Annotated in this window: 51 protein-coding genes and 1 pseudogene (2 of these 52 running past the window's edge); 24 read left to right on the forward strand and 28 right to left on the reverse strand. The window is 56.7% G+C overall.

Annotation, left to right across the window (positions count from 1 at the left end; translation table 11 throughout):
- The 3 genes in view from ACQG22_RS11655 to ACQG22_RS11665 are tightly spaced (at most 27 nt apart) and all read right to left on the reverse strand, a layout consistent with a single transcriptional unit that may run on beyond the window.
- On the reverse strand, positions 1-931 hold the 5' portion of the coding sequence (locus ACQG22_RS11655) for an efflux RND transporter periplasmic adaptor subunit (RefSeq protein ID WP_369706483.1). The gene continues 311 nt to the left of window position 1, outside the view; the window shows 931 of its 1242 coding nt (coding positions 1-931); it begins with the start codon at positions 929-931; its stop codon lies beyond the left edge, outside the window.
- An 11-nt stretch (positions 932-942) separates the two neighbouring features.
- A complete protein-coding gene (gene cusF / locus ACQG22_RS11660; RefSeq protein ID WP_369706482.1) occupies positions 943-1284 on the reverse strand; it encodes a cation efflux system protein CusF in 342 nt (113 codons plus the stop codon).
- Between the two features lie 27 nt (positions 1285-1311).
- A complete protein-coding gene (locus ACQG22_RS11665) occupies positions 1312-2697 on the reverse strand; it encodes an efflux transporter outer membrane subunit (RefSeq protein WP_369706481.1) in 1386 nt (461 codons plus the stop codon).
- Between the two features lie 162 nt (positions 2698-2859).
- On the opposite strand from ACQG22_RS11665, the gene ACQG22_RS11670 reads away from it, so the two are divergent.
- Complete coding sequence (locus ACQG22_RS11670) at positions 2860-3543, forward strand: copper/silver response regulator transcription factor (protein WP_029883300.1); 684 nt, start codon at positions 2860-2862, stop codon at positions 3541-3543.
- Entirely contained in the window at positions 3533-4990 is a 1458-nt protein-coding gene (locus tag ACQG22_RS11675) for a Cu(+)/Ag(+) sensor histidine kinase (RefSeq protein ID WP_038980734.1), read from the forward strand. Before ACQG22_RS11670 ends, ACQG22_RS11675 begins: the two co-directional genes overlap by 11 nt.
- Here the strand turns inward: ACQG22_RS11675 and ACQG22_RS11680 are convergent.
- Positions 4958-5869, reverse strand: coding sequence for a LysR family transcriptional regulator (locus ACQG22_RS11680; RefSeq protein WP_038419461.1), 912 nt, complete (start codon positions 5867-5869; stop codon positions 4958-4960). The two genes, ACQG22_RS11675 and ACQG22_RS11680, sit on opposite strands and share 33 nt — an antisense overlap.
- Before the next feature lie 117 nt (positions 5870-5986).
- Between ACQG22_RS11680 and ACQG22_RS11685 the strand changes: the two genes are divergently transcribed.
- Positions 5987-7396 (forward strand): MFS transporter, encoded by a 1410-nt coding sequence (locus tag ACQG22_RS11685; protein WP_369706480.1) that lies wholly within the window; start codon positions 5987-5989, stop codon positions 7394-7396.
- Between the two features lie 36 nt (positions 7397-7432).
- Here ACQG22_RS11685 and ACQG22_RS11690 read toward each other — a convergent pair whose 3' ends face one another.
- Genes ACQG22_RS11690 through ACQG22_RS11700 form a run of 3 tightly spaced genes read right to left on the reverse strand, consistent with a single transcriptional unit; the run spans position 7433 to position 10157 of the window.
- Positions 7433-8428 (reverse strand): DUF2891 domain-containing protein, encoded by a 996-nt coding sequence (locus ACQG22_RS11690; RefSeq protein WP_369706479.1) that lies wholly within the window; start codon positions 8426-8428, stop codon positions 7433-7435.
- A 23-nt stretch (positions 8429-8451) separates the two neighbouring features.
- Entirely contained in the window at positions 8452-9438 is a 987-nt protein-coding gene (locus ACQG22_RS11695) for a DUF979 domain-containing protein (protein WP_013096574.1), read from the reverse strand.
- The gene (locus ACQG22_RS11700) at positions 9435-10157 is read right to left on the reverse strand and encodes a DUF969 domain-containing protein (RefSeq protein WP_013096573.1); all 723 of its coding nucleotides are present in this window, start codon (positions 10155-10157) and stop codon (positions 9435-9437) included. Before ACQG22_RS11700 ends, ACQG22_RS11695 begins: the two co-directional genes overlap by 4 nt.
- Before the next feature lie 215 nt (positions 10158-10372).
- Here ACQG22_RS11700 and ACQG22_RS11705 point away from each other — a divergent pair, with 215 nt between their 5' ends.
- The gene (locus tag ACQG22_RS11705) at positions 10373-10921 is read left to right on the forward strand and encodes a winged helix DNA-binding protein (protein ID WP_040022581.1); all 549 of its coding nucleotides are present in this window, start codon (positions 10373-10375) and stop codon (positions 10919-10921) included.
- Positions 10922-10923: 2 nt separating this feature from the next.
- Here the strand turns inward: ACQG22_RS11705 and glgX are convergent, their stop codons facing one another.
- Genes glgX through treZ form a run of 3 tightly spaced genes read right to left on the reverse strand, consistent with a single transcriptional unit; the run spans position 10924 to position 17264 of the window.
- On the reverse strand, positions 10924-12999 hold the full coding sequence (glgX, locus tag ACQG22_RS11710; protein ID WP_029883305.1) for a glycogen debranching protein GlgX: 2076 nt from the start codon (positions 12997-12999) through the stop codon (positions 10924-10926).
- A 15-nt stretch (positions 13000-13014) separates the two neighbouring features.
- Positions 13015-15483: a malto-oligosyltrehalose synthase gene (gene treY / locus ACQG22_RS11715; RefSeq protein WP_369706478.1), complete on the reverse strand. Its 2469-nt coding sequence runs from the start codon at positions 15481-15483 to the stop codon at positions 13015-13017.
- A complete protein-coding gene (gene treZ, locus ACQG22_RS11720; protein WP_369706477.1) occupies positions 15480-17264 on the reverse strand; it encodes a malto-oligosyltrehalose trehalohydrolase in 1785 nt (594 codons plus the stop codon). Before treZ ends, treY begins: the two co-directional genes overlap by 4 nt.
- A gap of 162 nt (positions 17265-17426) precedes the next feature.
- Here treZ and ACQG22_RS11725 point away from each other — a divergent pair, with 162 nt between their 5' ends.
- From ACQG22_RS11725 to ACQG22_RS11735, 3 genes and pseudogenes are all read left to right on the forward strand, one after another.
- On the forward strand, positions 17427-18167 hold the full coding sequence (locus tag ACQG22_RS11725; RefSeq protein ID WP_213381272.1) for a 5'-nucleotidase, lipoprotein e(P4) family: 741 nt from the start codon (positions 17427-17429) through the stop codon (positions 18165-18167).
- A 142-nt stretch (positions 18168-18309) separates the two neighbouring features.
- A complete protein-coding gene (locus tag ACQG22_RS11730; protein WP_369706476.1) occupies positions 18310-19296 on the forward strand; it encodes an MBL fold metallo-hydrolase in 987 nt (328 codons plus the stop codon).
- Positions 19297-19311: 15 nt separating this feature from the next.
- Positions 19312-20222, forward strand: a pseudogene (locus tag ACQG22_RS11735) (LysR family transcriptional regulator).
- Here the strand turns inward: ACQG22_RS11735 and ACQG22_RS11740 are convergent.
- A complete protein-coding gene (locus tag ACQG22_RS11740) occupies positions 20213-21097 on the reverse strand; it encodes a LysR substrate-binding domain-containing protein (protein WP_013096565.1) in 885 nt (294 codons plus the stop codon). The pseudogene ACQG22_RS11735 and the gene ACQG22_RS11740 overlap by 10 nt on opposite strands.
- A gap of 115 nt (positions 21098-21212) precedes the next feature.
- On the opposite strand from ACQG22_RS11740, the gene ACQG22_RS11745 reads away from it, so the two are divergent.
- The 3 genes from ACQG22_RS11745 to ACQG22_RS11755 all read left to right on the forward strand — a co-directional run bounded on the left by ACQG22_RS11745 (position 21213) and on the right by ACQG22_RS11755 (position 24414).
- Positions 21213-22700: a UbiD family decarboxylase gene (locus ACQG22_RS11745; protein ID WP_048972103.1), complete on the forward strand. Its 1488-nt coding sequence runs from the start codon at positions 21213-21215 to the stop codon at positions 22698-22700.
- 126 nt (positions 22701-22826) lie between these two features.
- Positions 22827-23114, forward strand: coding sequence for a VF530 family DNA-binding protein (locus tag ACQG22_RS11750; RefSeq protein WP_023619621.1), 288 nt, complete (start codon positions 22827-22829; stop codon positions 23112-23114).
- Positions 23115-23121: 7 nt separating this feature from the next.
- The gene (locus tag ACQG22_RS11755; protein ID WP_045294143.1) at positions 23122-24414 is read left to right on the forward strand and encodes a glycoside hydrolase family 10 protein; all 1293 of its coding nucleotides are present in this window, start codon (positions 23122-23124) and stop codon (positions 24412-24414) included.
- 39 nt (positions 24415-24453) lie between these two features.
- Here ACQG22_RS11755 and dsbG read toward each other — a convergent pair whose 3' ends face one another.
- From dsbG to ACQG22_RS11825, 14 genes are all read right to left on the reverse strand, one after another.
- A complete protein-coding gene (gene dsbG, locus ACQG22_RS11760) occupies positions 24454-25212 on the reverse strand; it encodes a thiol:disulfide interchange protein DsbG (protein ID WP_316370547.1) in 759 nt (252 codons plus the stop codon).
- Between the two features lie 42 nt (positions 25213-25254).
- Positions 25255-25866 (reverse strand): DsbA family protein, encoded by a 612-nt coding sequence (locus tag ACQG22_RS11765; protein WP_023619625.1) that lies wholly within the window; start codon positions 25864-25866, stop codon positions 25255-25257.
- A gap of 7 nt (positions 25867-25873) precedes the next feature.
- Positions 25874-27904 carry a protein-disulfide reductase DsbD family protein gene (locus ACQG22_RS11770; RefSeq protein WP_369706475.1) on the reverse strand — a complete coding sequence of 677 codons (2031 nt, stop codon included), beginning with the start codon at positions 27902-27904 and terminating at the stop codon, positions 25874-25876.
- Between the two features lie 47 nt (positions 27905-27951).
- On the reverse strand, positions 27952-28323 hold the full coding sequence (locus ACQG22_RS11775; RefSeq protein WP_013096558.1) for a hypothetical protein: 372 nt from the start codon (positions 28321-28323) through the stop codon (positions 27952-27954).
- A 90-nt stretch (positions 28324-28413) separates the two neighbouring features.
- Entirely contained in the window at positions 28414-28980 is a 567-nt protein-coding gene (locus tag ACQG22_RS11780) for an RNA polymerase sigma factor (protein ID WP_369706527.1), read from the reverse strand.
- A gap of 5 nt (positions 28981-28985) precedes the next feature.
- On the reverse strand, positions 28986-29405 hold the full coding sequence (locus tag ACQG22_RS11785; RefSeq protein ID WP_013096556.1) for a hypothetical protein: 420 nt from the start codon (positions 29403-29405) through the stop codon (positions 28986-28988).
- Between the two features lie 761 nt (positions 29406-30166).
- Complete coding sequence (locus ACQG22_RS11790; protein ID WP_023619630.1) at positions 30167-31717, reverse strand: methyl-accepting chemotaxis protein; 1551 nt, start codon at positions 31715-31717, stop codon at positions 30167-30169.
- Between the two features lie 97 nt (positions 31718-31814).
- Entirely contained in the window at positions 31815-32831 is a 1017-nt protein-coding gene (locus ACQG22_RS11795; RefSeq protein ID WP_020688679.1) for a LacI family DNA-binding transcriptional regulator, read from the reverse strand.
- A gap of 28 nt (positions 32832-32859) precedes the next feature.
- Entirely contained in the window at positions 32860-34266 is a 1407-nt protein-coding gene (locus ACQG22_RS11800) for a sucrose-6-phosphate hydrolase (RefSeq protein WP_369706474.1), read from the reverse strand.
- Entirely contained in the window at positions 34266-35636 is a 1371-nt protein-coding gene (locus tag ACQG22_RS11805) for a sucrose-specific PTS transporter subunit IIBC (RefSeq protein WP_369706473.1), read from the reverse strand. The genes ACQG22_RS11800 and ACQG22_RS11805 overlap by 1 nt, the downstream gene beginning before the upstream one ends.
- Positions 35637-35703: 67 nt before the next feature.
- Entirely contained in the window at positions 35704-37221 is a 1518-nt protein-coding gene (locus tag ACQG22_RS11810) for a carbohydrate porin (protein ID WP_061772954.1), read from the reverse strand.
- Positions 37222-37390: 169 nt separating this feature from the next.
- Positions 37391-38284 (reverse strand): aminoimidazole riboside kinase, encoded by an 894-nt coding sequence (locus tag ACQG22_RS11815; RefSeq protein ID WP_369706472.1) that lies wholly within the window; start codon positions 38282-38284, stop codon positions 37391-37393.
- Between the two features lie 88 nt (positions 38285-38372).
- Positions 38373-39584, reverse strand: coding sequence for a diguanylate phosphodiesterase (locus ACQG22_RS11820; protein WP_038420913.1), 1212 nt, complete (start codon positions 39582-39584; stop codon positions 38373-38375).
- A gap of 91 nt (positions 39585-39675) precedes the next feature.
- Positions 39676-41160 carry an alpha/beta hydrolase gene (locus ACQG22_RS11825; RefSeq protein ID WP_094084648.1) on the reverse strand — a complete coding sequence of 495 codons (1485 nt, stop codon included), beginning with the start codon at positions 41158-41160 and terminating at the stop codon, positions 39676-39678.
- 267 nt (positions 41161-41427) lie between these two features.
- Here ACQG22_RS11825 and ACQG22_RS11830 point away from each other — a divergent pair, with 267 nt between their 5' ends.
- The 7 genes from ACQG22_RS11830 to ACQG22_RS11860 are packed head-to-tail and all read left to right on the forward strand — an operon-like array spanning position 41428 to position 48261.
- The gene (locus ACQG22_RS11830) at positions 41428-42282 is read left to right on the forward strand and encodes a MurR/RpiR family transcriptional regulator (protein WP_013096546.1); all 855 of its coding nucleotides are present in this window, start codon (positions 41428-41430) and stop codon (positions 42280-42282) included.
- A 12-nt stretch (positions 42283-42294) separates the two neighbouring features.
- Positions 42295-42870, forward strand: coding sequence for a D-alanyl-D-alanine dipeptidase (gene ddpX, locus ACQG22_RS11835; protein WP_013096545.1), 576 nt, complete (start codon positions 42295-42297; stop codon positions 42868-42870).
- Between the two features lie 15 nt (positions 42871-42885).
- Positions 42886-44418 (forward strand): ABC transporter substrate-binding protein, encoded by a 1533-nt coding sequence (locus ACQG22_RS11840; RefSeq protein ID WP_023619646.1) that lies wholly within the window; start codon positions 42886-42888, stop codon positions 44416-44418.
- Between the two features lie 22 nt (positions 44419-44440).
- Positions 44441-45463 (forward strand): ABC transporter permease, encoded by a 1023-nt coding sequence (locus tag ACQG22_RS11845; RefSeq protein ID WP_013096543.1) that lies wholly within the window; start codon positions 44441-44443, stop codon positions 45461-45463.
- The gene (gene ddpC, locus ACQG22_RS11850; protein ID WP_013096542.1) at positions 45460-46356 is read left to right on the forward strand and encodes a D,D-dipeptide ABC transporter permease; all 897 of its coding nucleotides are present in this window, start codon (positions 45460-45462) and stop codon (positions 46354-46356) included. The genes ACQG22_RS11845 and ddpC overlap by 4 nt, the downstream gene beginning before the upstream one ends.
- A complete protein-coding gene (locus ACQG22_RS11855; protein ID WP_013096541.1) occupies positions 46353-47339 on the forward strand; it encodes an ABC transporter ATP-binding protein in 987 nt (328 codons plus the stop codon). The genes ddpC and ACQG22_RS11855 overlap by 4 nt, the downstream gene beginning before the upstream one ends.
- On the forward strand, positions 47332-48261 hold the full coding sequence (locus ACQG22_RS11860; RefSeq protein ID WP_029883328.1) for an ABC transporter ATP-binding protein: 930 nt from the start codon (positions 47332-47334) through the stop codon (positions 48259-48261). Before ACQG22_RS11855 ends, ACQG22_RS11860 begins: the two co-directional genes overlap by 8 nt.
- Here the strand turns inward: ACQG22_RS11860 and ACQG22_RS11865 are convergent.
- Positions 48258-49007 carry an SDR family NAD(P)-dependent oxidoreductase gene (locus ACQG22_RS11865; RefSeq protein WP_029883329.1) on the reverse strand — a complete coding sequence of 250 codons (750 nt, stop codon included), beginning with the start codon at positions 49005-49007 and terminating at the stop codon, positions 48258-48260. The two genes, ACQG22_RS11860 and ACQG22_RS11865, sit on opposite strands and share 4 nt — an antisense overlap.
- Positions 49008-49142: 135 nt before the next feature.
- Between ACQG22_RS11865 and ACQG22_RS11870 the strand changes: the two genes are divergently transcribed.
- Entirely contained in the window at positions 49143-50048 is a 906-nt protein-coding gene (locus tag ACQG22_RS11870; protein ID WP_040022616.1) for a LysR family transcriptional regulator, read from the forward strand.
- 23 nt (positions 50049-50071) lie between these two features.
- On the opposite strand, the gene ACQG22_RS11875 is transcribed toward ACQG22_RS11870, so the two are convergent.
- Together ACQG22_RS11875 and ACQG22_RS11880 are read right to left on the reverse strand one after the other, a co-directional pair.
- Entirely contained in the window at positions 50072-50500 is a 429-nt protein-coding gene (locus ACQG22_RS11875) for an OsmC family protein (protein ID WP_020690322.1), read from the reverse strand.
- An 81-nt stretch (positions 50501-50581) separates the two neighbouring features.
- On the reverse strand, positions 50582-51475 hold the full coding sequence (locus ACQG22_RS11880; protein ID WP_013096536.1) for a LysR family transcriptional regulator: 894 nt from the start codon (positions 51473-51475) through the stop codon (positions 50582-50584).
- 111 nt (positions 51476-51586) lie between these two features.
- Here ACQG22_RS11880 and ACQG22_RS11885 point away from each other — a divergent pair, with 111 nt between their 5' ends.
- The 6 genes from ACQG22_RS11885 to adhP form a co-directional block, all read left to right on the forward strand.
- Entirely contained in the window at positions 51587-52438 is an 852-nt protein-coding gene (locus ACQG22_RS11885) for a Vmh family MBL fold metallo-hydrolase (protein ID WP_369706471.1), read from the forward strand.
- 232 nt (positions 52439-52670) lie between these two features.
- The gene (gene bdm, locus ACQG22_RS11890) at positions 52671-52886 is read left to right on the forward strand and encodes a biofilm-dependent modulation protein (RefSeq protein WP_013096534.1); all 216 of its coding nucleotides are present in this window, start codon (positions 52671-52673) and stop codon (positions 52884-52886) included.
- Positions 52887-52981: 95 nt separating this feature from the next.
- Positions 52982-53119, forward strand: a complete 138-nt coding sequence (gene sra, locus ACQG22_RS11895) for a stationary-phase-induced ribosome-associated protein (RefSeq protein ID WP_013096533.1) — start codon at positions 52982-52984, stop codon at positions 53117-53119.
- 176 nt (positions 53120-53295) lie between these two features.
- Complete coding sequence (locus ACQG22_RS11900) at positions 53296-54993, forward strand: NAD-dependent malic enzyme (protein WP_013096532.1); 1698 nt, start codon at positions 53296-53298, stop codon at positions 54991-54993.
- A 327-nt stretch (positions 54994-55320) separates the two neighbouring features.
- Positions 55321-57030: an ABC-F family ATP-binding cassette domain-containing protein gene (locus tag ACQG22_RS11905; protein ID WP_369706470.1), complete on the forward strand. Its 1710-nt coding sequence runs from the start codon at positions 55321-55323 to the stop codon at positions 57028-57030.
- Positions 57031-57225: 195 nt separating this feature from the next.
- Positions 57226-57506: the 5' end (the start) of an alcohol dehydrogenase AdhP gene (adhP, locus tag ACQG22_RS11910; protein WP_013096530.1), read on the forward strand. 730 nt of this gene lie beyond the right edge of the window; the window shows 281 of its 1011 coding nt (coding positions 1-281); it begins with the start codon at positions 57226-57228; its stop codon lies off the right edge, out of view.

Genomic DNA, 57506 nt, shown 5'->3' on the forward strand with positions numbered 1-57506 from the left:
GTTCGTCTTTGTTGGAAACCTGCAAGCGAACCTGCAGCGTACGGGTGGCAGGATCGACGCTTGGCAAAATGTTCCATTTTTCAACGTGTAACGATGTGTCCGGGTACGCCGGGACCGAAATGTCAAACTGCGAGGAGTCTTTCAGCAGATACGCGATGGATTCAGGTATGGCCGCGCTGATCCACACCGGATCCATCCCCTGAATCTGTGCCACAACCTTATCTTTCGAAATATTCATCCCGGTACGCAGGTCAAAGCCGGTGATCACCCCGTCAATGGGGGCTTTGATGGTAAACCGGGTCTGGACCGTGCGGGTCGATCGTAACCTTTGAATATCCGCTTCCGGCATGCCTGCCAGACGAAGCCGTTCAAGCACCCCTTTCAGCTGCGTGGGCGTGCCGCCGGTGCCGGACAACAGAAGGAACTCACTCTGCGCTTCCACCCACTCCGGAATGGTGATATCGATGAGCGGCGTGCCTTTCTTCACACGATCGCCTGTCGTCAGGGGATACACTTTCTCCACAAAGCCTTCGGATCGTGCCTGCACAATCACAAACTGATATTCGTTATAGCTGACGTTGGCCGGGATGGTCTGGGCATAATTCAGCGTGCCGCGGGTCACTTTTTGCGTTTTTAATCCCAGGTTCTGAACCTGCGTCGGATCAATACGGATACCGGCACCGTTTTTATCGTCATTCTCATCCGCGTATTTAGGGACCAGATCCATATCCATAAACGGCGATTTACCGGGTTTATCGAATTTAACGTCGGGCTTCATCGGGTCATACCAGAAAAGCACCTTTCGTTCCGGCGGGGTATTTTCTGTTTTTTCGGCAGCATAAATATACTGCCACGCCGTCACTGCAATCAGCCCTCCCGCAAAAAGGCTGCCGATTATCATTGCAGCATATTTAACCTTTAACGATGCCATGTCGTTTCTCGCTATTTAATGCTTTTGAGTAAAGAGATATTGCCCTGCTGCACAAAAGAAAATTTCACGCGGTTGCCGACTTTTACGGCCTTAATACTTTCGTCTGCGTCAGTAAAGGTGAAACGCATGGTCATGGCGGGCCAGCCAATTTTCGGGATGGCTTCATGAGCGATCGTTACCTTTTTGTTTGTGAGATCAACGCCCTTCACGATGCCAGTCCCGGAGACAACCTGCTCTGTGGCCCCTTCGCTGGCAGCACTCATCTCTGCATGCTGATGAACCTCGGCCTGCAGGCCGGCAGAAAACATCATGGAGATCGCACCGAATACAACGGCCTTCATTGAATTACGCATATTATTTTCCTGTTGAGTTAATTGCGGTTATTCGACCCAACCGCCGCCCAGTGCGGTGAAGAGATTAATTTCATTAACCTGTCGGGCATAAATAAGGTCGAGAATGTTTTGCTGCGTGGAAAACAGCGCGCGTTCCGCGTCTAATACTTCGATATAACTGACCGCACCGCGGGTATATAACCCTCTGGCACGCTGCAGGGTGATGTTTAGCGAATCAAGATACCGCTGTTGCGCAGCAAGTTGCTGGCTGAGGCTGTCCCGCAGCGCGATCGCGTCGGCGACCTGTTTAAAGGCGGACTGAATTTTTTGTTCGTAATTTACAACCGACTGCTGCTGGCGAATTTCGGCCAGCTTCAGGTTGGCTTTATTCCTGCCCGCATTAAAAATGGGAATGTCTATTTTGGGAATAAAATTCCACATGCCGCTGCCGGACGTGAAGAGGCCAGATAATTCCGTGCTGCCCGTTGAAAGCCCGCTGGTCAGGGAGATGGACGGGAAAAAGGCAGCGCGCGCCGCGCCAATATTCGCATCGGCCGCTTTAAGCTGATACTCCGCCTCCATAATATCCGGGCGCTGCAACAATATTGCCGATGAAAGATGGGGTGGTAGTTGTACCGGCACAATATCGCTGGCGTTCATTCCGCCGTCGCCCGGTAGCGCGCGATACGTTCCGAGGACCAGTTGCAGGGCATTATTGGCCTGTGCCAGCTCCCCCTCTCTTTTGGCAATTTCTGCCCGGGTACTTTCGATCTGCCCCCGGGCCTGCTCCAGCGCCAGCACGTTCGTGCTTCCCGTCACCAGCTGTTGCTCAACGAAGGCGTAAGACTGCTGATAATTTGACAGCGTATCCCGCGCGATACGCAGCTGTTTGTAGGCCAGCTGCTGGTTGAAATAGCTCTGGGACACATTAGCGACAAGCAAAATATGCACGGCACGACGGGCTTCTTCGCTGGCGAAAAAGTTTTGTCGATCGGCATCGCTCATGTTCTTTAGCTTGCCAAAAAAGTCGAGTTCGTAGCTAAGCACAAGTCCCGCGTCGTACTGCTGTGAGGTGGGTTTGTCACTCTTTAGCCCCCCGCTGTAAGTGACGCCCGAGGAGGCGTTCAGCTGAGGATAACGATCCGCATCCGTCACGTTGAACTGCGCCCGGGCCTCTTCAACCTTCAGCGCGGCCATTTTTATATCGCGGTTGTTCTTCAGGGCCTCTGTAATCAATCCCGCGATTTGCGGATCGACGAAGAAGTTGCGCCAGCCGGTGTCCTGATACATGCCCTCCACGGGCGTCAGGCTGTTACGCGACAGCGAAAACTGCTGGGGTACCGGTGACGTCGGGCGCTGGTATTCAGGGGCCAGCGAGACGCATCCTGTCAGGATAAATACCGTAGTGATGCTTAGTCGTTTTAGCAGGAACATAGCGGTTCAGATGAATTCCAGAGTATTTTTAGGGCTACTCTACTGAACGCGTCCTGTTTGACGGGTGACAGGATAATGACAATGTTGTCATTTATGGCGTAAGTCATTGTTAACGGTCGCGGGTGCAATAGAATGTGCTGAGCAGCCAGTCGGGGAAGCGTGATGAAAATATTGATTGTTGAAGACGAAATTAAAACCGGTGAGTACCTCAGCAAAGGGCTTACGGAAGCGGGGTTTGTGGTGGATCGCGCTGACAACGGCCTGACCGGCTACCATCTCGCCATGACCGCCGATTATGACCTGCTCATTCTGGATATCATGCTTCCTGATGTGAACGGCTGGGATATCATCCGCATGCTCCGCTCTGCCGGAAAGGGAATGCCGGTCCTGTTGCTGTCGGCTCTCGGCACCATTGAACACCGGGTGAAAGGCCTGGAACTGGGGGCGGATGATTACCTGGTTAAGCCCTTTGCCTTTGCTGAGCTGCTCGCCCGGGTCAGAACGCTGTTACGACGCGGCAATACGGTGATCGCCGAGAGCCAGTTTACGGTGGCAGATCTGAGCATCGACCTCGTATCAAGGAAGGTAAACCGCGCCGGAAACCGCATTCTGCTCACCAGCAAGGAGTTCAGCCTGCTGGAGTTTTTTGTTCGCCATCAGGGTGAAGTGCTGCCCCGCTCGCTGATTGCCGCGCAGGTCTGGGATATGAATTTCGACAGCGACACCAACGCGATTGACGTCGCGGTGAAGCGGTTACGCGCCAAAATCGACAACGATTACGAACCGAAGCTGATCCAGACGGTGCGCGGCGTGGGCTATATGCTGGAGGTTCCGGATGCAGAGTAAGCCCGCCAGACGCCCCTTCTCCCTGGCTCTGCGCCTGACGTTCTTTATCAGCCTCTCCACCATTCTGGCTTTTTTCGCGTTTACCTGGTTTATGCTCCACTCCGTTGAAAAGCACTTTGCTGAGCAGGATATCAGCGATCTGCAACAAATCAGCCGCGCCATGCACCGCATACTGCAGTCACCTGCGGATCCGGATGAAAAGAAAATCAGCAAAATCAAAGAGTCGCTGGCCAGCTATCGCAACGTTGCCGTCCTGCTGCTCGATCCCCGTGGCAATGTGCTCTTCAGCTCACAGGGCGAGGCCATCCGGCCAGCGGTGAATACCGCGGATTTCAGCGCCCATCGCCGCGCGCAGGATGTGTTTCTTTGGTCAGTGGAGGATGCTGGCAAGGCGATGCACGCCGGGTCCGACATGAAGATGGAAACATACCGGATTATCGCCTCGTCCGGCACGGCGACATTGCAGGGAAAAGAACAACACTATGTCATGCTGATCGGCCTCTCTATTAATTTTCATCTTCACTACCTTGAGGCGTTGAAAAAGAACCTGATTGCCATCGCGGTGGCGATCAGCCTGCTGATTATTCTGCTCATTCGCATCGCGGTACGTCAGGGACACCTGCCCCTGCGTAACGTCAGCAATGCGATAAAAAATATCACCTCAGAGAATCTGGATGCGAGGCTTGAGCCGTCGCGGGTGCCGGTTGAGCTGGAGCAGCTGGTGATCTCGTTTAACCACATGATTGAAAAAATTGAGGATGTCTTTACCCGTCAGGCAAATTTCTCTGCCGATATCGCCCATGAGATCAGAACCCCGATCACCAATCTGGTAACGCAAACGGAAATTGCGTTAAGCCAGAACCGCTCGCCGAAAGAGCTGGAGGATGTGCTGTACTCCAGCCTTGAAGAGTACAACCGGATGACCCGCATGGTCAGCGATATGCTGTTCCTGGCCCAGGCGGATAATAATCAGCTGATCCCTGACAGGGTAACCTTTGATTTGAGCGCGGAGGTGATAAAAGTCTTTGATTTCTTCGAGGCCTGGGCGGAAGAACGCCATATCACGCTGCGTTTTAACGGCACGCCCTGCCTGATAGACGGCGATCCGCAGATGTTCCGGAGAGCCATCAATAACCTGCTCTCCAATGCCCTGCGCTATACGCCGGACGGAGAAACGGTGACCGTGTCGGTAAGCGAAAAGGAAAATGCGTGCGAGCTGATCGTTGCCAACCCCGGCAAGCCGATCCCTGAGGCACATTTGCCCCGGCTGTTCGACCGCTTTTACCGGGTGGATCCGTCCAGACAGCGAAAAGGCGAAGGCAGCGGGATCGGCCTGGCGATTGTGAAATCCATCATCACCGCGCATCACGGCAACGTGCGTGTGGAATCCGATGCTGTGTCGACCCGTTTTATATTATCGGTGCCGCGACTGATGGCACACCGCTAGCACCTTCTCTCTGAGCCACCGGTGGCCCGGATCCTGTTCCATCCGCGGGTGCCACATCTGCGATACGGTAATGGTCCGGGTGTTGAACGGCAGTTCAAAGATGTGCACGTTCTCGCTCATCGGTTGATTGAGCAGATACAATGCCGGGACCATCGCAATCAGATCGGACGCCAGCGCCACGGATAAGGCCGTCGGAAAACCGGGCACCACGCTGGCGATTTTGCGTTTCATCCCCCGCGCGGCCAGGGCATCATCAACAAAACCGTGTGATGAGCCATTTGGCGCGGTCACCACATGACCCCAGGCGACATAATCCTCAAGGCTGACTGCTGGCAGCGCCGCCAGCGGATGCCCTTTGCGCACCGCGCCTACAAAGCGGTCCTCAAAGAGCCGCTGCAGACGAATTTCGGGCCCCATGTTGCTCTGCACACCAATTTCCAGGTCAACCAGCCCCTCCCGCAGATAACGCGACGTTTTCTCCGGTTTTGGGGCAAAGCGGATGCAGACATCCGGCGCTGCTTCCGCAACGGCCGCAATCAGCAACGGGCCAAACGCCACCACAAAGCCATCATTGGCTCTGACGGTAAACACCCGTTCAAGATTTTCTGCCCGGAAGGTGTCCGTTGAAGGCTGTAGCACCGCCCTTGCCTCATGCAGCGCATGTCGGGCGCGATCCCGGGTGGCTTCGGCCCACGGAGTCAGCACCATCTGACGCCCGGCCCGCACCAGAATCGGATCGCCGGTGACCTCACGAAGCCTGCTCAGCGTGCGGCTCATGGCTGAGGTGCTCAGGTTAAGACGCCGCGCCGCCCCCGCCACGCTGGCTTCAGCCAGCAGGATGTCGAGTGCGACAAGCAAGTTGAAATCAGGATCGGTCACAAAACCTCCTCATACAGGGCGTTTGATGCAACGTATAAGTGCAAATGCTGCGTCTTCCGCCCTGTATAACCCATTACTATAGTGTCGTCATCAACATTCTTGCCTGGAGATAACACGATGACGCTCTTTTCAAACCAACCCGGCGACGAAGGGTTACCGGGACATGAACGCGCCCGGGTGATGGCTGCAGTGATGACCACCACGTTGATGGGCGTCTTCGATGGCACCATGATCAACATTGCCCTGCCATCAATGGCCAGCGCGATGCAGGTGCCCGCGAATGTCGCAGTCTGGTTCGCCAACGGTTACCTGCTGTCTGCGGCAATGACGTTAGCCATCTTCGCCGCACTCGCCGCGCGGGTGGGTTACCGCCCGGTGTTTCTGGCAGGACTGGCTACGTTTACCCTGACCTCGCTCGGCTGCGCGCTGGCAACAACGCCGGAAATGCTGATCGGGATGCGTATTTTGCAGGGTATCGGCGGCGCGGCCACGCTGAGTATTGCCCCGGCGATCCTGCGCTCGGTATTCCCGGGACGGCTGCTTGGCCGCATTCTGGGGTTACACGCCCTCCTTATCGCCGCCAGCACCGCCATTGCGCCGGTGCTGGGCGGAACAATACTCGACGTACTGAGCTGGCAATGGCTGTTCGCGATCAACATTATGCCCGGTACCGTTGCCCTGATGCTGGCCTGGAAAGCGCTGCCGCGGGCGACGGCCTCTGATACGTCCCCGTTCGACGTGCCCGGTGCCCTGCTGTCCGTGATCCTGCTGGGGTCAATGATCATGGCGGCAAACAGCGTAGAGAATAGAGCGCACGCCATCAGCACCGTTTGCTGGGCATTTGTCGCTACGGTCAGCCTCATCGCTTTTGTCTGGCATATCCGCCGTGCCCGGAGCCCCATCCTGCCACCGGTGATATTCAGCAACGGACGGTTTACCCTCGCCGCGCTAACCTCGCTGGCCTCGTTTGTGAGTCAGGGCATTACCTTTATCGCGCTGCCGTTTCTGTTTCAGAGCGTGTACGGCTATAGCCCGGCGATCTCCGCTTTACTGTTCACCCCCTGGCCGATAGGTATCGTACTCATTGCGCCGCACGCGGGCCGTTGGGCAGACACGATCTCCGCCCCGTTGATCTCCACGCTTGGACTGATGATTTTTGTCGTTGGGTTGATTTTGCTGGCGACGCTGCCTGCCCGCCCTTCTGCCTGGGATATCTGCCTCAGGAGCCTGGTGTGCGGCATCGGCTTTGGCTGTTTCCAGAGCCCCAATAACCGTGAAATGCTCTCTAACGTTGCCCGGGAGTACGCCAGCTATGCATCCGGGGTGTTGTCCATCGTCAGAACGTTCGGCCAGTGTCTCGGTGCCGCCGTGGTGGGAGTTTTGCTGGCTGCGACCACAGGGTCAGATCATCAAATGCTGGATGACGGTGCCGTTCATATTGCGCTGTGGATCGCGGTGATCGCGTCAACTACGTCAGTATTATTTAGCGTTAGCCGACTGCGTCGCGCGCGACAGGCTACGGCATAAATGCCAGGGCAGCGTCCTGCGACGCTGCCCCCATATTTACTCCAGCGCCAGCAGCGCAAAACTCGCCAGCCAGTGCCCACCGCTGTAGTGGCTGCCGACAACATGCTCGACGCTCGCCGTCAGGTGTTTCGCCACCGCATCACGCAGCGCCTGCTGCGCCGGATGATCCTCCGGCAGCGCACTGGCAATATGTTTCATGCACCAGGCGCGGCTGAGGTTTAATCCGTCCAGATGCGCAATTTTGGGGTCGGTACGGTCGCTCACTTCTGCCGGGTTCATCAGCGCAGAAACAGCCCCGATATTCGGCAGAAACGCGTCGAACCAGGCCGGGAAATTCTCCGCGACCTTGCTCATCAGCAGAGCCTCTGTCAGCGCGCCGGATACATACTCATCACCACCCGGTTCATAGTGAGCCGGATACTGGGTATCCGCGTGATAAAACCGCGTCGCCGCCCCCAGAATGGCACTCTCCAGCGCGTTATCTTCCACCGCCCGGGCGTAATCGATCCCCAGCGCGAGGGCAAACGCGGTGTTGTAATGCGTGCCAACCCGAATCGGGTACGTCAGCTTACTGAGGTAATCCACCAGACGGTTGCGAATGTCCTGCGTTAACGGCGCAAGCGTCTGATACCAGCCTGCCGCCTGCGGCAGCGATGACTGTTTCAGCTCCTGGGCCAGTGCCAGCAGCCAGCCATAGCCATACGGACGCTCGAACGAGGCGCGGAACGGCGCGTTGAAATAGGCCAGCTCCTGTGCCACGTTTTCTGGCGTGAGATGGTCGGCAAGCAGCGTGATAATGTCATCCCGGCACGACAGTTCCGGGTAGAGGCGCAGGCAGCGCAGCAGCAGCCAGTAGCCGTGTACCGCCGAGTGCCAGTCAAAACAGCCATAAAAAATGGGATGCAGTTCGCGCGGCGGCAGGACGTCCCCGTCATCATTGAGCAGATGCATAATGTGGTTCGGGTATTCCTGGCGCAGATAGGTCAAAGGCATTCTGGCAAAAGCATCAGCCTGGTGTTGCGTTAATTCCATCACAGCTCCTTAGGTTGCCACGCTTAGCGAAACACGAGGAAATACATTAAGAACACGTTGACCACCAGCAGGGTTAACGCGGTCGGGATCTGGATCTTAATGACCTGATATTTGTCTTTCAGCTCCAGTAACGCGGCGGGAACGATGTTGAAGTTCGCCGCCATCGGCGTCATCAGCGTGCCGCAATAGCCTGCGTACATACCAATCGCCAGCAGCGGTGCCGGATTACCGTGATGCACGTGGATCAGAAACGGTAAGGCGATACCGGCGCTCAGCACCGGGAAGGCCGCAAAGGCGTTACCCATGATCATGGTGAACAGCGCCATGCCGACGCAGTAAATCACCACCAGCATAAAGCGGCTGTCCGGGTTCACAAACAGGCTGACCACCTTCTGCACGGAGTTGCCGGTATTGGCCACCACAAAAACCCCGCCCAGCATGGCCAGCATCTGCGGCAGGATCACCGCCCAGCCAATGGTATCCACCAGGCGGCGAGACTGACGGACGGCATGCAGCGGCGTACCTTTTGTCAGCCACCAGCCGGTAAGGATGGCCGCCACACAGGCCACGCACAGCGCCGCCAGCGTGAGCTGTTTTTGATCGAGCAGGTAAACCCCGCCAATCGACACCCCTTTCAGGAACAGCGTGCCGATAACCGTCACAACCGGGATCATCAGGGCCGGTAAAAACAGCCAGTTTTTCAGCCGGTTTGAGGAGGCAATACGCTCGGGCTCGCTGGCCATCTTGTACTGCCCTTTACCGACCAGCCCAAAGCCTGCCAGAAGGGCAATTACAATCACGGCGCCGCCAATGATCCGGTACGCCAGCGAGCGGCCCAGCTCCTGCACCATCAGGTCACCGAACAGGAAGATCCCACCGAACAGAAACCAGAACAGTGCCGTGGTAAAACGTTTGGGGTTGGCGCGATCGCGCAGGGTCATGACCACCAGCAGCATCACGACAAAGCCAATCAGGTAGTACACGCGGTTAATGGTGAGCAGCGTCATCATGGCGCGATCTCCTGCGTTCCCTGCCCGGCTTTCCAGGCCATCACGTCACGACGGATGCTGGCATCCAGGCGCAGCAGACGCGTCATATGAATAATCAATGCCGCAATCGCCGTCGGGATCGCCCAAAGGCCGATATGCAGCGGTTCAATCCCCTGAATACCGTTCTCCTTCAGGAAGGCGTCGATCAACAGCACCGCCCCGAAGGCGATAAAGATATCCTCGCCAAAGAACACCGCGATATTGTCGCACGCGGCGGCATGGGCTTTGATTTTGTCGCGAATATGCTGGGGCAGTTCGCCGTATTCGTTCAGCGCCGCCCCTTCGGCCATCGGTGCCAGCAGCGGACGCACCGTCTGGGCATGACCGCCCAGCGACATCAGCCCCAGCGCGGCCGTCCCCTCGCGGGCGACAAAATAGATCATCAGAATACGCGCCGAAGTGGCGCTGGCGATCTTCGCCACCCACGCCTGTGCGCGCTCTTTTAGACCGTAATATTCCAGCAGACCAATAACCGGCAGGATCAGAATGAATGTGGCCAGAGAGCGACTGTTGACGAACTTCTCGCCGAAGGTTTCCAGCAGCATGCCGAAATCCATCCCAACCAGCAGACCCGTCGTCAGCCCCGCTACCACGACCACCAGTAGCGGGTTGAAGCGCAGGGCAAAACCAATAACCACCACCGGGATCCCGATAAGCGGCAACAGTGTAGAACCGTCCATAAACGTTACCCTATCCAAAGTGAGCGTTGCGCGCCGACGGCTATTTTTTTAATTTGCGGCGAGCGATGTTGTGTTTTCCGTCAGGCTTCGAAAACCTGCGTTAAAAAGCTATATCTGAACCGCAAAAACATGTAAACAATTTATCAATAAAATGTTCTTATTTTATCGATGAGTTTACATTTCCGGGCAACAGCCACACTCCCGTAAGGAACGTTATGACCCTGAAGAAAAGTGCTGCATCAATGAATCACGACGACATTAACGACGGCCGGATCGTCTCCTCCCGCCATCTGGTTTCCGAGCGCTGCGCGGAGCTATCGGAGCTGGAGTACGCGCTGATCATGACCAGTAACGCGTTCAATAAATGGATGGTGCGCTGCATGGCCGCGGCCGGTGAGCCGGATATGGGGGCCTTTGACGTCTCGCTTTTACATCATGTGAATCACCGCAATCGCAAGAAGAAGCTGGCCGATATCTGTTTTGTACTCAACGTGGAAGACACCCACGTGGTGACCTATGCGTTGAAAAAGCTGGTCAAGGCGGGCTACGTCACCAGTGAAAAGGCAGGAAAAGAGCTTTTCTTCTCCACCACCGAGGCGGGAAAAGCACTGTGCATGAAATACCGGGATGTGCGCGAAGCGTGTCTGATCAACATACATGCCGAAAGCGGGATTTCGGGTGCCGCTATCGGTGACACCGCCCAGCTGCTGCGCACCATTTCATCCCTCTATGACACCGCCGCACGGGCGGCGGCATCACTTTGACATCACGGGCGTCTGAAGAGAGTAATACTGCGCCCCGCCAGTTCGTAATCCACGGTCCGGGTGATGACCTCGCCCGTGGCAACCTCCCCAGCCGTGGAGAGCTCCAGCACCCAGCCTCCTTCACCAAACTGCGGGATCTGGAACGACACGGCACCTTCGAACGGGTTGAACAGCATCAGCACGTCGTGCCAGATCCCCTCCTCCTGGATAAGATCGGGCCGGCTGATGGAGACGCCGATTGTCGAGCCTTCCTCCCATTGCTCAGACTGCTGCGGTCCTCCTCCGGCGTTAAACCAGCGGATCTCAAGACCGTCTCGCCAGCTCTCCCGGCGCAGCAGCGGCTGTTTCGCCCGAAGCGCAATCAGGTGCCGGGTAAACTCGCGCAGCGCGACGTCGTTTTCTGACAACCCTTTCCAGTTGATCCAGGAGATCTCGCTGTCCTGGCAATAGCCGTTGTTGTTCCCTTTTTGCGTCCGGCCAAACTCATCCCCGGCCAGCAGCATCGGTGTACCGTGGGAGAACAACAGCGTGGTGAGGAAGTTCCGTTTCTGCCGTTCACGGGTGGCAATAATGTCGGGGTTCTCGGTCGGGCCTTCCTCGCCATAGTTATACGCGCGGTTATCGTTATGCCCGTCGTTGTTCTCTTCACCATTATCGGCGTTGTGTTTCTCGTTGTACGACACCAGATCGTTCAGCGTGAAGCCGTCATGCGCGGTAATAAAGTTGACGCTGGCCCACGGGCGACGCCCGCGTAAATCATAGAGATCGCCCGAGCCCAGCAGGCGGGCGGCAAAATCAGTGGGAACGTTATCGCCCCGCCAGTATTCGCGAACGGTATCGCGATATTTGTCGTTCCACTCGCCCCAGCCGGGCGGGAAGCCGCCCACCTGATAGCCGCCGGGGCCGATATCCCAGGGCTCACCGATGAGCTTGAGTTTTGATAAAACCGGATCCTGGGTCATGGCATCAAAGAAGCCGCCGCGCGGATCGAACCCTTCTGGCTCGCGCCCCAGTATCGTGCCCAGATCGAAGCGAAAACCGTCGATATGCATCGATTCCGCCCAGTAGCGCAGCGAATCCATGATCATCTGCAGCACACGCGGGTGTGAGGTGTTCACCGTATTCCCCGTGCCGGTGTCATTGATGTAATAGCGATGCTGATCCGGCAAGGTGCGGTAATAGCTGTAGTTATCGATACCCTTGAACGAGAGCGTCGGGCCAAGCTCGTTGCCCTCTGCCGTGTGGTTATAGACCACATCCAGAATCACCTCGATACCCGCGTCATGGTAGGCGCGGACCATATCGCGAAAACCCTGGATCCCCGCCGGGCCGTAATAACGTGACGCGGGCGCAAAAAAGCCCAGCGTGTTATAGCCCCAGAAATTCTTCAGGCCGCGGTCTAGCAGGTGCTGATCGTCCGGAAACCAGTGAACCGGCAGCAGCTCGACGGCGGTGATACCCAGACTTTTGATGTAATCGACCGAGGCTTTATGCCCCATGCCTTCAAAGGTGCCGCGCAGCTCGGGCGGTATCGCCGGGTTGAGCTGGGTAAAGCCTTTCACATGGCTCTCATAGACCACGGTATGCGGCCAGGGGATCGCTGGCCGCTGATGGTCCTGCCAGTCAAACGCATTCGGATCGATGACCCTGCATTTTGGGGTGAACGGCGCGCTGTCCCGCGTGTCAAAGCTCAGATCCAGCGCATCATGACCCAGTTCGTAGCCAAAATGAGCATCATTCCAGTCGATATCGCCCACCAGTTCACGAGCATAGGGATCGATGAGCAGCTTATGCGGGTTAAAGCGATGCCCGTTTTCCGGGTCATACGGCCCGTAGACGCGATAGCCATACAGCGCGCCGGGCTGGAGGTCGGGCACATAGCCGTGCCAGATCTCGTGGGTATATTCCGGCAGCTCCAGACGGGCGATTTCCGTTTTACCGGAGGGGTCAAACAGACAGAGCTCCACCCGCTCGGCGTGAGCTGAAAAAAGCGCGAAGTTAACCCCTTTCCCGTCATAATTTGCACCCAGCTGCTGGCCATGACCGGCCCGTATGTCAAACGTATTTTCCTTTGCCATTTTCGTTCTCCACGATTATTCGCAGGTAAGCAGAACTAACAAACTTCCTGTTTCAGACGTTAAATCCAGCGTCTCCCGCAGCGCCCGACGTTCACCGGTAAACAGATCCCGGTAGCGTTTCCCGGAAAGCTCTTCGGGGATGACGACCGAAGTGTTGGCCCACAGCGTTTCGTTTGTGGGGGTAGCAAAAACCAGACGCGGTACGGCAACAATCAGCGCCTCCCCGTCCTTCACGCGCGCGTAGACAATCAGGTTTTCCTCGCGCTCGCCGCTGACCTTCAGCGGCAGCCAGTCGCCGTACTGGAAGAGCGATAAATAGTGCTGCCGGACGCGTAACAGCGTGGCGGTGACATACTGCTTCACCCTGCCGTTTCGCCACTGCTGTTCGTCGGCAAAGAGCTTTGCGTCGGCGCTGCTCAGGTTTTGCCTCAGCGTGGCGAAATCCGGCTCCAGCCGGTTATCCGGGTCGACCAGGCTAAAATTAAGCGCCTCGCTTCCCTGATAGATATCCGGTACGCCCGGCGCCGTCAGTTTGATCACCGTCTGGCTCAGGCTGTTCATCAGCCCGGCGCGGATAAAGGGTTGCAGGGAGGACGAGAAATCATGCAGGAACAGCGTGTTCTCAGGGGACAGCAAGTGCCGGACGTAATTCAGCACCACGCTCTCATAGCCCTCATTGCTGTCGATCCAGTCGGTACGCTGTTTGGCCTCGCGCAGGGCTTTCTCAATAAACCCGAGGAAACGCGCTTCGAGAGACTTCAGCCCTTCACCATCGTCAGGCAACAACGTTGCAGGCCAGACGCCCGCCAGCGCCTGGTAGATCATCCAGGTATCGGCCGCGTTTGGCGCGGTACCGTCATTGAGAAAACGCACCTGGGTCTGGTTCATCTGCCGCCAGCGCGCCAGATTTTCGCCCCACTGTTCCGGGGCTTCCGTCAGGGTGTAGAGGCGTGCCCGCGCGTCTTCCCCGCGCTTGGTGTCGTGCGTGGAGGTCCCCAGCAGCGCATCGGGCTGACGGGCCAGACGGATGCGCATCTCCTGGTGAAAGCGGGATAACGAGAACGCGCGTGGGGTGGGATCGGCCCCCACTTCGTTCAGGGCGAGCTCGAGGTTATGGCGGAAAAAGAGCGTATCTTCCACCGATTTCGCCATCAGCGGCCCGGTAAGCTGCTGGAAGCGGGTTCTGAACAGCGAGGCCGCATCGCGGCTGCTGGCGTCCAGGTCGCCGGTGAGGATCCTCACCAACAGGCTTAACGCCGGTTCCGGTGCGTCGACGCTGGCAACAACGCGGTTCAACAGCGCGACATCCGGGGCGGTTAACCCGTCAGTGGTGCCGTAGGTGCGGTAGACCGGAAACGCAATCAGCAGTTCGCGCAACGTGTAACGTATGTCGTCCTGCGGTACGTCAATGCCGTTGCATCGGGCAAGGTCGGTGGCAATGTTAAGCAGCGTGGTGAATTCACCCTCAAAATTGCGATCGGTCATCAGCCCTTTAGCGTTGCGAAGTTCCGCATGGCGATCGACCGTCACGCCCAGCGTCTCGTCGTGGATTTTTTCAAGCCGCCCGAGGTTATTATCGTCGACCAGCACTTCGGCCAGCGAGGCGATAAACTCATATCCGGTGGTGCCGGAGACCGGCCATTCCACAGGCAGTTGTTCCCCTTTGGCGAGAATTTTTTCCACCGTGATATAACAGTCGGGACCGGTTGCCTGCCGTAACCGCTGCAGGTAACCCAGCGGGTCGGCCAGCCCGTCGATATGGTCAATGCGCAACCCGTCGACAATGCCGGTATGCACGAGCTCGAGGATCAGGCGATGCGTATCCTGAAACACCCCCTCGTCTTCCACTCTGACGCCCACCAGGCCGGTAATTTCAAAAAAGCGCCGCCATGAGAGCTGTTTCGGCGCTTCCCGCCAGGACATCAGCCGCCAGCTCTGCGCCTCGTGGATCGCCTCGATGCTTTTCTCCGCAGCCCATGTTCCGGGGTTAAGCGGATAGGCTGTGTCATAGTAGACCAGCGCGGCCTCACCGGTGACACTGTCACGTTTCAGAGCAATTGCCCCCTTCTCCAGCTCGGCCTCAAAGGTGTCGCCAAGGAACGGCAGCGTCAGCGGGCGCGACCAGTCAATATCAAAATAGTGCGCGTAACGGCTTTGCTGACCAAACGCGATAACGTCCCGCCACCAGCGGTTTTCCAGCGAGGTCGACATATGGTTAGGGACGATGTCCAGAATGAGCCCCATTCCCGCCTGCCTGAGTGCCGCCGTCATGCGGTCGAAACCGGCGCGCCCGCCAATGGCGGGATCGATTTCGTTAGGATCGGTGACGTCATAACCGTGGGTTGAACCGGTGGTGGCGGTAAATATCGGTGAGGCATAGAGATGGCTGATCCCGAGGTCTTTAAGGTATGGCACCAGCTCCACCACGCGGTCAAAGGTCATGCCATTGCGGAACTGTATTCGGTATGTGGCACAAGGGATCATGATGCGTCTCCATCTGCAAAACGAACGACAATGCTGTTCGGCACTAACACCTCAGCGGCCTCCGGCCAGCTAAAGAGCGTTTCGCCTGCCAGCGCAGGAACGTCAACGGGCTTATTACCGATATTCAGCGCCAGCGACAACGTGCCCGTCGGGAAAGACCAGCTCACCGCCACCATACCCGGAGCGGTCTTAACGATTTTGCCCTCAACGGTGCCGCCAGGGCGAAGTAACGGCACAAGATAGCGATGCCGCAGAACCAGCAGGCTTCGCGTGAAGCGCAGCCAGGATTTACCCTGCGCAGTCGTCAGGTTGTGCCAGTCCAGTTTTGAGCGGGCAAAAGTCTGCTCGTCATTCGGATCCGGTACATCGCCATCGTGTCCGCTGTGGCCGGTAAACTCTTTTGCCCGCCCTTCCCGCACGGCTTTCGCCAGATCGCCATGAAAATCCGTAAAGAACAGGAACGGGTTGGTTTCGCCATACTCTTCGCCCATAAACAGCAGCGGGATATGGGGTGACAGCAGCAGCGCGGCGAGCAGAACGCGGGTTTTATCCGCGCCCGCAAGGGTAATAAGCCGTTCGCCCTGGGCGCGGTTACCGGTTTGATCGTGGTTTTGAATAAAATCGACAAAGAAGGTCGGCGGCTGGGTGTGGCATTCCACCCCGCGTGAGTGTCCGGTCTGCAAAGAGACCTCACCCTGATAGACAAATCCTTCTGCGAGCGCTCTGGCGAATTTTTTTTCCGGTTCGAAGGCAAAATCCTGATAGTAGGCATGCGTTTCGCCGGTGGCAAAGACGTGGGCGGCGTTGTGGAAATCATCATTCCACTCGGCGGTAAACAGCGGCGTGGCTCCCTTCTCATCCCGAGGATGCAGGAAAATCACGTTACGGCTGTCCTCGGTGGTGAGATGGATATGACGATCCGGGAGCGCTTCGCGGATCGTTTCCGCGATCTGCTGAAGAATATGTTTCGACGCCGTATCTTTAATCTGGTCGATGGCATCAAACCGTAAGCCATCCAGACGGTATTCGGTCAGCCAGAACAGGGGCGCGTCAAGAATGTAGTGTCTGACCGGCTCCCGTTCATAGGCGATACCGTTACCCCACGGCGTCATTCTCTGCGCATCAAAAAACGCGGGTGACAGCAAGGGTAAGTAGTTTCCTTCCGGGCCGAAATGGTTGAGTACGATATCCAGCACGACAGAAAGGCCCAGGCCGTGCGCCGCATCGATGAACGCGTGAAAATCCTCCGGCGTGCCATAGGCGGAGTGCGGGGCATACAGCAATACGCCGTCATAGCCCCAGCCGCGGCTGCCGCCGAACTGTGAAACCGGCATAACTTCAAGCTGGGTGATGCCGAGTTCAGCCAGATACGGCAGCTTGTCGATAGCCGCCCGGAAGGTGCCCTGCGGCGTAAAGGTGCCAATATGCAGTTCGTAAATCACCGTCTCTTCCCACGGTCGCCCTGCCCAGTCTGGGTTGATGGGCTGATAGCGGCCGGGGTCAATCACCACGGAGGGGCCATTAACGTCCCCTTTCTGCGCCCGCGATGCGGGGTCAGGTACCGCCATGCCGTCCTGTAAAACGAACTGATACTCGGTGCCATGCGTCACGCCAGGTACGTCAATCTGGAACCAGCCGTTCCCGACCGCCGTCATGGGCAGATCGCGTTCTGCCAGACGTAGCGTAAGTTGTTGTTGTCCCTCAGCCCAGACGCGAAAACGTACAACGTCACTGGAAATAAACTCAGCACCCCACTGCTTTTGAAATGTCCTGAATTCCATTCATTGTCCTCGAATGACCCACATTTTACGCGGAATGAAGTACAAGCTTAGTTCAGGATCGAAAGCACGTTTCAACAGAGCCCCAACGTGCAACCGTCATTTTTCTGTCACTTAAATTCATTACGCTTTCGTCATTTTGACAAGGGTGTTAAGGAAACAATAATGAATTCAATAGCTAAGGCATTACTGGTGGCAGTACCGATGTTGAGCGCAACCGCTACCGCGGCAAATAATGAACTGTGTGAACCAAAAGCCTACGAAATGGCGCTGCGCTACCAGCAGAAGTCAGCTGAAATCATGGCGCTTCAGCTGCAGACGTACCGTTTTGCCACCGGCCGTTTTGACGAGAAAGTGAAAGATCTGAAAACGCCAGAAAATTACGCGGTGGTCATGGATCTGGATGAAACCGTGCTCGACAACACCCCGCTGCTGGTGCGCGACATGGAACAGTGCCATGACTACACCCAATGGGATACCTGGAGCGACTGGGAAAAACAGGGAAAACCCGGCCTGATCCCCGGCGCGAAGGCGTTTCTTGAGCATGTGAATCAAAGCAAGGTGCGTATCTACTATGTCTCTGACCGCATGCAGGAAAATAAAGCAGATACCATCAACACGTTAAAATCCCTTGGTCTGCCGCAGGTCTCGGACGACAGCGTGCTTCTGGATACGGTGAGTAAAGAAGAGCGCCGCCTGAGCATCCTTAAAAAGCAACAGATCATTATGTTGTTTGGCGACAGCCTGCCGGATTTCGCCGTGCAGTTTAAAAACAAAAAACCGAGTGAGCAGCAGCGCGAGCTGGTTGAGGCAAGCGCAGAGCATTTTGGCAATGACTGGATTGTGCTGCCTAATGCCGCTTATGGCTCATGGTCTAAAGCCACGCCGGACAGCTGGAAGCCTTAACAATCTGCCCGCCGGGCACGGTATTGCCGTTGCCCGGCCACCCCACTGAGCTATCCATCCCATTTATAGGTCCTATCACTTTTGAGCGGGTTCTTAAATTTTGATGCATAAGTAAGATGAGGACTTTCTAAAGGAGATCATCATGCTTACTGTCAAGAAACTTGCCCTCTCTACGCTCATCACCAGTTCACTGCTCTTCTACCCTGCGCTGCACTCCCTGGCAGAGACGCCTCAGCACGTGGTGAAACAACCGGCGGGCGGTTACAGCGTTCAGGTGGGCGACGTGCTGGTTACGTCGTTTACGGACGGCAGCGTCGCGCAGGATCTGCACACGCTATTGCGCCGGACCACAGAGCAAAAAACCGATGCGTTACTGGCGAAAAATTTCCAGGCTAACCCGGTTGAGGTCTCCATTAACGCCTTTCTGATTGCGCTGCCGGGACACAAAATTCTGGTCGATACCGGTTCCGGCCAGCTTTTTGGTCCGGGCAACGGCGGGCGTTTAATCGAGAGCCTGGCAACGCAGGGGATCAAACCGCAGGACATCACGGAAATCTTACTGACGCACGCGCATTCCGATCATTCCGGTGGCCTGATAAAGGACGGTAAGGCGGTATTTACCAACGCCCGCGTGTTCGTGGGGAAACCGGATATCGACTTTTTCTTCAATGAAGAGAATCAGAAAAAAACCGGTTACGACCAGAACTACTTTGATGTGGCACATAAGACCTTAAAACCGTACCTTGATGCCGGCAAAGTGGTGCCGTTTACCGGTACATCAGCGCTGCTGCCGGGTATTACCGGAACGGTTCACCCCGGCCATACACCGGGCTCGGCCTTCTATACGCTGGAGAGTAAAGGCGAGAAAATTACCTTCGTGGGCGACATTATCCACGTCGCTGCGGTACAGTTCCCGCAGCCTGATGTGACCATCGCCTACGATGAAGATCAGGACGGAGCAGCCCGTGTGCGTAAGCAGGCCTTTGACGACTTTGTCAAAAACAGAGATCTGGTTGCCGCGCCACACCTGCCGTTCCCCGGTATCGGTTATGTCACCAAAGGCGAACGCGCGGGCTATGCCTGGGTTCCGGTTACCTATACCAACCGGGACGCCAGCACAGCTAAATAAACAACGGAAAACAACATGACGCCATTTTCAGACCTGGATATTGACCTGATATTGACGTTGGATGCACTGCTCACCGACCGGAACATCACGCACGCCGCCGCACGTCTGGGGGTCAGCCAGCCCGCGCTGTCAGCCCGTCTTTCGCGCCTGCGTGCCATTTTTGGCGAGCCATTGTTTATCCCTTCCCCACATGGACGTGGGGTGTTGCCCACACCCCGAGCCGAGGCGCTGAGGCCTCAGGTCGCGGCCGTTCTGCGTGGCATCAGCGCGATGCTTGCCCCCACCGGGTTTAACCCCCGCGAGAGCAATCGCACGTTCGTCATTGCCCTGCATGAAAACCCGGCCCTGATACTTGGGGCTGAACTGCTGAATCACATCAGACGTGAAGCGCCGGGGATCCGCCTGCGTTTCGCCCTGCCGGAGTGGGTGAACCTGCCCCAGCAGCTGGAAAGCGGAGACGTTGATATTTACATCGGCGTGAGTGCGGGCGCGCACGATGGCTGGGTCAGACGCAAACTGTTTGAAGACGCGTTTGCTACCGCCCAGCGCAAGGGCATCCTCGCGGTACGGGGCCGCTGGATCTGGCGCAGTATTGCGCCCTCTCTCATCTGGTGGTCTCCTCCCAGGGCGATCCATTTACCGGCTTTGTCGACCAGACGCTGGCCGGGCTGGGATATCAGCGCAACGTGGTGATGTCCACGCAAAGCTATGCCATGGCACCACCTCTGGTGGCGGGGACTGACCTGATTTGCACCTTACCGGGACGCATGTTGCAGCAGTTCGCCACCACGCTCGATATTTTCCCGCCCCCGCTGCCACTCCAGCCGATCGCCATCAGCATGTTCTGGCATCCTAAAAACAGTCAGGACACGGCGAACGCCTGGCTGCGCGAACAACTGCTGCTGGCCGCCGGGCGTCAACCCTGAGCAACGGTGGTGAGGAATTTTTTTAAGACTTCAGAACGAATGATTCGGTGACAAACCAGCGTCAGTTCGCTCTCCCTGAGCCGATCAATAATGTCGACGTAAACCACATTCCCGACGCTCACCGCCCTTGCTGAGGCGGGCAAGAGCGCAATACCAAATCCCGCCGCGACAAGGCTGATGACGGTGGGCACGTCGGTGGCATTCTGCACCACCTCCGGCTGGAAACCCGCACCGTTACAGGCGTCATAGAAATATTGTTCCAGCCCCATGCCTTGCGGATCGCGCAGCGAGATCCACTTTTCGTCCTTCACGGATGAAAGCGTCAGTGCGGATGACGTGGCCAGGGGGTGTTGGCGAGGCAGTGCCAGCACCGTTTTCTCTGAGGTAAAGGGGCGAGATTGCAGATCGTCAGGTAACGCAGGCAGCGGAGCCCGGATAATCGCCACGTCCAGCTGGTTGGTCTGCACGGCTTCGTAAAGCGTCTGCACGTTCCCGGTCATCAGCGAAATGGCAATCGCGGGCCAGTTCTCGTGCAGCTGGCGCAGCGTAGCAGGCAGCTTACCGTCGAACATCGCACTCGATACACATCCCAGATTCAACACCCCCTGTTCGCCACGAGCGGTTTGTCTGGCGTCCAGCACGGCCTGCTCGGTCATCGCAATTGCCAGCCGGGCTTTGACCAGAAACGCGTCACCGGCAGGCGTCAGGGTTAAGCGACGATGTGCCCGGCTAAACAGTGTGACGCCCAGACGCGCCTCCAGCGCTTTAATCTGCTGACTCAGCGCAGGTTGCGCCATGTTCAGGCGCTCCGCGGCGCGGTGCATATGGAGCTCTTCGGCTACCACCAGAAAATTACGCATCAGACGAAATTGCATGATGAAGTCCCGCGAAATTTGATAACAAAATTCTTATCAAAATAGCATCAATGATGCAATTGATGATATCTGTCGTTCGCCCAACAATGGAGGCCAGCCATTAAGGGAGAAAAACATGCAAAACCCCATCAACGATCTCAGAAGCGCCATCGCGTTGCTACAATGCCATCCAGGTCACTATATCGAAACCGATCACCCGGTAGATCCCAATGCTGAACTGGCGGGCGTCTACCGCCATATCGGCGCGGGCGGTACCGTAAAACGCCCCACCCGCACGGGCCCGGCCATGATGTTCAATAGCGTGAAGGGCTACCCTGGCTCCCGCATCCTGGTAGGTATGCACGCCAGCCGGGAAAGAGCGGCGCTTCTGCTGGGTTGTGAACCCTCGAAGCTGGCGAAGCACGTTGGTCAGGCGGTGAAAAACCCGGTTGCACCGGTGGTGGTTCCGGCCTCGCAGGCACCGTGTCAGGAACAGGTCTTTTACGCCGACGATCCGGACTTTGACCTGCGTAAGCTGCTCCCGGCCCCGACCAACACGCCGATTGATGCAGGCCCGTTCTTCTGTCTGGGGCTGGTACTGGCAAGCGATCCGGAAGATACCTCGCTGACCGATGTGACCATTCACCGTCTCTGTGTGCAGGAGCGAGATGAACTCTCTATGTTCCTTGCCGCCGGTCGCCATATCGAAGTCTTTCGCAAGAAGGCCGAAGCGGCGGGCAAACCGCTGCCGGTAACCATCAATATGGGACTTGACCCGGCTATCTACATTGGGGCCTGTTTCGAAGCGCCAACCACGCCATTCGGTTACAACGAGCTTGGCGTCGCCGGGGCATTACGCCAGCAACCGGTGGAGCTGGTACAGGGCGTGGCGGTAAAAGAGAAAGCGATCGCGCGGGCGGAAATCATCATCGAGGGCGAACTGCTTCCCGGCGTGCGCGTAAGAGAAGATCAGCACACCAACACCGGCCACGCCATGCCGGAGTTCCCGGGCTACTGCGGCGAGGCGAATCCGTCTCTGCCGGTGATCAAAGTGAAAGCCGTGACGATGCGAAACCACGCGATCCTGCAGACGCTGGTGGGCCCGGGCGAAGAGCACACCACGCTTGCCGGTTTGCCGACCGAGGCCAGCATTCGCAACGCGGTCGAAGAGGCCATTCCCGGCTTTCTGCAAAACGTTTACGCCCACACCGCCGGAGGCGGTAAATTTCTCGGCATTTTACAGGTGAAAAAACGCCAGCCGTCAGACGAAGGACGTCAGGGCCAGGCGGCACTTATCGCCCTGGCCACCTATTCCGAGCTGAAAAACATTATCCTCGTGGATGAAGACGTGGATATCTTCGACAGTGACGACATCCTGTGGGCAATGACCACCCGCATGCAGGGCGATGTGAGCATTACCACGCTTCCGGGGATCCGCGGCCACCAGCTGGATCCGTCGCAGTCGCCGGACTACAGCACCTCGATCCGTGGAAACGGCATTTCCTGCAAGACTATCTTCGACTGCACGGTGCCGTGGGCGCTGAAGGCGCGGTTTGAACGGGCGCCGTTCATGGAGGTTGATCCCACACCGTGGGCGCCGGAGCTGTTCAGCGATAAAAAATAGACCATTGTCGTCGTTTCTTCGCCCCACCGGGTGAAGAAACGCAAGCTTAAATTGCCGCTTCCCCTGCTTTCTTGTACCCTTTCAGCGTTTACCCCAATCCCCTGAAAATCGAGACACCGGACGCCTATGACTGCACATATTTCCAAAGATCCTTTGCATGGCGTTACGCTGGAGATGATGGTCAATGCCCTGGTGGCGCGATATGGCTGGCGCGAGTTGGGCGATCGAATCAAAATTAACTGTTTCAGAAATGACCCAAGCGTGAAGTCGAGCCTGAAATTCCTGCGCCGTACCCCCTGGGCACGCGCGGAGGTCGAGGCCCTGTATCTTGATTCCCTCAATGATAACGGGACCGCTGAACGCGAGGCGCCCGCCTTTAACCCCTGGGCCAATAGTCGGATAACCAAGAGCTAATACGCAAATGATGCGACATGTAAAACGGACTGGTGCGCTGCTTGGCTGCGCGCTTTTACTTGTTAGTTGCTCCTCAAAACCCCCAAAGTCGCTGGTCACACCGCTCCCGACCCCAGGCAAACCGACGCAGCAGGCAAACGAGCCGATGCGTGGGATCTGGCTGGCAACTGTCTCCCGTCTCGACTGGCCGCCGGTCGCGTCGGTGAATGGCCGCAGTGCTGACCAGCGTATTGCGATGCAAAAACAGGCGCTGATCGACAAACTCGACAATCTGAAACGCCTGGGAATTAACACGGTGTTTTTCCAGGTAAAACCGGACAGCACCGCGCTCTGGTCGTCCAAAATCCTGCCGTGGTCAGATATGCTTACCGGCAATATTGGCGAGTATCCGGGCTACGATCCGCTGCAGTTTATGCTCGATGAAGCCCACAAGCGTGGGATGAAAGTTCATGCCTGGTTCAACCCCTATCGCGTTTCAACCAATACCAAACCGTCAACCATCGCCGCGCTGAACCGCACCTCATACCAACAACCGTCCAGCGTCTATGTGCAGCACCCTGAGTGGGTTCGCATCGCAGGCGATCGGTTTGTGCTCGACCCGGGCATCCCGGAGGTGCGTGACTGGATAACCCGGGTGGTGACCGAGGTGGTGGCGAACTACCCGATAGACGGCGTGCAGTTTGATGACTACTTTTATGCCGAATCGCCCCGCTCAACGCTGAATGATGCGCAGACCTACAGACAATACGGCCAGGGGTTTAGCTCCAAAGCCGACTGGCGTCGCCACAATACGCAGCAGCTGATTGTGCAGGTCTCTCGGGCGATCAAACAGACAAAACCGCAGGTTGAATTTGGCGTCAGCCCGGCGGGCGTCTGGCGTAACCGCTCCTTTGACCCGGCAGGATCCGACACCCGTGGCGCGGCGGCGTATGATGAATCCTACGCTGACACCCGTCAGTGGGTGCAACAGGGGCTGCTGGACTACATTGCCCCGCAAATCTACTGGCCTTTCTCCCGCGATGCGGCACGCTATGACGTGCTGACCAAATGGTGGGCCGACGTGGTGAAACCGACCCATACCCGTCTGTACATCGGCATTGCGTTCTATAAAGTGGGCGAGCCGTCGAGAAATGAGCCGGACTGGACGATTCAGGGCGGCGTGCCGGAGCTGAAAAAACAGCTCGATCTCAACGACTCCCTGCCGAACGTGAATGGCACGATCCTGTTCCGCGAAGATTACCTCAACCAGCCGCAGACGCAGCAGGCGGTAAACTACCTGAAAGGACGCTGGGGAAGCTAAGTACAGTCAGGCAGAAACGCCCCGTTTCTGCCTGATTTTTTACGGCTTCGGCCCGAACATCGCCTCAAGCTGCTTCGCGTCCGGCATACCGACAACCTGCTGGAGCTCATTCTTGTCATTGAGATAATAAATGGCCGGTGTGGCATTCGCCCCCAGACTGTCCATTAACGCCTGGTGTTTTTGCAGTATCGCCACGGTTTCACGCGAGGCGGTGCCTTCCGGTTTAGGCAGTTTTTTACCGCCGGACAGTTCATACTCCTTCCACGCCGTAACCGGATCTTTTGCATTCAGGATCGCAGATGCGTTACGGCCGCTGTTTGGGTTGAGGAACGCCACCAGCAGCGTATTGAGCTGCACTTTACCCGCCGTCACCCACGGCTGTGCTTCTGACCAGAATGCCTTGCAGTACGGGCAGAACGGGTCGGCGAAGACAAACACTTTGCGTGGCGCGTTATCCGGCCCCTCTTTCAGGGGATGCGCAGCGTTAAGCTGTTTCCACATTTCGCGTCCCATCGGGGCGTAGATCTCTTTCTGGAAAATACCCTCGCTGAGGTTTTTACCCTTCTCGTCATAGAGATAACCCGAAATAACGTGCTTTCCGTCAGGCGTGAGAAAGAGCGTCACTCCCATGTCCTGATATTGTCCCAGCCAGGCGGGTGCACCACCGGGCACGTCGATCTTCTTGAGGATCGTAATCTCCTGCTGCTCGCTAAAGGTCTTCACGACATCAGGTATAGCATCCGCAGCCTGCGCCAGCCCTGACGCGGTCAGCAGCGAAAGTAACAGTAATTTTTTCATGTCCCTCTCCGGTTTGTTCGGGGGCCTGAGGCCCCCTTCAGGTTAGCGGTTTTTCAGTGCATCGGTGACCATTTCATCAAACTGTTCGAAAGGCACCCAGCCGGGTAACAGCCCTTCGCCAATCAGCGTGGCCGGTGTCCCCTGAATACCCAGTTTTTCTGCGATGATCAGGCTGCGTTTTACCGTGACCAGGCTCGTATCATCCGGCGTTGCAACATTCACGCCCGCGCGCTTTTGCGCCTCCTGAATGCTGGCGTCATCGTGATACCCTTTTTTCGCCATCAGGGTTTCGTTGAACTTCATAAACTGCTCAGGGTGTGAACGCCAGACGGTTAACGCGTCGCGCGCGGCGGTTAGCGAACTTTCCGAACGGAACGGCAGAAACTTAAACACCACGGCCACCTGCGGATGTTTCTCAACGATCTTCTCCAGATACGGATCGAATTTTTTGCAGTATGGACAGTTGTAGTCCGTAAACACCACCAGCGTCAGCGTTGGATTTTTGGCACCGATACGCGGCGAATCTGGGTCGTTAAACAGAAAATCGTAGATCAGCTTCTGAGCGCGTTGCTCCTGATCCGGGGTGATCGGGTCCGCCGCCATCACCTGGGCTGACGCGAAAAACAGCAGAAACGTAATAAGGATTTTTTTCATAACAGCGTTAGCCTTTTGCTTTGTTCAGGGTGGTCATCAGGGTGCGTTTGTCCAGCAATGGCGAGAGGATGTCGCCCTCCGGCGTTCCAGGGCCATACACCTGGTTAAACGGGATGGCGTAGCGATTGCGTGATTTCAGAAACGCCGCAATCGTCTCTGATGGCTGGCTCCAGTCTCCGCGTAGCGCCACCACATCCGGCTGGCGCAGCGCGGCGATAACCTCCGGCTGATTCAGCACCCGGTGCTCATTCACCTTGCAGGTGACACACCAGTCCGCCGAGATATCCACAAACACCCGTTTCCCCTGCGCAAGCGCATCGCTGATTGCCTCCTCACTGAGCGGCTGCCACGGGATCGTCTGTTCGCTATTCTCAGCCGTGGTTACCGGCGTTGCGTTCACTATCCCGCGCAGCTGATAGCCCCCGAATACGGCCAGCGCAATCACCACCACCCAGAACAGCGGCGATGATGTCTGACCGCGAAGGGCATAGACCACAATGGCGACCACAATCAGAAGCAGCATGAGGATGTGGCTGAACATCTCGCCCAGATGCAGACTCAGCAACGTCACCAGCCACAGGCTGGAGGCCAGCATCATCCCCCCCAGAATCACCTTCAGGGTATTCATCCAGCGGCCAGGTTTTGGCAGCAACAAGGCGGTTTTGGGGATCAGCGCCACGAACAGCCACGGCAAGCTCATGCCCACCCCGAGCATCAGGAAGATAAGCCACAGGGAATGCAGCGGTGCGCCCAGCGCAAAGGCCACGGCCGTACCGAGGAACGGCGCGGAACACGGCGTGGCAAGCAGCGTGGCAAACACGCCTTCGCAGAAGCTGCCCGTCAGTCCGGTTCCGCCCGTTGTGGCGAGCCGTCCGGTGGCGGCGGAAGGCAGAAACAGCTCAAACGCACCAAACAGGTTCAGCGCGAAGATAAAGGTCACGGCAACCATCAGCCCAATAAACCACGGGTTCTGGAACTGGATGCCCCAGCCCAGCGACGCACCGGTGAGTTTCAGAACGGTCACCATTGTGGCCAGCAGCATAAAGGAGGTCAGAATACCCGCACTGGTCGCCAGAAAACGCAGCCGGATTTTCCGCGTGTCCGTACCCGCCTGCAGGACGCTGCTGAGCTTCATGCCCATTACCGGCAATACGCAGGGCATCAGGTTCAGGATCAGCCCGCCCAGCAGAGCAAAGGCCAGCATTTTGACTGTTCCCGCTGGCGCACTCTGCACCGCGTCTGCAGGGGCTGCGCCTACGGTCAGTTGCGTTTGCTGGGCTTTATCGCCGTTGGTGACGACAAATGACAGCGTTTTCCCCGCAAGCGTCGTGGGTTTATCGCCCCACTCATCGGTGACCGGAACCGCGATCTGAAGCCGGTTTCCGGTGTGCTTAATCACCGGTTCACCGGGCAGAATGTCACCCTCCAGCGGGTCAAAATAGATCCCAGGATTGACCCATTCGCCTTCCGTCGTGCCCGTCATCATCAGCTTGCCGTCTGATAACCAGGCGCTGAAGTCTGACGACACGCCTGACGCACCGGGTACTGAACGCATCGCGTCTTCAAATGCCGTACGGAAGCCCGCATCCGCTGGCGTGCGGAAATCCAGATGCAGCTTATAGTCCGTCAACAGACAGACGTTGCTGCAGGTTGAGAGCGTAAGCGTGGCGTCGAGCACATCCGCGTCCGTCCCGGCGATCGTGATGGGGATCGTGACGCTATCGTGGTAGCCCTGGGTCGTCAGGCCCGAGATATCAAAGCGGGAAGGAACCGGCCAGTACCAGGTATCCTTAACGCCCTGTGGCCAGCTGATTTTCGGGGCCACGCCGCCCTCGCCCGGCGAACGCCAGTAGGTTTTCCAGCCGGGCTGCAGCTCGACGCTGAGCAGGCCGATGATGCGGTCGTGATCCCGCTCAGCCTGAAAGCGGATGCGGGCGTGATCGTTTTGCGGTGACACCAGCCAGCCCGTATCTGCCGCATGAGCAATACCCATGCAGGACAGCCACAGGAGGAAGAGTCCCCTGAAAAGGTTAACCATGTTTTACTCCGTGAATAGTGAAAATTATCGTGTGGTGACGATGTTTTTCATTCACGGAAAACGCAGTTTTTGAGGTGTATTCGGGGAGGCGGTGCCTGGACAGGCTGCTCCCTGGAGAGAAATGTGCGCCGTTGGGTAAACAACTGCAGCAGAGCGAAGAAGATAATAATCGCCGGTAGCGCACCGTCAAAAAACAGCGGCTGGGCGCAAAGCAAAGACTGTGCGCCAAGTTGACACGGCGACGGGCCGGGCTGTTCAGCCTCCTGACCCGGGGCGTCAGCCATCATGAGCGTTTGCACCTGAGGATCCAGCCCCTGTAAAAAATGGTTGAGATAAACCGCACGCTGAACCAGGCAAATTGCCATTGCCAGACACGTGATTATCAGAAGCCATTTACCGAGAAGCTGACGGTTGCGCATAACGTTCCAAAATAACAAGACGCCCCGATCATAAACGATAGTGATGAATCTACAAGTCCCGACAGTGTAAGGTTTTGTCTGCCGGGAACATTACCCCCCTGTCAGCGCGTCATACACATCCCGCAATCGCGTGCGCAGGAACAGCACGGCCTTATGCTTACGCGATAATAACGCCTGCTCGCTAACCCCGGTTTCCCCGGCCAGCAATTTGATGCTGTAGCCATGTAGCTCCGTCTTCTCAAAGACCTCGCGCTGCGCTGCGGGCAGTTCAGCCAGCGCCTGCCCCAGCTCTTCCCACAGCAGCGTTTTGAGGTACTCCTCTTCCGGGGTATGCGGAACGCCGAACAGGGTTTCAGCGATCTCATCTTCCGGAAAATCGTCATCCTCCTCGCCTGTGAAGCTGAAATAACCGGAGAGCGACACTTCACGCTTTTTCCGCGCCCGGTCGGTCATCTCATTTCGCGCCGCGCGAAACAGCCACGCGGCAACGTTTTCGACCGGCTGTTCCACCTTCATCAGCTGATACGTGATCTCCTGCAAAATATCGTCGGCGTCGTCACGTACCGGGGTTCTTCCGCGAATAAAGGCACTCAGCCGGGCGCGGCAGGCATTAACCGCCGACATCAGCAAGGATCCGCCCGCCTCCCCGGTTTTCATCTCGCTCACTCTGCGTCCGGCGCTTTTGGCGCGTTGTCTTCACGCTTGTCGTCACGGTGGCCGTGCCAGCCACAGTGCCCGCGACCATGGCGCCCAAATCCTTCCCGGCGCTGCTGCATGAACGCTTCACGCTGTTCGGGCGTCATGTTCATCCAGCGTTCGTGCATCCGGCGGTGCGCACCAAACATACCCGGACGGAACCCCAGACCACCAAACAGGATCCGGCTCAATATCAAAATGCCCAGCGCCTGCCAGAAGCCAATGGCTTTCACGCCGAGGATCGCCGGGAGTAAGGCGTTCCACAGGGACATCACCAGCAGGCCGAGCACGATAAAAATGACCGCGCCGATGACTAAGCCCTTGCCCATACGGTGGCGACCGAATCCGCGCCCGTGACCTCTGCCGTGCATATCAAACTCTCTCATGGTGTTGACCTCGTTTACAGTAACTGATTATGGCTTGTGATGAGGTAGACGGATGAGGAACAAAAATATTGCTAAAAATTTTTAAAAACATCGTAGTCAATGTGGTTTACGCTTTTCGCGACTGACGAATGGAAACAGCATAAAAATTAGAACCCGTAATAATGCCGATCTATTCGCGCTCTTAAATCAGGTTATTTATTCAGCAGGTTTGATATTGATGCTTTTTAAATGCCCTATTCCAGTTGTTGAGACTATTCCTATAATCACCCAAAAAACCTTCTATTTAACAAGAATCTAAAGCGAGTCTTAATTAACTATTTTTAGTTAAAAGTTTGTAATCATTACATCTCTGTCTATTATTCATAGCGTCATACCCTGCAGCAGGAAATAGAAACAGACACATTAAAAAGGAGCAATCCAGTAATGATAGGCAGACTGACGAATTATATCCTCTGGTACCACACTGTTTGGGTGTTTATATTTTTATTAGTGGTCGGCGTGGCTGCTGGCGTATTTTTTAATGCCATACTGCATTTTCATGGGGATGACGCATTCCTGACAGGATTAATTTTCTTTTTATGCCCGGCGCTACTGGTATGCCTTCGGCTACATCGGCTATCAGCGAAACATCGCCAAAGATAATGCCCGTCACACCGGTTTTTGAATCAAAACACTTGGCAAAATTAAGCTGAAACCAACAAGTTAGCCGCGTTTATTGCCGGGTGGCGCTACGCTTACCCGGCTTACAATCCACAATAATATCAAGCCTGCACTGGCAAACTAAAACTCGAAATACTCCGCGTGAGCTGCTGGGCCTGCTCTTCCAGCGACGCGGCCGCCGCGGCGGACTGTTGCACCAGCGCGGCGTTCTGCTGGGTCACGCCATCCATCTCCGTCACTGCCTGCCCGACCTGACTAATCCCGCGGCTTTGCTCTTCAGAGGCCACAGAGATCTGCTCCATCAGCGTGTTCACTTTATTGACGGAACTGATAATCGAGTCAATGACCTCCCCTGAGCGCCCCACCAGTTCGGCACCGTTTTTGACGCTGGAAACCGACTGGGCAATCAGGCTTTCGATGTCCTTGGCCGCCACCGCGCTTTTCTGCGCCAGCGTGCGAACTTCGCTGGCTACCACGGCGAAACCACGCCCCTGGGTACCGGCGCGCGCCGCTTCTACCGCCGCGTTAAGCGCCAGAATGTTGGTCTGGAAAGCGATGCTGTTGATCACGCTGGTGATGTCCTCGATGCGCTTCGAGTTCGCGGCGATGGTATTCATCGTTTCAATCACTTCACGCGTGACGGCCTCCCCGGTGTGGGCATTTTTCACCGCGTCCTGCACCAGTTTTCCGGCCTGATAGACGTTATCGGTGTTATTGGCGACGGTCGCGCTCAGTTCTTCCATGCTGGCCGCCGTCTGGGTTAGCGCAGAAGCCTGCTGTTCGGTGCGCGAAGCCAGGTCGATATTCCCGGAGGCAATCTCTTGTGCGGCATGGGTCACGGTATGACTCGCGTCACGCACCTGGGCGATGGTTGCCAGCAGCGCCTGGCGCATCTGCTCCATAGAGCCCATCAGGTGATCAATTTCATTGCCGGAATTCCCCTTCACAGGCACCGGAATATCGAGTTTGCCTGCGGCAATCTGGCTGCAATGTTCACGTGCCAGATTAACCGGTGCCAGAACAAGGCGTTTCATCAGCAGGCTGACGGCGACAATCACCAGCACAAACAGCAGTGCGATAGCGGCGATAATCGCCAGGCCAGAAACAAAGTTACTGCTCGCATCTTCGTTCAGGCTTTTTGCATAGGCCTGATGTACGGCCAGAACCTGGTCGAGGACAATCTCATACTGACGATCGAGGCGCGAGACTTCCGGTATCAGGGCATTGAATTTGGCAATATCGTGCGCGGCGGCAGCATCAATGAGCGGTGCCAGCCCCTGGTTACGGTAATTCTGCCAGGCATCCTGATAAGCGCTTACCAGCGGCGCTTCATCGGTCAGACGGGGAGACGCCATAAAGGCAGCAAAGGCGCGATCGGCTTTGGTCAGTGCCTCTTTTACTGCGGCAAGCTTCGCAGATTCATCCGCTGATGCGCCCGCCTCTACCATCTTCACATACTCCATCACCCGGACGCGCAGCGTGCGGCTATGGTTGATGGGATCAATAATTGACAGCACCACCTGGATCTCTTTGTTCACGTTATCCAGGGAGTTATTACTTTTGATGATGAGGCCAACGCTGGTGAGGGTGCTGGCGATAAAGAAGAAAAGCAGCGAGAAAAAGACAATCAGGGATGATTTTTTTAACGACATGAACCGATACCTCAAAGAAAATTATTCCTTATGGTTATCGGCTAAACCAAAACTTAAATTAATTAAAGTTATTGATGTATCCCGTCGTCCGGCAGGGCTATTCTGCCGCTTTATAGCGCCGCTGCAGGGTGGCATCCAGTTTCCGCTGCACGGGCTCTGGCGTTTCACCGTCGATCAATTTCCCAATCAGATCAAAGCAGTGCCATGCAAGCTGACGGTTATCCTGGCGCACGGTATCCACCGGGATCGTGAGCGAATCGTAAAGATAGTGATCGTCAAAGCTCGCTAACCTGATGTCACTTTGCAACAGATTGTGCTGCCCCATGTAGCGCAGCACCCCTTCCAGCAGGCCGCAGGCGGCGGTGAACAGGGCTTTTGGCGGACGCCCCAGGCGAGCACAGAGTTCGGCGAACATCTCGTAACCGGAACTCGGGTGATAATTTCCGTGAATGATCCACTCCGGGCGCAGCGTAACGTTCGCGTCGCGCAGACCTTGTTTAAACCCTTCAAGGCGGTCGCGCGTGGGGGAAAGCCGTGGCTGCCCACCGAGGAAATAAAACTCATCGGGGTGCTGGCGGGCAATGTCGGCCACCAGTTTGGCTGTCGGGGTAATGGAATCGGTGATCACCAACGGCAGCGAGCTGTCATTCATATGGCGGTCAAAGAGCACCACGGGCAGCTGTTCACTCAGTTTCTGGTAATCCGCATCGTTGAGCATGCTGGAGGCAACAATCAGCCCGTCGACCTGACGCGCCACCATGTTGTTGACCACCACGGTCTCCTGCCCCGGGTTTTCATCGCTACAGGAGATGAGCAGCTGAACGCCCGCCTCGCGGCACAACGTCTCCAGTTCGTGAGAAAACACGGCAAACCCGTAGTTGGTGATCTCCGGGACCACCAGACCAATGGTGTGGCTGCGGTTATCGCGCAGCGAGCGGGCGTGAATGCTGGGCTGGTAGTGATGCTCTTTCGCAATGGCCAGCACGCGCTCACGGGTCTCTTCCGCCACGCGCAGCTCTTTGCTGCGTCCGTTCAGTACCAGGCTGGCGGTGGCTTTTGACACCCCCGCCAGCTCCGCGATGTCTTTAATGGTGACGCGTTTTGTTTTTCTCACAACGACTTAGATCCGGCTGCCAAAACCGCTATTCTACCATGCAGCCGCGCAGCGACCAGTAGCGTAATGTGATGTCGGACGCACCTTCGAATCGCACACGGGCCGGTTGGTCAGGAAAATAGCGACTGCTCATCACCCCTTCGCCGTGGTTGATGAAAATTTCGACGCTGGAGCGGTCGCACAGAACGCGCAGATGGTGAACCTCACCCCGCCAGTAGCGGGTTAAGGTCTCACCCGTTTGCAGGCTGGCACGTTCCAGACGCAGGCCATTGCCATCGATCGTGAGATGCAGCGCACCGGCAAAATCCAGTTTCGCGCAGGCAGCGCTCAGCTCGAACTCAAGGCGCGAGGCATCAAGCTCCGGCGCATCGCAGGCGTTGCCCTGCCAGTGCAGTTCCTCTTCACGCAGCATTTTCAGCTCACGCACCGGAGTCTGCCAGAGCTTGCCGTCGCGGTAGCGCAGCTCTCGCGGACAGGTCATCTGATGGATCCAGCCCTGTGCCCGGGTGGGCTGCAGCATCTCTTCCCCGTCAGGCACGCCCATCCAGCCAATCAGGATCCGCCGGCCATCTTCCGCCAGCGTCGTTTGCGGGGCGTAGAATTCAAAACCGGCATCCAGTTCGTGTAACGCACCGTGCTCAAATGCGCCGCGCTGATAGTCAAACGCCCCGCTCATCCAGGCTGCCGGATAGGTGTTGAGATAACGATGCGGCTCACGCGCCAGCCCCTGCGGGCAGCAGATCAGAACGTGCGTCCCGTCGAGGGCAAACAGGTCCGGGCACTCCCACATGTATCCCGCATCCGTGAGTCCGTTGACGCCGTGACCGGCAATTTCTCCGCACGATTCCCACGTGTGCAAATCGGCAGACCTGAACAACAGCACTTTGCCCCGCTTTTGCACATCCTGCGCGCCCAGCACCATGTACCACTGCCCGTCGTGCTGCCACACTTTCGGGTCGCGCACGTGGCCAGTGTAGCCATCCGGCAGCGCCAGCACCGGCCCCAGTTTTTTAAAGGTCCCGTCCGGTTGTTCCACCGCCAGGCACTGCCAGGCGGTGCGGCTGCCGTCATCGAATTTAACGTTGCCGGTATAGCACAGCGTCAGCATCCCGTTGTTGTCCACGGCGCTGCCGGAATAGCAACCGCTGCGGTCGTACTCTTCATCTGGCATCAGCGCCATCGGCTCGTGCTGCCAGTGCAGCAGATCGTGCGAACTCCAGTGCCCCCAGCATTTATAGCGGTGATCGCAGTCCAGCGGGTTCCACTGATAAAACAGATGGTAGCGCCCGGCAAACCAGATAAAACCGTTCGGATCGTTCATCAGCCCCGTCACCGGTGCCGGGTGCCACTGCGGGTAGTGGCGGTCGGCACGCGCGCGCGGTTGGCCTTTCATCACGGCCTGCAGCACGGCAGGCCAGCGGGAAGGTAATGTCATTATTCAGAGTCCGTTTTATATTTCAGCAGCAGCGAGACGGTAAACGCTACGCCAAAGGCAATCACCATGCCGATAATATAGTTGAGCAGCGAACTGGCCTGCACGATGGCCATCCCCGGCAGCGCCGTCAGCCCTACCGCCGTCATGTAGACATGCACCGACACCACCCATGCGCCGCCCACCGCACCGCCAATCAGCGCGGCCACAAACGGTTTCACGAAACGCAGGTTGATACCAAAGATAGCGGCTTCGGTAATGCCGAGCATGGCCGAGAACGCCGACGGCAAGGTAATGGCTTTGATTTTTGCGTCTTTGGTTTTAAACCACACCGCCAGGCACGCACCACCCTGCGCCACGTTCGCCATGGCCCAGATGGGCAGCAGGAAATTAACGCCAATCGACGGATTCCCCAACAGCCCGGCTTCAATCGCGTGGAAGCTGTGGTGAATGCCGGTAATAACAATCACCGAATAGAGCCCGCCGAACAGCAAACCGGCCAGCCAGCCCGCGTGGGCAATCAGCGTGCTCAGAATAAAGGAGATGCCATCGCCTAACGCGCGTCCCGCCGGGCCGATAATCAGCAGCGCGATAAAACCGGAGAGAATGACGGTCAGGAACGGCGTCAGGATCAGGTCTAACGCATCCGGGATGACCTTGCGCAGGTTTTTCTCCACAATGCTCATAAACCAGACGGCCAGCAGCACCGGGAACACCGTTCCCTGATAGCCAATCATGGCAATCTCAAGACCGAAAAAGTTCATGGTGTGGAAGCCGGACGCCACGCCCCATGCGTTGGTCAGCGCCGGGTGGGTCAGAATGCCACCTAGCGTGGCGCCTAAATAGGGGTTACCGCCAAACTCACGCGCGGCGGTAAAACCAATCAGGATCGGTAAAATAATAAACGCCGCCGAGCTGCACATATCCAGCATGATATAGATGGCGTTATCGGCATTCACCCAGCCGTAGGTTTTCACCATTCCGAGCAGGCCCATCAGCAAACCGGACGCAACAATGGCGGGAATGATCGGTACGAAAATATTGGAAAGCAGGCGGGCAATGCGCTGGAACGGATTGAGCTTACGCGCCGCGAGATCTGCCGCTTCTGACTTGCTGGATTCACCAATCCCTGCCGCCTGAATAAAAGCCGCGTAAACTTTATTCACCACGCCGGTGCCAAAAATCACCTGCATCTGGCCCGCGTTACGAAAACAGCCTTTCACCCCCTCGACCTTGCCGATGGCCTGCTGGTCAGCAAGCGCATCGTCGACCAGCACCAGACGAAGGCGCGTTGCGCAGTGCGCGGCACTGGCGATGTTCTCTTTGCCACCGAGCAGCGGAATGAGCGCACGGGAAATATTATCAAAATCCATAGTTACCTCTGCCTGACTTCATTTTTATGATGTTTGATACGCTCCCGCCTGGCGGGAGCGTGAAGGGTTAAAACCAGGTTTCCATCTGGACCCCAAAGTTCCATTCCCCGCCAGCGTTAAAGCCGCTGCTGCCAAAGGCGTCATCGCTGGCGTAGTTATCCAGTTTGCTGCTCCAGTCCATCCAGGTGGCAAACAGGCGCAGTTCAGGACGGCTGAAGAAATCGCCAATTTTGCCCGCCTTTAAGGTCGGTGCGAAGGTCAGCTTGTAGAAGCTGCCGTTAACGGCGTTGCGATCTTTGTAGCCTTCCGGGTTCAAATCCATGTACTGATAGCTGCCCTCAAACGCCAGGGCGAAATTCTGCGTAACCTCTTTGATAAGGCGGGTATTGAGCGTAACCCACTGGTAGCTGTCGCCTTTGACGTAGCGGTCTTTACTGCTCTGGGCCAGTACCGCAGGCGCGATATGCCAGCCACCGCCGAGTGGCGTGACACCGTAACTTGCGAAGCGCCAGGTATCGGCTTCTGACAGCAGCGCGCCATCAGAGCCGATGCTTTTAACTTCTGCCCCCAGGCCGTGACCATACAGCAGCGCCGTTTTCGCTGAGCCTTCCCGCAGTCCGTAGAAGCTGTCATTGTGCAGACCCACCAGGGCATGCACGCCGGTGTTCGCCGCATCGGTTTTAATCAGATCGCCATTGCTGTCCTTGCGTTCGTCGTTATCCTTCGCCCGCAGGCCGCTCACCATCAGCTGGAATGGCCCGGCAAAGTGATTCATGCTGAGGATATAGTTCTGAACGTTGTTGTCGATCTGCTCTTCGCTGCCGAAGTTGCGCCCGTAAATCGAGAAGTTGCTGCGCAGCGTATCATTCCACTTCACGTCATAGACACCGCCGCCGGTACCGGCGAGGAACACGACATCAGAATCCAGCCAGTGAATATCAAAGTTATCGCGGTCAAAGCGTTTACCGGCCCAGAAGGTACTCCCTTTCAGCGCGCCAGTGAAATCAGGCAGATTGCCCAGCTCGGCAAAGGCCTGACGAATGTTAAGATCGCTGGTATCGGCTGACCAGTCGTTATAGGTCTTTTGCCCGTCGGCTAACATGGCCTTAAAGCGCGTGGTCGCCCCACTCTCCAGCGTCTGTTTGTGTTCCACATTTAGCTCAACGTAGGTATCCGCTTCGTTACCCAGACGACCGACCGCGCCCCCGGTTTCCCCGGCAGGCGTCAGATACGGACCGCTTTTGCTGCTGGACGCCGCATCATTCATCAGCAGGCCTGAGCGGGCATAACCGTGAAATTCAAAACCACTGCTCTGATCGGCTTTCTTTTCCAGCACCGTGGTACGCTGAGCCACCTCCTGGGTGGTGGTCTGCGTCTGCTGCTGGGCGGCAACCAGCTGCTGCGTTTTTTGTTCTGCTGCCGTCGCGCGTTTCTCCGCATTCTGGGCGCGCATTTCCGCATCCTGAAGACGCTGTTCCAGCGCCGCCAGGCGCGATTCAATGCTTGTCATATCGGTCTGGGCAAAAACAGAGGTACTACCGGCCAGCATGCCAATCATCACGGCAAGTCTGCGTTTTTTATACATTTTGTCGCATCCCTAAAAAAAGTGTTTTGATAATGCTAAATTGCTAAACCGGTTTAGGTTGCTGATACTAAACCCGTGAATTTTGGATCGGCAATACTTTTTGCTAAACCGTTTTAGTAAGTGTGATCGAGGCGACAATTCAGGCCGCCGGTCGGCGGCCAGGGAGGAATTACAGGTTGTGACGGTACGGCAGCGCGGTCATTGCCCCTTTGGCCGTCGTGGCCAGTGCACCACAGCGCTGGGCCAGTGCAAGGGTTGTTGCCAGATCCTGGCCTGACGAGGCCAGGCCGAACAGCAACCCTGCGACGAACGCATCGCCTGCGCCGGTGGTGTCAACACACGCTACCGGTGTGGCCGGATAGTGTGTCGTGATGCCCTCATGCCAGGCCATTACCCCCTCTTTACCCAGCGTCACCAGCACCAGTCGGGCCGGACAATGGCGCATCAGCGCCGCCAGACCGGTTTCGATATGGGATTCGCCGGTCAAAAACGTCAGCTCTTCAATGGAGAGCTTCACCACGTCCGCGCGCTGTAGCGCCAGTTCGAGGCAACGGCGAAGATCGCCCTCATCCTGCCAGAGGTCGGGGCGAATGTTGGGGTCGAAGCTGACAAAACCACCGGCTTTTTTAATTGCATCCATCGCCTGAAAAGTGGCAGAGCGACTCGGCTCCGCGCTGAGCGCAATGGAGCAGACGTGCAGCCACTCTTTGGCCCTGAAAGGCGGCAGATCGGTGGAGACGAGAAACAGATCGGCGCTCGGCCGAACCATAAACGTAAACGAGCGTTCGCCCTGTTCGTCCAGATCAACCACCACCGTTGAGGTGCGGTGAGCCGGATCGAGGCGCATCCACTGCACATCAACCTGCTCATCCGCCAGCGTTTTCTGCATAAAGCGGCCAAACGGATCGTCGCCAACCCTGCCAATAAAGGCACTTTTTCCGCCCAGTCGGGCGATGCCGACCGCCACATTTGCCGGTGCACCGCCGGGACATTGCAGCAATTTGCCGTCCCCCTCTGGCAGTAAATCCACCACTGCATCACCGAGTACCCAGATTTTATCCATGTCATCCTCGCAGCTAAACTATGTTAAACCGTTTTAGCTATTTAAACACAGGCTGACCAAAGGGGAAATAATCAGGAAGGAAAAAGCGTTATCGTACCAGGTGTGGCCAGTGAATATCGCCCACCCCGTTAAGCTGCGGCCGGGCAAACAGAAACCCCTGGAAACGGCGAATACCTGCGGATTCCAGCCAGCACCACTCCTCCAGCTTCTCAATGCCTTCCGCCACCAGCGTGATCTCAAGGTCGGTGCAGCAGCTCACTATCGATCGGACAATCGCCTGTTTTGGGCCGCTGAGATGAATATTGCTGACAATTTCCCGATCGATCTTGATTTTATCCGGCTGGAAGCGGGTAAGCAGCGAAAGCCCCGCATACCCGGAGCCGAAATCATCGATCGCCAGGCCAATACCTTCACCCCGAAGCTGTTTGATCGCGCTGTTGAACTTGTTAAAGCCGGAAATCATCTCGTTTTCAGTCACTTCTATGACCACCTGCTCCGGCTGAAGCCCGTGTTGTCTGATTTGCTCCACAAGAAACTCGACCGCCCCGGGCACCTTGACCAGCGACATGGGGAGTAAATTCACCGCAATTTTATGGCTGCCGATACCCAGTTTCTCCGCAAGCGCAAAGGCATACGCTTTGGTTTGCAGATCCACTTCGTAGAGCTTGTCCTGATCGAGCGTTTTGAAGAAATGTTCCGGGCTCCCGCCATCGTTGCCACGAATAAGCGCTTCAAGTGAACTGATTTTCCCTTCCGAGGGCTCGACTATCGGCTGCAGCGCAAACTGACAGATTTGACCGGCTATCAACCCCATGGCCTCACCGAAGGGCGCTTTTTCACATGCGAGCGTCCATTTTCCCGCATCCACCGGGTTCCTCGTCTGGCCGGTATGTTTCCCGGTGATAAAGGTCTGAATGAATTTGAACACCCGATCATCGGATATGAGATAGCTTTCCAGCTGGCTGTAATGCAAAACCGACTCAAGCACCTCTTTTGGGGACTGGACCTGCAGGTCAAACAGCAGCATGCCGACATTGTCAAACCGTCTGCGGGGGCCGTAATCCCGCATCAGTTCGACGACGCCACTGTGGCGCTCATCATCGCGAATTTTGTGGAACAACTTCACGACGCTCTCTTCCGCGCCCTCAAGAATTTGCATGACGTCACAGCCGTTCGAGAGCAGGACACCCGTGATGTTCAGTTTGGCATTGCGGCTTCGTGCTCGTTCTACCAGCGCGCTTAATTCTGCGGACCGGCAGGATAAATGTAACTGGCTTCGATAAATCAGCGTGGTGAGCACAGGAATGGGTTCCAGAATAAGGGAGGCGCCGGGGAAGTTACTGTTTAACATACTTCACCAGCTCTACCTAATAAATTAACGGCTTAAGGGATCACCCTTTTTCCTCCGTCCCGATGCGGTTGTCGATCCGCATCTTCATGTAGTCGTAAAACGGATTTGAGGTCACCCGCATCAGGGCATCTTTACCCACGCTCAGTACGGAGGTCTCTCCCCACAACGCAATGGTGCCCAGGCTGATGCCATAGCGGTTTTTCACGGCAGGATGCCGGCCATACAGATCGTCATCAGGCGGGAAAGGTACGGCGACATGCGAAAGCGAATAGACCTCCGGCGGATACTGCTGCGCCAGCGGCTCCACGGTCTCCTCTGTGCTGTCTGCGGGGATGTGCTTCGCGACCGTGGCGAAACGCTCCGCACTGGCGTTGGTAATAATTGTGACACTGTAACGTCTTTGCGCAGACGGCAACAGCTCAGAGAGGGCCGTCCACGACGACGGCCGGAATAACGGGCGGAAACTCGCCGCCTGGTTGATATCAAACACCACCAGTTCACTGCCGTTGGCCGGGAGCTGGTCAAATAACCCCGTGACAACCGCACGGGTACTGACGGTGGAATCCATCACCGACTGAAAGGCCAGTACCGGCGGCAACCGATCCAGCGTGTGGTTTTGTGCAGCGCGGCCAATCTGCTCCTGCAGCGCCTTCGTCAACAGCCACGACTGACGCGCCGCGTTTACCGGGAAAGAATTGTATTTGTAAGGGTTATACTCCGGCGCGATATTCAGCCACGCCGCTTTCGCAAACGCCGGTAACAGTGCCGGTAAGCCTGCGAATCCGGCAAAGCGGGCAAACGCCGTGACGCCGATCATCGGTGACAACAACACCAGTTGCTGAGGTTTTCGCAGCGAAGGCGACTCCAGCGCGTCCAGGGTGTATTTCATCGCCAGCGCCCCGCCGTTGGAATAGCCCACCAGATGCAAAGGAACGTTATCCCCCGCCAGACGGGAGGCTTCGCGCACGGCAAGACGCGTCGCCGCCAGCCACATCTCCCAGTCAACATTTGTCAGCGCCCCTGGTGCCGTCCCGTGTCCGGGCAGACGCGGCACCACGGCCACAAATCCGCGCTGCTGATAATCAACGGCAAGGTGCTTAACGCTATAGGGCGAATCGGTGAGTCCGTGCAGTAAAACTACCGCACCACGCGGTTTACCGGCAGGCATCAGCACAAACGAGCGATTTGCATCCGGAGTAAATTTTCCGGGCCACACCAGGCTCTGACGGTAGTAGCGGTTTAAGGCGGTACGCTCCTCCCCCTTCGTTTTTGCCGTGACCGCGTTATCCAGGTCGGTGAAGATGGCCTTTTCCCGGTCGAGATAGTCAGCAAAGTTCGCCTTATCCAGCTCGCTTACGCTCATTTCATCCGCACGCCAGGTATGCCAGAGATGTAACGCCGGCCCCTGCTGCGAGAGATATACCCGCACTGCCAGCAGCACAACCACGATAATCCCTATGACCATCGCCACTTTCTTTGCGAGAGCCATCAGGCGCACGCTGACACGCCAGGGCAGATTCGCCATGCCGGGTTCCTTCTCTTAGTCACTGTGTTTGTATCTTATCAAAAATGTGAAGGGGCTGACGTATTCACCAAATTCATCTCTGTCGAATCCGACAATGCACCAAAAGTGAACTACGCTGCACAAATGTTGATCATTGGTTAATCAAATATTGCATGAAATTTACATCACAGCGGCTTTTCGCCGTCATGTGAACATGGCACGCGTCATGCATTGTTAACCAGGTAACAGAATTCCGGCCATTGACAGCCGGTTAACAGCGAGGCGGTAATGACCACCAAACCTGAAATGCTGAACCGTATCGAAGCCACCTTCAGCCAGCTGACGCCCAGCGAAAAGCGTGTGGCAAGCTGGATGCTGGCGCACGCCGCGCTGATACCGTTTGAGACGGCAGAGAGCGTGGCGCTGACTACCGGCACCAGCGGGATCACCGTCGGGCGCTTCCTGCGCAAGCTGGGGTATCGCAACCTGGACGATGCCAAAAAAAGCCTGCGCGATCCTTATCAGCCCTGGGGAATGAACGAACGCCTGGACTCCTGGCAACAGCAGCGTCCGCTCTCGGATCGCCTCCAGCACTCCCTTTCGCTGGAGGTGGACGCAATCACCCATGTTTATCAGCTGGCACAAACCGATGTCTTTAAGCAAATCGTCCATCAGCTCACCCATGCTGAGGCGGTGTTTGTGCTGGGTATTCAGTCAACGCGCGGGATTGCCAACGCCTTCTTCAGCCACCTGGAATATCTGCGCCCGCGCGTGAGCTACTCCGAAGGGTTATCCGGCAGTTGGGTTGAATCGCTCAACTCCGGTTTTGACCACCCTTATGTGGTGCTGACCGATACCCGCGCCTATTCCGCCATTGCCCGGCAGTACTGTCGTGTCGCAAGTGAGAAAAGTATTCCGATGGCCCTGATCACCGATATCTGGTGTCCGTGGGCGCGGGATTACCCTATTGATTTATTGCAGGTTAAAACCGATACCGGCCACTTCTGGGATTCGCTGGCCCCTGTGAGCTGTCTTTTCAACCTGCTGCTGTCAGGCGTGGTCCAGGCGCTGGGTGATGCGCTTGCAGACCGTCTGACGATAAACCGTGAATTACAACAAGAGTTTGGACAATTCGAACGCTAAAGGAGCGGAGCTATGCCCGAAGAGAGTGAACTGATTGATGTCGCCAGAATGTTTCCTGAGTTGCATATCGATCTGAAATACGCCACCGCCGACAACCTGACTGGCCGTCCCATTTATCAGGAGGCGCTGTGTTTGCTGCATACCGATGCCGCCACCGCGCTGGCGAAATCGATTGGCATCGCCACGCTCGCCGGACTGAAACTGGTGGTCTACGACGCCTATCGCCCACAGCAGGCCCAGGCGCAGCTGTGGGATGCGTGCCCGAACCCGGAATATGTGGTGGATGTGGCCATTGGCTCCAATCACAGCCGCGGCACGGCCATCGACGTCACCCTGATGGATGAACATAACAACGTGCTGGATATGGGGGCCGGGTTTGATGAGATGGATGACCGTTCTCATCCGTATCATCCCTCCGTGCCGCCGCACGCCCAGCGCAACCGCCTGCTGCTTAACGCCATCATGTTTGGCGGAGGCTTTGTGGGGATCGGCAGCGAATGGTGGCACTTCGAGTTGCCAAACGCCGCCAGTTATCCCCTTCTTGACGATCGTTTCGCCTGTTTTCCGTTGACGCACACCCCTCTTTAAACCTGGAGCACTGCCATGAAAACAACGCTTCTCACGACGCTTATCGCCGCCACGCTGGCCCTGAGCATGCCTGCTGCGCAGGCCGCCGTTCCGAAAGACATGCTGGTGATAGGTAAAGCCGCCGACCCGCAAACCCTCGATCCTGCAATCACCATTGATAACAACGACTGGACCGTCACCTATCCGTCCTATCAGCGTCTGGTGAAGTACAAGCCTGGCACCACGGAGGTCGAAGGCGATCTGTCCACGGGCTGGAAGGCATCTGAGGATCAGAAAGAGTGGACCTTCACCCTGACGGACAACGCGAAATTCTCTGACGGCACGCCGGTCACCGCTGAAGCGGTAAAACTGTCGTTTGAGCGCCTGCTGAAGCTCAGCCAGGGGCCGTCTGAAGCGTTCCCGAAAGATCTCAAAATTGACGCCGTTGATGACCACACGGTGAAATTCACCCTCAGCCAGCCGTTTGCTCCCTTCCTCTATACCCTGGCGAATGACGGTGCATCGATTATTAACCCGGCCGTACTGAAGGCCAATGCCGCCGATGATGCGCGGGCTTATCTGGCGCAGAACACCGCCGGTTCCGGGCCATTTATGCTGAAGAGCTGGCAAAAAGGTCAGCAGCTGGTGCTGGTGCCTAACCCGCACTGGGCGGGAGATAAGCCCCACTTTAAGCGCGTCTCGGTGAAAATTATCGGTGAAAGCGCGTCGCGTCGCCTGCAGCTTTCCCGTGGCGATCTGGATATTGCCGACTCCCTGCCTGTCGATCAGCTTTCTGCGCTCAAGCAGGAGGGCAAAGTCGCCGTGGCGGAGTATCCGTCCCTGCGCGTGACCTATCTCTATCTCAACAACAGCAAAGCACCGTTGAATCAGGTGGATTTGCGCCGGGCCGTCTCCTGGGCAACCGATTATCAGGGAATGGTGAAAGGCATTCTCAGCGGTAACGGCAAGCAGATGCGCGGCCCGATCCCGGATGGCATGTGGGGCTTTGACGCCACCGCCATGCAGTACAGCTTTGACGAGGCCAAAGCGAAAGCGGCGCTGGAGAAAGTCAAAGATAAACCGGCCAGCCTGACGTTTCTCTACTCGGACAACGACCCGAACTGGGAGCCTATCGCCCTCTCCACTCAGGCCAGCCTGGGCAAGCTCGGTATCAACGTCAAGCTGGAAAAACTGGCTAACGCCACCATGCGCGACCGCGTGGGTAAAGGCGATTATGACATTGCCATTGGCAACTGGAGCCCGGACTTTGCCGACCCGTACATGTTCATGAACTACTGGTTTGAGTCGGACAAAAAAGGTCTGCCGGGCAACCGCTCGTTCTATGAGAACAAAGAGGTCGATTCCCTGCTGCAGGCGGCGCTGAAAACCACGGACCAGGCGGAGCGCACCCGCGATTACCAGCAGGCGCAGAAGATTGTAATTGACGAAGCGGCCTACGTTTATCTGTTCCAGAAGAATTACCAGCTGGCAATGAACAAAGAGGTCAAAGGCTTCACCTTTAATCCAATGCTCGAGCAGGTGTTCAACATCGCCACCATGAGCAAGTAACGGTTTCGCCGGGGGAAAGTGTATGACGTTCTGGAGCATTGTGCGCCAGCGCTGCTGGGGGTTAATCCTGGTAGTAGCCGGTGTCTGTATCATCACCTTTATCATTTCACACCTGATCCCCGGCGATCCGGCCCGCCTGCTGGCCGGTGACCGTGCCAGCGACGAGATTGTGCAAAACATTCGCCAGCAACTGGGACTGGATCAGCCGCTCTATATCCAGTTTGGCCGCTATGTAGACGCCCTGGCGCACGGCGATTTAGGGACCTCTATCCGTACCGGGCGGCCGGTGGCGGAAGATTTAAAAGCCTTCTTCCCTGCCACGCTGGAGCTGGCGTTCTGTTCCCTGCTGCTGGCGCTGGTGATCGGCGTTCCGCTGGGGATTTTATCGGCGGTCTACCGTAACCGCTGGCTGGATCATCTGGTACGGCTGATGGCGATGACAGGGATCTCCACACCGGCCTTCTGGCTGGGTCTGGGCGTCATCGTCTTGTTCTACGGCCATCTGCAGCTTCTGCCCGGCGGCGGCAGGCTGGACGACTGGCTCGACCCGCCTGCCCACGTGACGGGCTTTTATCTGCTGGATGCCCTGCTGGAGGGTAACGGCGAGGTCTTTTTCAACGCCCTGCAACACCTGATTTTACCGTCACTGACGCTGGCGTTTGTTCATCTTGGCATCGTGGCGCGTCAGGTACGTTCCGCCATGCTGGAGCAGCTCAGCGAAGATTATATTCGCACCGCCCGCGCCAGCGGCTTGCCGGGCTGGTATATCGTCCTGCGGTATGCCCTGCCGAATGCGATGATCCCGTCCATTACCGTACTCGGGCTGGCGCTGGGCGATCTGCTTTATGGTGCGGTACTGACCGAAACCGTCTTTGCCTGGCCAGGCATGGGCGCCTGGGTGGTGACCTCCATTCAGGCGCTGGATTTCCCTGCCGTCATGGGCTTCGCCGTGGTGGTTTCACTGGCCTATGTGGTCGTCAATCTGGTGGTTGATCTGCTCTATCTGTGGATTGACCCTCGTATCGGGCGCGGAGGTGCCGAATGATGTTGACTGAGGAAACGCCCGTCCCCGTAAACACAACGAAACCGGGCATCGACTGGGCAAGGCTGTTCTGGATGCTGCGTCAAAGCCCGCTCACGCTGATCGGCGGGGTGATTATGCTGGTGATGCTGTTGCTGATGGTAACTTCACCGTGGATCGTCCCCCATGATCCGAACGCGCTGGATCTCACTGCCCGGTTGCAGGCCCCGTCTGCGCAACACTGGTTTGGTACCGATGAAGTCGGACGCGATCTGTTCAGCCGCGTGCTGGTCGGTAGCCAGCAATCCATTACCGCCGGGCTGGCGGTGGTGGTGATTGCCGGGAGTATCGGCTCGCTGCTGGGCTGTTTGTCCGGCGTGCTGGGCGGGCGCGGCGATGCCATCATTATGCGGGTGATGGACATTATGCTCTCCATTCCCTCCCTGGTACTGACCATGGCGCTGGCGGCGGCGCTTGGGCCGAGTCTGTTTAACGCCATGCTGGCGATTGCGATTGTGCGTATCCCGTTTTACGTTCGCCTGGCACGCGGGCAAACCCTGGTGGTGCGCCAGTTTACCTATGTGCAGGCCGCGCGCACTTTTGGCGCATCGCGCTGGCATTTGATCAGCTGGCACATTCTGCGTAACGCCCTGCCACCGCTGATCGTGCAGGCCTCGCTGGATATTGGCAGCGCCATTCTGATGGCCGCCACGCTGGGCTTTATCGGCCTTGGGGCACAGCAGCCCACCGCCGAATGGGGAGCAATGGTGGCCGTGGGCCGCAACTATGTGCTCGACCAGTGGTGGTACTGCGCCTTTCCTGGTGCGGCAATTCTGGTCACTGCCGTCGGGTTTAATCTGTTTGGTGACGGCATTCGCGACCTGCTGGATCCGAAATCGGGAGGAAAACAGGCATGAGCGAAGCAGTATTAACCATTGAAGATTTACACCTGAGCTTCCCGATATTTCGCGGTGAAGTTCACGCCCTGAACCACGTATCGCTGGAGATCAAACGCGGCGAGATTGTTGGCGTAGTGGGCGAATCCGGCTCCGGAAAATCGGTAACGGCGATGCTGACCATGCGTCTGCTGCCGGAGGGCAGTTACCGGGTCCATCGCGGGCAGGTAAAACTGTTGGGTGAAGATGTCCTGAATGCTTCGGAAAAACAGCTCCGCCAGTGGCGCGGTGCCAAAGTGGCGATGATTTTTCAGGAGCCGATGACAGCGCTGAACCCAACGCGACGAATTGGCAAACAGATGGTGGAGGTGATCCGCCAGCATCAGCCCCTTTCACGGCGTGATGCCGGGAAAAAAGCGATTACCCTGCTGGAAGAGATGCAGATCCCGGATGCGGCGGAGGTCATGGAACGTTATCCGTTCGAGCTGTCCGGTGGCATGCGCCAGCGGGTGATGATTGCGCTGGCCTTCTCCTGCGAGCCTGAACTGATTATTGCCGATGAGCCGACCACCGCACTGGACGTCACCGTCCAGCTACAGGTACTGCGATTGCTGAAGCATAAAGCGCGGGCCAGCGGAACCTCGGTACTGTTCATCAGCCACGATATGGCGGTGGTTTCACAGCTCTGCGATCGGATGTATGTCATGTACGCCGGGAGCGTGATTGAAAGCGGCACCACGCAAACGCTGATCCACCATCCCGTTCATCCCTATTCCATCGGCCTGCTGCAGTGTGCGCCTGAAAACGGCGAGCCGCGCGAGATGCTGCCTGCCATCCCCGGTACAGTGCCCAATCTTAGCCAGCTTCCGCGCGGGTGTGCTTTTCGGGAGCGCTGTTTTGCTGCGGGCGTAAAATGCACTGAAACGCCGCGCTTACTGCCTCAGGGGGCCGAAGGCCAGCGGGCGGCCTGCTGGTATCCGCAACAGGAGAAAACCCATGTCTGACGTACTGCTGGAACTGGATCGCGTGCACGTTAACTTTCCCGCACGCAAAAACTGGCTGGGGCGAGTCACGGAACAGGTGCACGCTCTTAACGGGCTGGATCTTCAGATCCATCGCGGCGAAACGCTGGGGATTGTTGGCGAATCCGGCTGTGGCAAAAGCACGCTGGCGCAGCTTTTAATGGGGATGCTCAAACCCAGTGCCGGCCTGTGTGCACGGACAAACCACGCGGGCGGTATGCAGATGGTGTTCCAGGATCCGCTCTCGTCGCTTGACCCGCGCCTGCCGGTCTGGCGCATTATCACCGAGCCGGTGTGGGTGCAAAAACGCAGCAGCGAACGGGAACGACGTCAGCTTGCTGAAAACCTGGCGCAGCAGGTCGGTATCCGCCCGGAATATCTCGACCGCCTGCCGCACGCCTTTTCCGGCGGGCAGCGCCAGCGTATTGCTATCGCCCGCGCTCTTTCCTCTGACCCGGACATCATCGTGCTGGATGAGCCCACCAGCGCGCTGGATATTTCCGTACAGGCGCAGATCCTCAATTTACTGGTGAAGCTGCAGCAGGAACGCAATCTGACCTATGTGCTGATATCCCATAACGTCTCGGTTGTCAGGCACATGAGCGATCGCGTGGCGGTGATGTATCTGGGGCAGATTGTCGAACTGGGCACGGCGGCACAGGTGCTGGTTACGCCGCGTCATCCCTACACCAGGCTGCTGCTCGATTCCGTTCCCAGAACCGGTGAGCCGCTGGATGAAAACCTGGCGCTGCGTAAAACGGATCTCCCGGGTAACCGCCATCTGCCCGAGGGGTGCTATTTCCGCGACCGTTGTCCGCAGGCCACGCAAGGGTGTGAACGCCCGCAGCCGCTACAGCCTTCACACGAGGGCCGTAGCGTGCGCTGCTGGCGTAATGTGGATTAAATTTGCGCCATCCCACCATCAACAAACAGCTCGGTGGCGTTAATAAAGCTGGCCGCGTCAGAGGCCAGAAACGCCACCACTTTCCCCACCTCGCCCGGCGCACCTAAACGTCCTAACGGAACCTGTGCAGCCAGCGCATCGTACAGCCCCTGACGATGTTCTTCTGGCACCAGTTCGCCGAGTCCCGGGGTTTTGACGGGGCCAGGACTGACCACGTTGATACGGATCCCACGGCCCTGCAGATCCAGCGCCCAGGAGCGGGCAAAGTTGCGCACGGCGGCTTTGCTGGCGCTGTAGACGCTAAAGTTTGCCGTTCCCTTTATCGACACCGTTGAACCGGTCAGAATAATGGACGACCCGGCAGATAACAGCGGCAGCGCTTTTTGTACTGTAAACAGCACTCCGCGCACGTTTGTGCCGAAAATACGGTCAAACTGCTCCTCGGTGATTGCTCCCAGCGGCAGCATATCTCCGCCACCCGCATTGGCGAACAAAATATCGAGACGCCCTTCTTCTTTTGCTATCTGCGCATAGACTCGATCCAGATCGGCGAGTTGTGAGACGTCGGCACGAATACCCACCGCACGGGAATCAATTTGTGCGACGGCGGCATCCAGCTCGGCCTGTCGACGACCGGTGATATAAACTTTGGCGCCCTGAGCCGCCAGCTCCTGCGCCGTGGCAAGACCAATACCGGTGCTGCCGCCAGTGACCAGTGCGATTTTTTCGAAGAGCGTTGTGTTCATGTCATTTACCTTTTGTTGGGTTTGCGTTGTGCGTTTTTGCTTGCGCTGGAGACACATTAGCCCTTGCCGGATTAGTGAAAAACCAGCAAAAATGAAAATGACTATTCACAGACAGAAATAATCGAGAGAAAAAAGATGGACCAGCTCATGGCGATGCGCGCCTTCACGCGGGTTGTGGAAACCGGTAGCTTTACCCGAGCGGCTGATTCGCTAAACATGCCCATTGCCACACTGAGCAAATTTGTGAAAGCGCTTGAGGCGCATCTTGAAATACGGCTGCTGCACCGTACCACCCGCCGGGTGGTCACGACGCCGGAAGGCGCGGAGTATTATGAAAAAGCGCTCAGGGTGCTCATTGATATCGAAGATATCGATACCTCGTTTCGCGTCTCTCACGCCACACCGAAAGGACATCTGCGGGTGGATATTGGCGGTTCGACTGCCCGCGACGTGCTCATCCCCCTGCTCCCGGATTTCATGCAGCGCTACCCGGATATTCGCATCGATCTTGGCGTGGCGGATCGTCCTGTTGATTTGATCAGCGGCAACGTGGATTGTGTGATCAGAGGCGGTCCGCTGAACGATTCCACCCTTATCGCCCGTCATCTGGGCGACGCCGACATGGTGACCTGCGCAACGCCGGGCTATCTGAAAAAGCACGGCGTTCCGGCTTATCCCCAAGAGTTGCGCAACGGACATAAACTTATAAGCTATCTCTCCCCGGTCACCGGGCGACCCTTTCCGTTTCGCTTCAGGAAAGGCGGCGAGGTGCAGGAGATCGGCATTTCGCACTATCTCGGCGTTAATGAAAGCAATGCGCACCTGGCAGCGGCGGTGGCAGGATTGGGCATCATTCAGACGTTTACGTATTCAGCAAAGACATATCTTCAGGCGGGTACGTTACAAGAAATTTTAAGCGACTGGCGCCCGGCCGCGTATCCGTTTCACGTGGTTTATCCGCAAAACCGGCATCTGACGCATCGGCTTAAGGCGTTTATTGCATGGCTGGCAGCGGTTTTTCCTGCTGCGCTGAAGGGATAGCCGGGCCTTCGCCCGGCTCAGGCTTAGTTAAGTTTATAGTCCAGCGTGATTTCCGCTTTCAGTACCTGCGACACCGGGCATCCTGCTTTCGCTTTCTGGATGATGCCGTCGAATTTCTGCGGGTCGATACCCGGTACGGTGACCTTGCTGTTTAGCGCAATTTTGCTGATTGCGAAGCCGCCATCGGTTTTATCCAGCGAGACATCCGCTGTGGTATCGATGGAATCGGCGGTATAGCCCGCTTCACCAATCATCAGCGACAGCGCCATTGAAAAACAGGCGGCGTGAGCTGCGCCAATCAACTCTTCCGGGTTAGTGCCTTTAGCGCCTTCGAAGCGGGTGTTAAAGCCGTAAGGTTGTTGATTCAGGACGCCACTTTCCGTTGAGACCGTCCCTTTGCCATTTTTGATATCACCAGACCAGTGTGCCGAACCGTGCTTATGAATCGTCATTCTTGCTCTCCTTTTGGCTGACAAAGGGGTAAGTATAGACGATGGTTCCGGCACCCCCAGGAACACAGACAATTCTGTAACCTATTCCCGCTGCGCGTCGCCTGACAGATGGTGCGCTATCTCATCAAGAAACACGCGCAACGCCGCGGGCTGATACTCCCGGGACTGATAAATACCGTGAATGGCTAACGCTTTGGGCGTCAGGCTGCTCAGCACCGGGACCAGCGTGCCCTGTTCAATCGCGGCATGTGCTTCCTGCTCCGGCAGCATGGCAATGCCGCAATGCTTCACCGCCGCCTCCATCAACAATGACGAGATGCTGGCGCTGAGGTTGCCGCTCACGGCGACGCTGACGTTTTCCCCTTCCGGCGTCAGGAAGTGCCACGCCTGACCGGCGAAAAAGCTGTAGTGCAGACAGTTGTGCTGCGCTAACTCCTCCACCTGCTCTGGCGTGCCGTGGGTTGCAAGATACTGCGGCGACGCGCACAGCACGGAACGGCACTCCCCAAGCCTGCGGGCGATCATCCCGGGCTCTGGGTTATCCGTGATGCGGATCGCCACATCAATGCGTTCCCCTACCAGACTCACCGGGTGGTTGTTCACATCCAGCTCAATGCGCAGCTGCGGGTAGCGCGAAAGCAAGCCGGGCAGCACCGGGGCAATCAGATGCATGGCGGTAAAATGGGCGCAGGCCACCCGTAGCGTGCCTGAAGGGAGATCTTTCTCCGACTGGCCCTCAATTTCCTGCGACAGCTGGGACAGCGTTCGCGTTTTTAGCAGCACCTTCTCTCCGGCCGCCGTCAGCGTCAGCTTGCGCGTTGAGCGGTTTACCAGCCGCGTACCGGCCCACTTCTCCATTTGCTCAAGATAGCGGCTCACCATCGGACGGGAGATCCCCAACGCCCGGGCTGCTGCACTCAGGCTTCCCAGCTCGCATATCCGGTTATAGACCTGAGCGGCAATAACGCGATCCATATAACACCCCATTTGCTCGATTTATGAAACAAAGCATGTCTTGTTTCAGGAATTCTGGCAAATGCGAATATCCGTACAATAAAGACTTTCCTGAACAACAGAGACATCAGAATGAAATTCACTCACCTTGCACTGCTCTCCACACTTATCACGCCCGCGGTGTTTGCTGCGCCATTAACCATTGATACCTATAACCCGCAGGACAAAGGGATGTTTGCGGTCTCCTCCACGCTGGTCTCTGGTCCAAAAGAGGCCGTGCTGTTTGACGCCCAGTTCAGCGTCAAAGATGGCGAAGCGCTGGTCGACAAAATTCGCAAAAGCGGGAAAACCCTGAACAAAATCGTCATTACCTCTGGCGATCCGGATTTCTATTTTGGACTGCAACCGCTGGTGAAAGCCTTCCCGAATGCCAAAGTGGTGGCCACACAGCAGGTGGTTGACCATATCAAGGCCACCAAAGACACCAAGCTTGCCTTCTGGGGACCGCAGATGAAAGACGGTGCGCCAACCGAACTTATCGTTCCGCAGGTACTGGCATCCACTACCTTCATGGTGGACGGCGAGAAGATTGATATCGAGCAGCCAGAAAGCTACGCCGCCTATGTCTGGATCCCTTCGGCTAAAACTATCCTCGGTGGTACCGGTGTCGCCTGGGGCATCCACGTCTGGACGGCAGACACCCAGACGCCAGCCAGCCGCAAGCAGTGGCAACAGACGCTGGAAAGCATGGCGGCACATAAGCCTGAACGCGTGATCCCGGGTCACTATCTGGGAACACCACCGGCAGGCAGCGGTGCTCTCGACTTTACCCGTGATTATCTCCAGCACTTCGAACAGGCGTTGTCAGAACATAAAACATCGACAGGCGTGATCAGCGCCATGAAAAAACAGTATCCGGGTCTGGCTGAAGAGAGCTCGCTGGAATTAAGCGCCAAAGTGAATACTGGCGAAATGAAGTGGTAATGTAAAATCTGCTCCTGCTATATTTCAATGATAGTAGGAGCACCTGCAAAATATCCTCGCGGTAAAGCCTCAATATATCCTCTCATTCTAAAAGCGCATAAAAGCATGCACTTATGTCATTTTTATTTCTAAGATGAATCTTAGACACAGCGACCAAAATATTTGCCATTCTGTTTGTGAATTAAATTTTTTGCGAGCCGTACCATTAAACAGACAACGACACGGAGGCAGCATGTTTACTTATTACCCGGCCAATACTGCAGCAGCACAACCTGAACTCGTTAACGCGATTGCACAGGGTCTTCACGCCGAGCATGGTGCTGTGACTGAAGATGACATTTTGATGGAACTGACCAAGTGGGTGGAATCCACAGACAATGACATCCTCAGTGACATCTACCAGCAGACCATTAACTACGTCGTCAGCGGGCAAAACGCACCTTTGTAAAAACCTGCTAAGCTGGATCTGCAACCTAAGGGGTTACATTTCGTTTGCGTAAGCGAACTGGTCCTTAAAACTATCAACAGGATTGAGGAGTTAACATGAAATCGAACCGTCAGGCACGCCATATACTGGGACTGAACTACAAGCTTTCTAACCAACGTAAAGTGGTGATTGAAGGCGACAGTGAAACACAGGTCACTCACGCCACCGGCAGAAAACGCCACGCGGGCAAGTAAGTCCCCAGGAGAGATCCTCAACACCATCGGCAAAACCGATGGTGTTTTTGTTTATGTGTTGCGGTAATTAATATTTAGCTCCTTTATAATACCGCCTGACCGCACCCCATCGCACAGGCCAGAAAGATGACAAACAGCAGTGTCAGGGACGGATCTTCAAAAAAAGAGTGAGTGACATGGACAACAAACTGAAAAAACATCGTTCCCTATACATCCCTTATGCCGGCCCGGTATTACTCGAATTCCCCCTGCTCAACAAAGGTAGCGCCTTCAGCATGGAAGAGCGCAGCAGCTTCAACCTGCTCGGTTTGCTGCCAGAAGTGGTGGAAACCATTGAAGAACAGGCAGAGCGCGCGTGGATCCAGTATCAGGGTTTCAAAACCGAAATCGACAAACATATTTACCTGCGCAACATTCAGGACACCAACGAAACCCTCTTCTATCGTCTGGTACAAAATCATCTCGAAGAGATGATGCCGGTGATCTACACCCCAACGGTGGGTGCCGCCTGCGAACGCTTCTCAGAGATCTACCGTCGCTCCCGTGGCGTCTTTATCTCTTATCAGAACCGCCACAACATGGACGATATTCTGCAGAACGTGCCGAACCACAATATCAAAGTGATCGTGGTGACCGACGGCGAACGTATTCTGGGTCTCGGTGACCAGGGTATTGGCGGCATGGGGATCCCAATCGGTAAGCTCTCTCTGTATACCGCCTGCGGCGGCATCAGCCCGGCGTATACCCTGCCGGTGGTGCTGGATGTGGGCACCAACAACCAGCAATTGCTTAACGACCCGCTGTATATGGGCTGGCGTCATCCGCGTATTACCGACGACGAGTATTATCAGTTTGTTGATGATTTCATCCAGGCGGTCAAGCACCGCTGGCCGGACGTGCTGCTGCAGTTTGAAGACTTCGCGCAGAAAAACGCGATGCCGTTGCTGAACCGCTATCGCGATGAGATCTGCTCTTTTAACGATGATATTCAGGGCACCGCCGCGGTCACCGTTGGCACGCTGATTGCCGCCAGTCGCGCGGCAGGCAGCCAACTGAGCTATCAGAAAATTGTCTTCCTGGGCGCAGGCTCTGCGGGTTGTGGTATCGCCGAGCAGATTATCGCCCAGACGCAGCGTGAAGGGCTAAGCGAAGAGCTGGCACGCTCCCGCGTGTTCATGGTCGACCGTTTCGGCCTGCTGACCGACGGCATGCCAAACCTGCTGCCGTTCCAGACCAAGCTGGTGCAGAAACGTGAGAATCTGAAGAACTGGGACACCGACAACGAAGTGCTCTCTCTGCTGGACGTAGTGCGCAACGTGAAGCCGGATATCCTGATTGGCGTCTCCGGTCAGACGGGGCTGTTCACCGAAGAGATCATTCGTGAGATGCACAAGCACTGCGAACGCCCTATCGTGATGCCGCTCTCCAACCCGACCTCGCGCGTGGAAGCAACGCCGCAGGACATCATTGCCTGGACCGAAGGGAACGCGCTGGTCGCAACCGGCAGCCCGTTCGATCCGGTGGTGTGGAAGGACAAAACCTATCCTATTGCCCAGTGCAACAACTCCTATATTTTCCCGGGCATTGGTCTGGGTGTGATCGCCTCCGGCGCGTCGCGCATTACCGATGAGATGCTGATGTCGGCAAGCGAAACCCTGGCGGGCCACTCGCCGCTGGTGAATGATGGCGAAGGACTGGTGCTGCCAGAGCTGAAAGACATTCACAAGGTGTCGCGTGCAATTGCGTTCGCGGTCGGGAAAATGGCCCAGCAGCAGGGTGTGGCAGTGAAAACCTCTGCCGATGCGCTGCAGCAGGCCATCGACGACAACTTCTGGATGCCGGAATACCGCAGCTACCGTCGTACTTCGATCTAACACTGTGTTCCGACCGTTCCCTCTCCCTGTGGGAGAGGGAATTACATTCGCCCCCCCTAGCCAAACCGCCTTTCCCCCGCTACACTCCTTTCATCCATTAACCCACTGAATATATAAGGAGGCCAATTATGCTGTACTGTGAAATTTTCAATGTTTCACATGCATTTGGTGATCGCACCAGCTCAAGCGTTATCGGTATCGTGCTGCGATAACTTCTGCTTGAGCGAAGACACCAACCCCTGAAATCCCTTCTCTCGGGCTTACTGAGTTATCGTCAGCGATGTTTGACGAGGCATAAACATGCCTGTAACTCTTGGGTAAGCAACAATGAGCACTTTACTCACTGCACAATCTTTACGTGTTGATACGGCGTTTGGCACGCTCTTCGACTCCCTCTCCTTTACGCTGAAAAAAGGCGACCGCATTGGCCTGCTGGGCGACAACGGCTGCGGCAAAAGTACGCTGCTGAAGGTGCTGGACGGCACAGACTCTCCCGCTGCCGGAAGCGTCGCGCTGGCCGGACACTGTCTGATGGCGCGCGTTGAGCAACATCTGCCAGAAGCCATTTATCCCCTGACCATGCTGGATGCCGTGCTGGCGCAACTGCCCACGACTGAGCGCGAGAGCCTGCGCTGGAAAGCAGAAACGCTGCTGGCGGGTATGGGTTTTACGCCGCAGGACATGGCCTTAACGTCGGCGACGCTGAGCGGCGGGCAACACACGCGTCTCCTGCTCGCGCGGGCGTTGATCGGCGATCCGGATCTGTTACTGCTGGACGAGCCGAGCAACCACCTCGATTTGCCTACCATGCTCTGGCTGGAACAATTTTTACAGAACTGGTCCGGCAGCTTTGTACTGGTCTCGCACGACAGGCAGTTGCTGGATGCCGTCACCAACGGTAGCTGGATCCTCCGCGATAAGATGTTGCACTACTTTGCCCTTCCCTGCACCGCCGCGCGCCAGGCGCTGGTGGCGAAAGACGAAAGCGATGCGCTGCGGCATAAGGCGGAGCAAAAGGAGATCGACCGCGTAACCGCCAGTGCCAGACGGCTGGCCACCTGGGGCAAGGTCTACGATAACGAAGATCTGGCCCGCAAAGCCAAACAGATGGAAAAACAGGTCGAGCGGCTAAAGGAGAGCCAGACAGAGCTCACGGCAGGCAGTCCGTGGACGTTAACCCTGCGTGGTGATGCCCTGCGAGCGGACCGACTGCTGGAGATGGAAAACCTCGGCGTACCGCCTGCACCTGGGTTGCCCGCTCTATTTCACGTCGACATTGCGCGGCTTAAAAGTGGCGATCGCGTGGCTATCGTCGGGCGTAACGGCTGCGGCAAATCATCGCTGATGAAGCTCATCTGGCGGCATTTCTCAGGTGAACCGTCAGAGGCTGGGCTAAAACTCCATCCTCGCGTGTCGCCAGGCTATTACGACCAGACGCTGAATCAGCTTCCGGATGAGGCAACGATCTTCGACGCGCTGGAGCCTTTTGCGCCAGCGCCACAGGATCGCAAGATGGCGCTTATCAGCGCCGGGTTCCCGTGGGCGCGTCACGGGCAAAAGGTCAACACCCTCAGCGGCGGGGAGCGTTCGCGCCTGCTGTTTGTCGGCCTGACGCTTGCCCGTTATAGCCTGCTGATGCTGGATGAGCCTACCAACCATCTGGACATGGAAGGCAAAGAGGCGCTGGCCACTACCCTGCAACAGTTTGACGGCGGAGTGCTGCTGGTCAGCCATGACCGGCAGCTGATCGCCCAAAGCTGCAATCGCTTCTGGCTGATTGAGGACGGTTTGCTTAGCGAATGGCATGACGCCGAAGCGGTGTTCGAACGGCTGCGTGAACGCACAGGCCTGATGGCGTCGTCGGCGTCACCCGCAGTCGCGGATGTTAAAGCGCAAGCCTCGGACGATCTGCTTGAAAGGCTGATCGCGCTGGAAACGCTACTGGCAGAAGACCTGGCGCGTAAGCCTAAGCATCAGAAACCACATCTGCAGGCGCAATGGCGCAAAGAGATTGAGGTGATAGAAGCAAAATTGTAGATCTGTGCCCGGCGAGCTTCTCGTCGGGCCAGTGAATTCCCCCCTAATTATTAGAGGATCGCTGTATTCTTAATCTGAAATCGCATCAATTGGTGACATTATGTTGCCGCCGCCTTGCATAACGCCTCTAAACTATTAATCCTTAAGTAGTATTCCCCTGCGATACACATACCCATCAAAAACAAGGAGAAACCTATGAAGGCTGCTGTTGTTACACAGGATCATCAGGTCAATGTTACCGAAAAAACCTTACGCCCACTGAAGCACGGCGAAGCCCTGCTCAAAATGGAGTGCTGTGGCGTTTGCCATACTGACCTCCACGTCAAAAATGGCGATTTCGGTGATAAAACCGGTGTGATCCTGGGCCACGAAGGGATTGGGATCGTGAAAGAAGTTGGACCTGGCGTGACGTCACTGAAAGTCGGCGACCGTGCAAGCGTCGCGTGGTTCTTTGAGGGCTGCGGCCACTGTGAATA

It is taken from the genome of Enterobacter cloacae complex sp. 309I3 (assembly GCF_050031595.1).
Lineage (GTDB): Bacteria > Pseudomonadota > Gammaproteobacteria > Enterobacterales > Enterobacteriaceae > Enterobacter > Enterobacter cloacae.

Excerpts from the sequence above, each read along its gene's own strand:
- ACQG22_RS11745 (WP_048972103.1), top strand. The coding sequence starts at position 21,213 with ATGCAAAACCCCATCAACGATCTCAGAAGCGCCATCGCGTTGCTACAA.
- ACQG22_RS11900 (WP_013096532.1), top strand. The coding sequence starts at position 53,296 with ATGGACAACAAACTGAAAAAACATCGTTCCCTATACATCCCTTATGCC.
- ACQG22_RS11860 (WP_029883328.1), top strand. The coding sequence starts at position 47,332 with ATGTCTGACGTACTGCTGGAACTGGATCGCGTGCACGTTAACTTTCCC.
- bdm (WP_013096534.1), top strand. The coding sequence starts at position 52,671 with ATGTTTACTTATTACCCGGCCAATACTGCAGCAGCACAACCTGAACTC.
- ACQG22_RS11870 (WP_040022616.1), top strand. The coding sequence starts at position 49,143 with ATGGACCAGCTCATGGCGATGCGCGCCTTCACGCGGGTTGTGGAAACC.
- ACQG22_RS11770 (WP_369706475.1), bottom strand. The coding sequence starts at position 27,904 with ATGGTTAACCTTTTCAGGGGACTCTTCCTCCTGTGGCTGTCCTGCATG.
- ACQG22_RS11685 (WP_369706480.1), top strand. The coding sequence starts at position 5,987 with ATGACGCTCTTTTCAAACCAACCCGGCGACGAAGGGTTACCGGGACAT.
- ACQG22_RS11690 (WP_369706479.1), bottom strand. The coding sequence starts at position 8,428 with ATGGAATTAACGCAACACCAGGCTGATGCTTTTGCCAGAATGCCTTTG.
- ACQG22_RS11880 (WP_013096536.1), bottom strand. The coding sequence starts at position 51,475 with ATGGATCGCGTTATTGCCGCTCAGGTCTATAACCGGATATGCGAGCTG.
- ACQG22_RS11810 (WP_061772954.1), bottom strand. The coding sequence starts at position 37,221 with ATGTATAAAAAACGCAGACTTGCCGTGATGATTGGCATGCTGGCCGGT.
- ACQG22_RS11740 (WP_013096565.1), bottom strand. The coding sequence starts at position 21,097 with ATGCAATTTCGTCTGATGCGTAATTTTCTGGTGGTAGCCGAAGAGCTC.
- ACQG22_RS11695 (WP_013096574.1), bottom strand. The coding sequence starts at position 9,438 with ATGATGACGCTGCTCACCATTAACCGCGTGTACTACCTGATTGGCTTT.
- treY (WP_369706478.1), bottom strand. The coding sequence starts at position 15,483 with ATGATCCCTTGTGCCACATACCGAATACAGTTCCGCAATGGCATGACC.
- ACQG22_RS11825 (WP_094084648.1), bottom strand. The coding sequence starts at position 41,160 with ATGGCGAATCTGCCCTGGCGTGTCAGCGTGCGCCTGATGGCTCTCGCA.
- ACQG22_RS11750 (WP_023619621.1), top strand. The coding sequence starts at position 22,827 with ATGACTGCACATATTTCCAAAGATCCTTTGCATGGCGTTACGCTGGAG.
- ACQG22_RS11780 (WP_369706527.1), bottom strand. The coding sequence starts at position 28,980 with ATGAAAACCGGGGAGGCGGGCGGATCCTTGCTGATGTCGGCGGTTAAT.
- ACQG22_RS11670 (WP_029883300.1), top strand. The coding sequence starts at position 2,860 with ATGAAAATATTGATTGTTGAAGACGAAATTAAAACCGGTGAGTACCTC.
- ACQG22_RS11885 (WP_369706471.1), top strand. The coding sequence starts at position 51,587 with ATGAAATTCACTCACCTTGCACTGCTCTCCACACTTATCACGCCCGCG.
- ACQG22_RS11705 (WP_040022581.1), top strand. The coding sequence starts at position 10,373 with ATGACCCTGAAGAAAAGTGCTGCATCAATGAATCACGACGACATTAAC.
- ACQG22_RS11785 (WP_013096556.1), bottom strand. The coding sequence starts at position 29,405 with ATGAGAGAGTTTGATATGCACGGCAGAGGTCACGGGCGCGGATTCGGT.
- treZ (WP_369706477.1), bottom strand. The coding sequence starts at position 17,264 with ATGGAATTCAGGACATTTCAAAAGCAGTGGGGTGCTGAGTTTATTTCC.
- ACQG22_RS11855 (WP_013096541.1), top strand. The coding sequence starts at position 46,353 with ATGAGCGAAGCAGTATTAACCATTGAAGATTTACACCTGAGCTTCCCG.
- ACQG22_RS11765 (WP_023619625.1), bottom strand. The coding sequence starts at position 25,866 with ATGAAAAAAATCCTTATTACGTTTCTGCTGTTTTTCGCGTCAGCCCAG.
- ACQG22_RS11675 (WP_038980734.1), top strand. The coding sequence starts at position 3,533 with ATGCAGAGTAAGCCCGCCAGACGCCCCTTCTCCCTGGCTCTGCGCCTG.
- ACQG22_RS11830 (WP_013096546.1), top strand. The coding sequence starts at position 41,428 with ATGACCACCAAACCTGAAATGCTGAACCGTATCGAAGCCACCTTCAGC.
- ACQG22_RS11905 (WP_369706470.1), top strand. The coding sequence starts at position 55,321 with ATGAGCACTTTACTCACTGCACAATCTTTACGTGTTGATACGGCGTTT.
- ACQG22_RS11790 (WP_023619630.1), bottom strand. The coding sequence starts at position 31,717 with ATGTCGTTAAAAAAATCATCCCTGATTGTCTTTTTCTCGCTGCTTTTC.
- sra (WP_013096533.1), top strand. The coding sequence starts at position 52,982 with ATGAAATCGAACCGTCAGGCACGCCATATACTGGGACTGAACTACAAG.
- ACQG22_RS11725 (WP_213381272.1), top strand. The coding sequence starts at position 17,427 with ATGAATTCAATAGCTAAGGCATTACTGGTGGCAGTACCGATGTTGAGC.
- ACQG22_RS11865 (WP_029883329.1), bottom strand. The coding sequence starts at position 49,007 with ATGAACACAACGCTCTTCGAAAAAATCGCACTGGTCACTGGCGGCAGC.
- cusF (WP_369706482.1), bottom strand. The coding sequence starts at position 1,284 with ATGCGTAATTCAATGAAGGCCGTTGTATTCGGTGCGATCTCCATGATG.
- ACQG22_RS11665 (WP_369706481.1), bottom strand. The coding sequence starts at position 2,697 with ATGTTCCTGCTAAAACGACTAAGCATCACTACGGTATTTATCCTGACA.
- ACQG22_RS11815 (WP_369706472.1), bottom strand. The coding sequence starts at position 38,284 with ATGGATAAAATCTGGGTACTCGGTGATGCAGTGGTGGATTTACTGCCA.
- ACQG22_RS11875 (WP_020690322.1), bottom strand. The coding sequence starts at position 50,500 with ATGACGATTCATAAGCACGGTTCGGCACACTGGTCTGGTGATATCAAA.
- ACQG22_RS11840 (WP_023619646.1), top strand. The coding sequence starts at position 42,886 with ATGAAAACAACGCTTCTCACGACGCTTATCGCCGCCACGCTGGCCCTG.
- ACQG22_RS11805 (WP_369706473.1), bottom strand. The coding sequence starts at position 35,636 with ATGGATTTTGATAATATTTCCCGTGCGCTCATTCCGCTGCTCGGTGGC.
- ACQG22_RS11800 (WP_369706474.1), bottom strand. The coding sequence starts at position 34,266 with ATGACATTACCTTCCCGCTGGCCTGCCGTGCTGCAGGCCGTGATGAAA.
- dsbG (WP_316370547.1), bottom strand. The coding sequence starts at position 25,212 with ATGAAAAAATTACTGTTACTTTCGCTGCTGACCGCGTCAGGGCTGGCG.
- ddpC (WP_013096542.1), top strand. The coding sequence starts at position 45,460 with ATGATGTTGACTGAGGAAACGCCCGTCCCCGTAAACACAACGAAACCG.
- glgX (WP_029883305.1), bottom strand. The coding sequence starts at position 12,999 with ATGGCAAAGGAAAATACGTTTGACATACGGGCCGGTCATGGCCAGCAG.
- ACQG22_RS11775 (WP_013096558.1), bottom strand. The coding sequence starts at position 28,323 with ATGCGCAACCGTCAGCTTCTCGGTAAATGGCTTCTGATAATCACGTGT.
- ddpX (WP_013096545.1), top strand. The coding sequence starts at position 42,295 with ATGCCCGAAGAGAGTGAACTGATTGATGTCGCCAGAATGTTTCCTGAG.
- ACQG22_RS11730 (WP_369706476.1), top strand. The coding sequence starts at position 18,310 with ATGCTTACTGTCAAGAAACTTGCCCTCTCTACGCTCATCACCAGTTCA.
- ACQG22_RS11755 (WP_045294143.1), top strand. The coding sequence starts at position 23,122 with ATGATGCGACATGTAAAACGGACTGGTGCGCTGCTTGGCTGCGCGCTT.
- ACQG22_RS11845 (WP_013096543.1), top strand. The coding sequence starts at position 44,441 with ATGACGTTCTGGAGCATTGTGCGCCAGCGCTGCTGGGGGTTAATCCTG.
- ACQG22_RS11700 (WP_013096573.1), bottom strand. The coding sequence starts at position 10,157 with ATGGACGGTTCTACACTGTTGCCGCTTATCGGGATCCCGGTGGTGGTT.